Source organism: Microbulbifer discodermiae, from assembly GCF_040742695.1.
Taxonomy (GTDB): Bacteria; Pseudomonadota; Gammaproteobacteria; order Pseudomonadales; family Cellvibrionaceae; genus Microbulbifer.
Genome location: NZ_JBFLAB010000029.1, coordinates 1 through 56718, shown reverse-complemented (window position 1 = coordinate 56718; position 56718 = coordinate 1). Strand labels below are relative to the sequence as shown.

The following is a 56718-nucleotide window of genomic DNA, read 5'->3' as shown; positions in this document are numbered from 1 at the left end:
CCGGTGACGCCCTTGCAAGCAATTTTTAACCAACACCCTGGACATTGAAAAACGCAGTAACAGTAAGGGTAAGTAAACTCAGCTGTAATTAAAATTAAGGAGAGGGACATGTACGTTTATAAGAAAATGGAATCCGAACTTTGGACAGTTGGATTCTATACACCAGATGGTCAGTGGGAGCCGGAGTCGGATCACTCAAGCCAAGAAGATGCAGCCAATTGGGTTTTCCAGTTGAATGGCGGTTTTACTGAGAAACAAGACCAGCCCGAAACCAAACACTACTACTTGCAACTTGACGATAACCCATTGTTTGTTAGCGGGCCAGAGACAGCAATTATCATCACTGGCTATACCCCAACATATGACGATAACAGCTTGCGCCTCATTTTGAGCGGGAACCATTTCAAGGAATTATCCAAGCTAAGTGACAATGGCGGATTTGCAGCCTGCCTCGCATATTTTGAAGAACACCTTGACCAAGCCTCGCCCTACAGTGAACACCATATCCCTGCCAACAGAAAAATAATCACCAGGGTCAAAGACGATTTTGGTTCACGGTAGTGGTAATCCATTTTATGCAGCGCCCCGGCGCAATCAGTCAGCAGTAACCGTTAGGGCCGCCAGTACGGGGCCTGTTTTTTACAAATTGGAGCATTTTATGACCACTAACGTAAACCAGTTTATTTCAGAACTTGATGGTGGCGTCTTTGAAGAAAAGCTTGCTCACATTTTGAGCGATGTTGCCTCTGCGGTAACTGACTATGACCGCAAAGGTGAAGTTCAGATCACCCTCAAGATGGGGAAAATCAAGAACAGCCATCAGGTTCAAATCGAGCACACCCTGAAATACAAAAAGCCAACCAATCACGGCTCTATCTCCGAAGACAATGCCACCTCTACCCCCATGTATGTCGGTACCAAGGGCGCCCTGTCTTTATTCCCTGAAAAGCAGAATCAGATGTTCGACAAGAGAGGAAGTATAAACAGCGATGTGACCCCGATCCGAAATTCGTAACCAAAATGCCAATCTGGTTTTAATAACCTCTCACCACGACCACTAAAGGAAAACAGCAAATGACTATGGATCAAAGCGCAATCCAAGAGATCAAGGAATCGCAAACTGCCGCAGAACTGGCGGCTATCATCTGCAATTCTGAATTAGATATACCAATCATGGCCGCCCCAGATGGATTCAGAATTCACAACCTCGAAAAGTATCTGTCAGGTCGCGTCCGTTACCGTGGGTCCATGAAAACCACTTCACTAGAAGATTTTGTGTCCTATTGTCTGGGGTTTGGAAGCGATCAATCTGCTTGCTTCATCGATCCTGAAGACATGGCAGCACAAGCTGTTTTCAACCTGGGCAGCGTTTCGGAACCCGGCCATGGCGACTTCACCGCAAATCTTCGCTTATTCAAGACCGCAGAGCTTGAAGCCTTACTGAAACTGAACGGTTCACATTGCGATCAGAAGTACATGGCCGAGTTCATGGAAGACTATACGGACAGCATTACTTACTATTCCAGTAGCGGTGAGGTGATACCAAATAGTAAAGCCGTTGCTGCAATAAGGCGTCTTACCATCGAATCATCCAGAAAAGAAGAACACGAAACTCAGGATTTCAGCGCAAGCCGCAGTGCTCTGGAAAAAATCGAAGCTCGCAGCGATGAAGGCTTACCAGCGGGCTTTCGATTTGAATGTATCCCTTACAACGGCTTGAATTCCCGGAGCTTCGACCTGCGCTTGTCCATTCGCACTGGTCGTGATGCACCCCCCACACTGACTGCCCGGATTAAACGCCTGGAAGCGGCTCAAGAAGATATGGGTAGAGAGCTACAAGCGATGCTGATAGCTGCATTTAAACCAGCCAATATCACGCCTTATATCGGCAGTTTTTCGGCTTGAATCGCTTAGGGAAGTATGGCCGCCAGTACGGGGCCTGCTTTAAAGATATGTCGATCATGCGAGGATAGCGCCGTGCGCAAGCGCAGTAGATTAGCCGAGCCCCAAATGGGCTTTGAATTTCACGACGAGCTAATTGTTGACAACTTCGCCGGCGGTGGTGGGGCCAGCGGGGGGATCGAGCAGGGGTTCGGCCGCCCGGTGGATATTGCCATCAACCATGATCCAGAAGCCATCGCTATGCACCGGGCAAACCACCCACACACGCGGCACTACTGCGAGAGTGTGTGGGATGTGGACCCTCGCAAAGTTACGCAAGGGCGACCTGTTGGGCTCGCTTGGTTTAGTCCCGACTGCAAACACTTTTCCAAGGCCAAGGGTGGCCGACCCGTAGAGAAAAAGATCCGGGGCCTGGCCTGGGTAGCTATTCGCTGGGCGGCAACGGTCCGCCCGCGCGTCACCATGCTTGAAAATGTCGAGGAGTTTCAAACCTGGGGGCCATTGGACACCGCGGGCCGCCCCTGTAAAAAGCGCAGGGGCCAAACATTCCAGCAGTGGAAGCAGCAGCTTATTGACCTTGGCTACCAGGTGGAGCACCGCGAACTCCGGGCCTGTGATTACGGAGCCCCCACTTCTCGCAAGCGCCTGTTCCTGGTCGCCCGTTGCGATGGCCGCCCAATTGTCTGGCCCGAGCCTACTCATGGTGAGGGGTTGATACCCTACCGAACTGCGGCTGAGTGCATTGACTGGAGTATCCCCTGTCCAAGCATCTTTGAGCGTAAACGCCCATTGGCAGAAAACACCCTGCGCCGTATTGCTCGCGGAATCCAGCGATTTGTGATCGACAATCCCGCGCCCTTTATCGTGCGTCTCGGCCACACCGGCTGGGGCGGTGACGGTATGCAGTACCGGCTAAACGAGCCACTGACCACTATCACCAGTAAGCAGGAGCACTGCCTGGTAGCGCCCTATATCCAGCCTTACTACGGTGATAAAGGGGGCCGAGCTCGTGGTCGCACCATGGATCAGCCGCTGGCCACGCAGACCACGGAAAACCGCTTTGCACTGTGCGCCGCTTTTCTCGCCAAACATTACGGCGGCAACTACACCGGCCCAGGCTGCGACCTGCAGCAGCCGATAAGCACTGTCACCGCCACCGATCACCACGCGCTGGTGACTAGCCACCTCCTGAAACTGCGCAACAACTGCGACGGCCAGGACTTGCGCGAGCCAATGCACACAGTCACCACGGGTGGGCACTTCGGCGAGGTGCGCGCTTTCCTTGTGAAATATTTCGGCAAGTCAGTAGGTGCAAACCTGAATGAACCCATGCACACAGTTACCAGCAAAGACCGCTTTGGTCTGGTGACAGTTCACGGCGAGCCTTACCGCATCGTGGATATTGGGATGCGGATGCTGGCCCCGCGTGAACTCTACCGCGCCCAGGGCTTTCCCGAGGATTACATCATAGACGCCACTCACGAGGGCAAACCCCTATCAAAGACCGCGCAGACCCGCATGTGTGGGAACAGTGTCAGCCCAGCTGTGGCTCGCGCCCTGGTGCGGGCGAATTGTGGTGTAACCGTTCGCGAGCAAGAAAGGAGCGTAGCGTGAAACTCTTGCAATGCCCGTTTTGTGGGGACGATGCTGAACTAAATGATTATGACGGAGGCTATTGGATAGAGTGCACTGGTTGCCATGTATTCACAGAACCCACGCTAGCCGATGAAACGGATTTGTTGGTAGAGAAGTGGAATTCACGCGTAAAGGGATTAACTAGCGTCCAGACAGCCGCACTCAAATTATTAAAAAAGCATGGTTCTCTCGACTACAACGAAGTCCGGTACAGTTTTTATGTATCTGGGAGTGCCAAGCATGACCGTAACCGTATACAAATGGGAACCGCAAAGGCACTGGTAAGGAAAGGACTAGCCAAAGTATCCAGAGAAAGGCCCCTTAGAGGGAAGGCTGTTATCGACCAAATATCCAGCACTAATGCAGATTGAGTGGAAATGCACATGAGCGATAAAGTTAAAGAGCGCCCGATTCCATACAGCGCGGTGATGATCCGTGCTCTCCGGGCAGGCATGAAGACGAATACGCGGAGGATGATAAATCCGCAGCCGGAAATGCGCGAGGGCGGTCAATGCCGCGTGCGTATCAATGGAAATTGGAACTTAGGTCCGGCCGACTTTCTGTTGCGCGATGCGATGCCCAGGTTCGGCTGCCCCTACGGCCAACCAGGCGACCGACTCTGGACGCGCGAAGCCTGGCGCACAACTGCCGGTCTCGACCACCTGCCTCCCCGCGACATCCCAATGGACGCACCAATCTGGTACGAGGCCGACGGCCCGGCGCCAGCGCCGCAGTTCGGCCGGTACAGGCACGCTCGATTTATGTGCCGATGGATGAGTCGCGGCCTGGATGAGGTTACTGATATCCGAGTGGAGCGACTGCAAGACATCAGCGAGGAGGATGCCAAGGTGGAAGGTATAACTCCGTACAAGTGTGGTTGGAGCAATGGGGAGATGGGTCCGTTTTCACACCCTGTTCTCGCCTTCTTTACCCTATGGGATTCCATCAACGGCGACGGCAGTTCGGATGCCAACCCCTGGGTATGGGTTATTGAATTTAAGCGAGTGGAGACAAAGCAATGACAGATATAGTGAAAGGAACCTGTAGCCGTTGCGGTGGCCCTGTAACAGTGCCGGCTATCTGGCTAGGTATACATCCACCCACCCCGTCCTGCAGGAGGTGTGGAGCAGTTCCTGCAACGCCTTACGGTAAGGTTATTCCAATGGTAAATCCAACACCCAAACAACCCTTACCGTGGCCAGTTGGAAGATAGGCGCAAGTTTTATAGCGCCGTAATTTCTAAAACAGGATTTTCAGTTACTATGCGTCAAAAGGTGAGAATATGGAAACGCCTCGCCGCATCTTGCGGCTACCTGAAGTCGAGCGGCTAACCGGCTACAAGCGCAGCAGCATTTATCGGATGGCCAAGGAGGGACAATTCCCTCAGCAGTATCGGATAGGTCCGGGAGCTGTCGGCTGGGATAGCCGAGAAGTGGAGCATTGGATAGAGGAAAAACTTGACGGGGTTGCATAAGCGAATACAACTCTATGAACCAATGCTAACCATCCATTTCCAGTGATTTATTAAGATAGCGGAAAAGCACGGATTTAATTTCGCGGGCACCGATTAACTATTGCGGCTTCCCTTGTTGAAGTACATAAAGTTCTCTTGGGCTGAGTTGTAGCAATACAAGTCGCTATCCAGCTTGGTGAGAATGTGGAAAGCGAACCACAGTGCTATCATCAACCAAGTGGGGGACTAAATGGGGGATTACAGAATAAGGAAATAAAAAATTCTTATAAATCAATGAGTTATCTTAAGAAATGGCGGTGAGGGAGGGATTCGAACCCTCGATGCCTTTCGACATACACACTTTCCAGGCGTGCTCCTTCGACCACTCGGACACCTCACCCATATTGATTGCCACTGCCGGCTCGCACACCTGTCCAGCCTTGGCCGGATTCCGGGCCCTCTCGCGAGGAGCCAGTCGATGTCTAATGCAGCTGCTTGTCACTGGGTAAAATTACCTTGCCAATCAGCAACATAGCCCTGCCCAGCGAGGGCGCACTCTACACAAACAGAAGCCGCGGCGCAAGCCCGAACGGCGATAAAGACCAGCGCCAGAGGCGGCCGGGATCAGCGAGGGTCCCAGTGGCTGAAAAAGTCGCCCACCTCCAGAGCCGGCGCCCTGCGGGGAGGCTTCTGCGGGGTTCCACAGTAGATAAAGCCATCGATTCGCTCGTTCTCCGCCAGGTTCAGTCCCGCGGTGACCAGGGGACTGGAGGCCAGCGCCCCGGTACGCCAGTAGGCGCCGACGCCCTGGGCAAAGGCGGCGGTGAGCATGGCCTGCACCGCGCCGGCAGTGGACATATGCTGCTCCCGGTGGGGAACCTTGGGGTGTTCACACAGACGGGTAATCGCCACCAGGATCAATGGCGCCCGCAGCGGCATAGCCAGAATTCTCCCCTGCTGCTGCTCTGTCAGCGGTTCTTCACTCGCCTGAGTACTGGCCTGCAACAATATCTCACCGAGCCGCTCCCTGGCCGTGCCCTCTATCAGCATAAAACGCCAGGGGCGCAGATTAGCGTGGTCAGCAGCCCGCAGGGCGGCGCGAAAGATGTTGTGCCGCTGTTCCTCTGACGGGCCCGGCTCGGTCAGCAGGCCAATGGAGACACGGTCATGCAAAGCGGTCAGGGCATCCATCAATTTCTCCCAACTGTGATTCGTTGGCGGATTCTAACAGGTTGTGCAAAAAGCCCTCCCTGGCTTTTCTCAGCCCGTCTTTGCAGCGCAGTTCCGCAAGCCCTCCCCTTCAAATCAGGCAGCTACACGCTTCATTTGCGACCGGAACACCCCTGCTTGGGAAGCGGGCCCATGAAAACTCCTTTTTCAACAGCCCGCTAACAAACCGACCTCCGCCGATGACTCCCGGGCTCAAGTCATCCAAAGACAATACAGGCTTCACATAATTCGGTACGGGGCGTTACACTTACCCACTGCCGGGTGCAGCGACCAGAGACCCGGCGACGGATCGGATGACCTGTGAGGCCAGTACCGGCAAACAGCACACTATCTGCACAACCGGATAAATAACAATCAATGCAGGACGACCAGCCTGGGGAAGTTCGCGGGCGCAACGATCACTCTCGCTACCCCATCTATTTCCGCTCCCTGATCTGCTTTGCCGCAGCTGGGACCCTGATCAATACCATCAATTGGTCGATGCCCTGGGACGCGGACAAACTGCTCACCCTGGGCACAGCCGCGGTGTTGCTGATCTATATCTTCGTGGCCTACCGCCTCTCTGTGCGCCGCACCGAGGAGAGCCATGCGAAGATGCAGCGCTGGCTCTCATTCTGCGACGCCACACTTATCGGTATCGCCATTGCGCTGGCCAACTTCACGCTATTACCCACCCTGCTGTTCATCACCATGGTGCAGTTCAACGCCCTGACCATGGGCGGCGGGCGCAGCTGGTTTGAGCACAATACAGGGCTGTTGCTGGGTGTCGGGGCCGGCTATCTGATTCACCGGCCGGCGCTGGTGGTGAATGCGGACCTGACTATCAGTGCCGCCAGCCTGATCGGCGTGTTTACCTACTTCTGTGCTTACGCGTTTCGCAACTACAAACAGATGGCCGAACTTAAGAAGGTGAACCTGGCGTTAGCGGAAGAGCACCGGGTGGGCAAGCTGCGCACCTATAAGCTGTCCAAATACCTGCCGCAACGCCTGTGGCGGGCCGTGACCACGGGACAGGAGAATCAGCTTGTCACTGAACGCAAACTGTTAACGGTATTCTTTTCCGATATCAAGGATTTCAGCCAGCTGAGCGAAGAGCTGGAGGCGGAGACTCTAACCGACCTGCTCAACAACTATCTTTCGGAGATGGCCCGCATCGCGGGTCAGTATGGCGGCACCATCGATAAGTTTATCGGGGATGCGGTGATGGTGGTGTTCGGCGACGACCAGAGCAAAGGCGGCAAGTCCGATGCGTTGCGCTGTGTCGCCATGGCCCTGGCCATGCGCAAACGCGTCAGTGAAATGAAGCAGGAATGGTACAGTAAGGGCATCTCCCGTCCTCTACAGGTTCGAATTGGCATCAATACCGGCTACTGCACTGTGGGGATTTTCGGTACGGCCAACCACCAGTCTTATACGGTGATGGGCACTCACGTCAATCTGGCCGCGCGCCTGGAAGGTGCGGCTGACCCGGGTGAAATCCTGATCAGCCACGAGACCTGGGCACTGACCAAACACTCGGTGATGTGCCGGGACAAAGGCTTTATCAACGTAAAAGGCTTCAGCAATCCGGTAAAGGTGTATCAGGTCGCCGACTTGCGCAAAAACCTCGGTGGTCAGCAGAGCTATGTGGAGGATCACGCTCCCGGATTCTCCATGCATATGGACCTGGACAAGATCCGCAACTATGACAAGGACAAGGTGGTCCAGTCCCTGGAAAAAGCCCTCAAGACCCTCAAAAGCAAAGTCATTATCTGATCCGGTTTCCGCTGCTCACGGATGTGCCGGAAAAACAGCGCAGCCACCAATTCCCACCTCTTCGATTGAGCAAGGACTTCCTCAGCGGGGGCCGACCTATTGGCGTCCGTAACGCGGCGGCAGTTGCGCATCCGGCAGCGTACTGCGCAGGGGGTTGATGTCCAAACCACCGCGACGAGTGTAGCGTGCGCAGACGGTCAGATGGTCAAATTCCGCCAGTCCCTGCAGGTCACAGAAAATCCGCTCTACACAGTGTTCGTGAAAGTCCTGGTGTTCGCGGAACGAGACTATATAGGCGAGGAGGCTCTCGCGTTGCAACGCCGGCCCCCTGTAGCTGATACTGACAGTCGCCCAGTCGGGTTGCCCGGTAACCGGACAATTGCTGCGCAGCAGGTGGCTGTATAGAGTTTCTTCCACTTCCCCGCGCGACTGCTCAAGCTTCAACAGGGCCGCATCAGGTTGGTATCGACGGGTTTCGATATCCAGCGTATCCAGGCAACAACCCCGGGGCTGATGCACGGCCAGTGTGGCGTCCTCAACGCCGAACAGGGTCACACCCACGTCGGCACCGCAGGCGGCACTCAGATCCCTTACCAATATGTCCTGCACCACCCGGGCAGAGTCGAACTGGGTCTGGTTGAAGGAATTGAGGTACAGCTTGAAGGACTTGGACTCCACCATCGACGGGCTCTCGGCCGGAAAAGTGAAACGTCCCACGGCCACTTGGGGCAGCCCCTTGGGATTCAGCCAGGAAAGCTCGAAGCCCCACCACTCGTCCACACCAAAAAACGGCAGCTCATCATCGCGGACCTGTAAAAGTGCGCGGGAAACCTGCCTCGCCAATGGGCACAACAGCTGCGGATTGTAGCTGGCCTCATAGCTGGTTTCCCTGCCCAGCGGCAGCTTTTGCCAGTCATCTCTGTCCATAACGTTAACCGTCAGTTGCGCAACCGCCTGCCGTGGCGCATCAGGTGCAATCCCCAGGCGAATACGCCGGCGATACACGCCGACACACCGGCAAACGCCCAGGCCACATTGATGTCAGAAACGCCCAGTACACCGTAGCGAAAGGCATTCACCATATACAAAACCGGATTGAGTTTGGATAGCCCCTGCCAAAAAGGCGACAGCATGTCGATAGAGTAAAACACACCACCGAGATAGGTCAGGGGCGTCAGCACAAATGTCGGAATAATCGAAATATCATCAAAACTGTTGGCAAACATCGCATTGATAAACCCCGCCAGGGAAAACAATATCGCTGCCAGGAAGACAATCGCGATGGTCAGGCCCAGATGCTGCACCTGGAGGTTGGTAAAGGAAAGCGCTATCAGGGTGACGACACAACCCACTATCAGGCCCCGCGAAACACCGCCGAGCACATAGCCCGCCATGATCACCCAGTTGGGCGTGGGCGAGACCAGTAACTCCTCCACGTTGCGCTGAAATTTTGCGCTGTAAAACGAGGACGCGACATTGGAGTAGGAATTGGTGATCACCGCCATCATGATCAGCCCCGGTACCACGAATTCCATATAACTGAAGCCACCCATCTCGCCGATGCGCCTGCCGATCAGCGAGCCAAAGATGACAAAATACAAGGACATGGTAATCACCGGCGGCACCAGCGTCTGCGGCCAGATACGCATAAACCGGCGCACTTCGCGGCGCAGAATAGTGCAAAAGGAAGTCCAGATGGCCAGAGTCCGCATGGTCCTATTCCCCCGTCCTATCTTCCGCCAGCAACGAAACAAACAGTTCCTCCAGGCGGTTGGCCCGGTTGCGCATACTGACCACCGCCACACCCTGCTCTCCCAGGCGGGTAAACAGGTCGTTCAGGGACTGCCCTTTCGCCACTGTCACCTCGAGGCAGTGCTCATCCTTCAACCAGCCCTCGAAGCCCCCCAGGTCCGGGCAGGTGGGCATGGCATCGCGGATATCCAGAATAAAGGTCTCCCGGCTCAGGGTCTTCAACAGCGACTTGATGGAGGTATTCTCGACAATGTCCCCCCGGTCGATGATGGCGATATTGCGGCAGAGGCTCTCCGCCTCTTCCAGATAGTGGGTGGTGAGGATAATGGTGGTGCCCCCGGCGTTGATCTCCTGCAGGAAAGCCCACATGGAGCGGCGCAACTCGATATCCACACCGGCGGTGGGTTCGTCCAGGATCAACAGCTTGGGTTCATGGATCAGCGCCCGGGCAATCATCAGCCGGCGCTTCATGCCCCCGGACAACATACGTGCCTGGGTATCACGCTTTTCCCACAGGCCCAGCTGTTGCAGGTATTTTTTTGTGCGCTCCTGCGCCAGCTTACGGGACATACCGTAAAAGCCGCCCTGGGTACAGACGATGTCGAAGACTTTCTCAAACTGGCTGAAATTGAATTCCTGCGGCACCACGCCCAGCAGCTGCTTGGCGCGGGCAAAGTCCCGGTCGATATCGACGCCAAAAATGGCGACGCTGCCGGCAGTTTTGCGCACCAGGGAACAGATAATCCCAATGGTGGTGGATTTACCTGCACCATTGGGTCCCAGTAGGGCAAAGAAGTCTCCGGGTTTTACCTCGAAACTGATTCCATTCAGCGCCCTGAAGCCATTGTCGTATGTTTTCTCGAGATTGCTGATGGAAAGCGCCGCGGTCATTACCACCTCCTGGGAACGAGGGCGCCTATTCAACGCGCTTATGTCGATGATTGCAAGCGGACCAGCGCAAGCCTCCGCGCCCTTGAATACCGGCCACGCAGGCCGTCTCGAACACTGGCTGTATACCCCAACCGGCAGGTCCACCGCCAAGCAACAGTTGATCCCGGGTCAACCCGACACAGCAGCTTAGCCCAGGGCATATTGTTAGGGCCTGTTCACACTAACGGAGTTGGCCCTGTTGTGACAGAAAAGGTGCCAATCGAGGCAAGAGGAGAGAAGTTTGGTTGTTCCGAATGAGCGACGAGCAATGAAGAGTGGCGCCTTTTCCGACACAACCCGAAGGGCTGCCCCTGATTTCGCGCCCTGCGGTGTTAGAAATTGCTTATGTGGACCCACCACACTGCGCAATTCCTGCCTTGCAGGCCACAAACCAGTGGCAGCAGGGCTATCTCAGTTAGTGTGAACAGGCCCTCAGGTAGTGACTATTAACCCGGCAAAGCGCCAAAAAAAGGGAAGCTCTGCGCATGCTTGCGCGGGGACTGCGCCAGTTCAACGAGCAATAAAAAAGCCGCTGACTTGAGCGGCTTTTTTATCTGGAGCGGGAAACCGGGTTTGAACCGGCGACCTCAACCTTGGCAAGGTTGCGCTCTACCAACTGAGCTATTCCCGCAGTTTGAGCCGGCCCGGCAGCAGTGCTGCCGGGCCCTGTTTGGCATCCCCAAGGGGAGTCGAACCCCTGTTACCGCCGTGAAAGGGCGGTGTCCTAGGCCTCTAGACGATGGGGACAAAAACTTGCATCCCGACCTTCGCCGAGAGCTGCCACATAGTTCAGGTACAACTGCGAACAGTACCTTCCTGGACCCGGTGACATTGGGAACCGCTTTGTCATCAATTGGAGCGGGAAACCGGGTTCGAACCGGCGACCTCAACCTTGGCAAGGTTGCGCTCTACCAACTGAGCTATTCCCGCAGTGGCGTCCCCTAGGGGAGTCGAACCCCTGTTACCGCCGTGAAAGGGCGGTGTCCTAGGCCTCTAGACGAAGGGGACCCAGATTCACTTCATCGGCATTGCCTGGCGCCTTATGGCTTCACTCTGCGTCAGAAGTGGGGCGCATTCTATGTAGCACCCAGGGGGCTGTCAACACCTAGCCGAAAACTTTTTTGGTGCTTTTTCCTTTTATAGTCAGGCACTTACCAGTTTCCCAGAACTGCCACAAAACCCGTGGAAACGAGGGGGTCACAGGGATTATTGCCGCTCCGCAACCTGTTCCTCCAGTTCCCGCAGAAAAGTGCGGATACGCTGGGCATTGGCGCCCAGGTCGCTGACACCAACCCGGGAACTGGAGCGCACATCCACCCGGGAGCCCTCACCGGATGGCGTGACCCGCACCACTACGTCGTCCCTGAATCCCAACAGCAGGGTCCGGTCGACGGCTTCCAGGTGTCCCCGCTCCGGGTCCTCGGCCACAATCCGCCAACCCAGTTCAGCGGCCACCTCCGCCGCCAGTTCCGTGACCCTCGCCACCGGCAGGTCCACCTGCAAGGGCAGCATGTCCGCATAGATATCCGCTCCCCGCTGGGCTTCGGCCAATGCCTCGCCGCCGTAGGCCGCACTGTTGTCACCCTCCCTGCGCAGGGTCAACACTTCCTCATACTGCGGCGGATTGTGCAAATCCGTACTGATATCGTGAATGGGGGGGACATCGAAGTTGTCCTTCCCCACTGTCAGCAGCGGTAGCGCCACCGGCAGCAGGCCCAGCAATACGCCCCATATCGCCGCGCGGCGACTGTCGGCGTGACGCTTCACCAATCCCCAGACAAATACCAGCAGACTGATCAATGCCACCGCCAGAGCCGCCACACCGGCGTATTTGAACACTTGAAAAACCACCCGGAAGCCCAGCAGGTCCAGGCGCAACGCGAGACCTGCCAGGACGATGACGGTCAACAGCAACAACTGTACCCGCACCAGCCAGCGGCTCCAGTGAGCATCTTTCATTGGCCGCCCTCCTCTTCTTCCGCTTCCAGCCTGACCGAGAGCGAATTGACGCAGTAGCGCAGCCCCGTGTCCGTAGGCCCATCCGGAAACACATGGCCCAGGTGGCCGCCGCAGTTTGCGCAGACAATCTCCGTGCGCTGCATGCCGAGACTGTTGTCCGCGCGCTCCGCCACAACCCCGCTCTGGGCCTCGGCATCGAAGCTGGGCCAGCCACAGCCGGACTCAAACTTGGCATCTGAATGGAACAGCGTCTGGCCACAGCCCCGGCATCGGTAGACACCGTCGGCAAAGCAGTCCCAGTAATCACCGCTGAAGGGCCGCTCGGTGCCCGCCTCCCGCAAAACATGAAATTCTTCCGGCGTCAGCCTGTCGCGCCAGTAGTTATCGTCTTTCTCTTTTGACATACTCTGTCCTCTTTATCGCCTCTCTGTAGGAGCGGCTAACCGGCGCACCCACAGTATTCCGCCCCGAGGGTTACACTCATACCATGAAGGACATTCTTAAATCGGACAAGCTCCACGGCGTCTGCTACGAGATTCGCGGCCCCGTTATGGAGCAGGCGCAGCGGATGGAAGAGGAAGGCCACCGTATCCTCAAACTGAACATCGGCAATCCGTCACCCTTCGGTTTCGATGCCCCGGATGAAATCATCCAGGACGTGATCCACAATCTCGCCCATGCACAGGGCTATGTCGAGTCCAAGGGACTGTTCGCCGCGCGCAAGGCCATTATGCAGGAATGCCAGAACCTGGGCATCGCGGATGTGGATATAGATGACATCTACCTGGGTAACGGCGTATCCGAAATGATCTCCATGGCCACCCAGGCGCTGCTGAATGCCGGTGATGAGCTGCTGCTGCCGATGCCCAATTACCCCCTGTGGATGGCGGCCACCAACCTGACCGGAGCGACACCGGTACTCTACCGGTGCGACGAACAGGCCGAATGGCTGCCGGATATCGCCGATATCAAATCCAAGATCACCCCGCGCACGCGGGGCATAGTGGTCATCAACCCCAACAATCCCACCGGCGCAGTCTACCCGGAGGCGCTACTGAGGGAAATCGTGGCCTTGGCCCGCGCCCACAACCTGGTCATTTTCGCCGATGAGATCTACAGCAAAATACTCTACGACGATGCCCAGTTCACCCCCATCGCCCGCCTCGCTGAGGATGTGCTGTGCCTGAGCTTCAACGGCCTGTCCAAATCCTATCGGCTGGCCGGTTTCCGCTCCGGCTGGATGGTGGTGAGCGGAGCCAAGCAGCGAGCCAAGGGGTTTATCGAAGGAATGGAAATCCTCGCCTCCATGCGGCTGTGCGGCAATGTACCGGCCATGTTTGCGGTGCAAACCGCCCTGGGGGGCTACCAGAGCATCAACGATCTGGTACTGCCGGGCGGTCGCTTGCGGCAGCAGCGCAATCTGGCCTACCGGATGTTGAACGAGATTCCCGGCGTCAGTTGTGTCAAACCCCGGGGGGCGATATACCTGTTTCCCCGCCTGCATCTGAACCATCACCGGATCAAGAGTGACGAGCACCTGGTGCTGGAGTTCTTGCGCCAGGAAAAGATTCTGCTGGTTCAGGGCAGTGCCTTTCACTGGGACGCGCCCGATCACCTGCGTATCGTTTTCCTTCCCCGCGCCGAAGATCTTTCCGAAGCTATTTTGCGTTTGGGGCAGTTCCTAGAAAACTATTCCGCCTGAAGACCGGACAGTGATCGCCAATGCTGAGTGATTTGCACATCAACGATTTTTTTCGCGATGCCGGCGGAATCCTGCTGACATTGTTCAACCAGTTTCCCGTACCCGCAACGGTGTATGTGGAGGATATTGCCGGTCCCGACCAGGCCGACGAGTTCGGCCTCCACTCGCCCCGCCACCTGGCCTGTCTGGGCGCCATAACCTGGCTGCAGCAGAGCGGTTATATTCAGTTTGCACAACTGGTGCGCCAGGAAGCGGTGGAAGAGGCGGTATTGAGCCACCGGGGCTTTTTGCTGCTGGTGGCGCTGGATGACAGCGGTCTGAGCAACGCCGATCTGCTGGCCCGCGCCGTCCGCGACGGCTCCTCGCCACAATTGCAGGAGCTGATGCAGCAACTGATGCTGAGGTTCAGCAAGCTGTGAGGCCTTAGGGTTATTTTTTAACCGACCATTCAATAGAGAAAGGTTTGTCGAGTGGACTGCCGTTTATCGATGGCGAAAACTGACGTGTAGCATTTTCAAGGCCGCATCCTCATCCCGGTCGGGAAAATCCGGGTTCTGCGGCAGGCGGGTCACTACCCGATAGCGCTTGTCGGCCTGTTCGATCAAATCGCGAAACTGCGCCTCGCTGTGGCGCGGAGAGTTCAGCACCACCAGCAGCTCCGCCTCCGGCGCCAAGCTGTCGGGCAGCAGCCGCAGCAAATGATCGTAGTTCTCGTTCACATCGAAGCGCCCTTTCTGCCGTGTGGGTGGGTCCACCACCGCCAGCTGAAAAGGACCGCGCCGGTCGAAGCGATTGAACTGCCGCAAGGCATCCAGCTGCAGAAACTTGATACCCTTTAACGGCAGCTTGTTATAGAGGTGGTTTTCGCGGCCGCGGTTGAGCACTCCAGGGTTCACATCCACATTCACGATACCCAGTTCACCGGCCGCCCGCGCCACCACCGAAAAGGCACAGGTAAAGGCGAACAGGTTCAGCAGTTTCAGCTCTCCGTTGCCGGCCCGCACCTGCTCCTCCAGCCAGCGCCGGCCCGGTTCTATATCGAGAAAGAAACCCACATTTTGCCGCGCAAAAGTCAGCGGGAAACGCAATTCACCGCGGCGTGCCACGGGTGTCGCCAGTGGCCGCCCGCAGACCCACTCAACCGGCGCCCCCGGTCGATAACGGCGCTGCACAGCGACGCCGGTATAGCCGCGTCCCGCGGCCATTTCCCACAGCGCCTCACACAGTTCACTCTCGTTCGCGTAGGGTTCGAACAGAGTCACCAGCAGTACGGGGAAAAAACTGTCCACGCACACCTGTTCCAGCCCGGCAAAACAGCGCCCGCGGCCGTGGAACAGGCGCCGGCTGTCAGGTACCGATAGAGGTGCAGAGCTGCTTGTGGATTCAACCAGTTTACCCGCCACCTGCTCCAGCAGTTGCGTCCAATCCGTCACTATAAATCACCATTGCTGAGCGGATAGAGAATCGCATCGCGATAGCCGGTGATCACCCGGATAAAACCGCTCCATTGCTCATCCAGCTGCGGGTCACCACTGTCCACCAGCAGGGGGCGGCCCTGAAGTCCGGTAACTTTGGTTTTAGTGGCCACCACTGTGACATTGTCGCGTCCCAGGGTGCGCAGTACCTCCGGGGAAAACTGCTGGTTACCGCGACCAATCAGGTGCCCCTGGCCACCGATCGCCGTGACTATGAGGCGCGCCGGCCCCCGGTGGCTGGCCAGTGCCGCCTGGATCCTCTTCGCACTCACATCGCGGGCGATCAGCTGGCCATCACACAACAGGTCCACCCCCAGCAGGGTTCCCTCCAGGCCCAGTTCATTGAGAATTGCCAGAGTGGTGGAGCCCGGCCCCACCAGATACAGTGTGCCCGGCTCCAGCCCCTCCACCACCTCCGCGGCGATATCCGCCACCGCCAGCTCCTCCACCTCCCGCCCGGCGTTTTTCACCGCCTGCAGGAAATGGCCCTCCTCCGGCACCAGCAACTCGCCGTAATAGCGGGTACTCACCCGGCCCTCGCGGAAGGCGCCCTCATCGATATCCCGCACCTCCCGCTCGTGCAGATCGACGAGTCTGCCGGCCAGCAAGCGCCGCAATACCTCACCGGCCGCCGTTGGCGAAATGGCAAAACACGCTGAATGCATTTTTACTCCGGCGGGAATTCCCAGTACGGGGAAATGGTCGCCGAGGGCGTTAACCATATTGCGCGCAGTACCATCGCCGCCCACAAACACGATCAAATCCGCCCCGGCGGCACGGATCTCCCGCGCCGCTCGCTCCGTATCCGCGGCAGTGGAGGGTTGCGACGCAGCGCAACCCACGACGCGGACAGCCAGTCCACTGCCCCGCGCCACGCTCTCTCCCATATCGCCGCCGAAACACAGGATTTCCACGCGCTCCACATTTTCCCGAAGCGCAGCCAGCGTCACCGCCGCGCGCGCATTCGCCCGCGGCTCCACGCCCTCTGCCAGCGCCCGCGCCACAGTGTCGGCGCCATCGCTGCCTTTTAGCCCCGCAGGCCCGCCCACGCCGGCCCAGGGATTGACAACAAGTCCGAGTTTACTCAGCTTCATACAACCCCAGAGCTGCCAGTTGCGCCCGCTGGGCCTTATCCAGCCGGGCATCGTCAATGCAGTAGTGGTGGAACTCGTGCCGCTGCGGGTATTCCCGCCGCAGCAGGTCAAACGCCTGCGCCATCGGCAGCGCCCCCCTGGCCGCCTGACGCAGCCGGGTGTCGTCACTGCGCGGATCGTAAATCTGCAACAGCAGGTCAGCCAGTTGCCCGAAGCCGCCCTTTTCGGCACCGGGCCCGACTGCGATAGTATGGGCCTGCCCCTCTTCGCTGGTGGCCTGCCCCGAGTTTCCCTCGCCGAGCAGGGCCAGCCCCACTGCCGCGCGAATCATACGTGTACCGGCCAGTTTGCCATCGAGACTGTAGCCGGCGATGTGTGGCGTGCCTATATCCACCAGCTCCAGCAGCGCCGTGTTTATGGCGGGCTCACCCTCCCAGACATCCAGCACCGTAGTCACACGGCCACCACCGCGTAAAAAGCCCAGTAACGCACTGTTGTCCACCACCGCACCCCGCCCGGCACTGATCAGTACCGCGCCGTCCGGAAGACTGGCCAGTTGCCGCTCTCCCAGCAGATGCCGGCTGGGGTGCGGCCCCCCAGTTACCAGCGGCGCATGCAGGCACACCACATCCTGTCGCAGCACCCGCTCCAGCGGGGCCGAGTCCGGGTTGTCCGGCAACCAGGGATCATAGACTGCGCACTGGACACCCAGCCGATGCAGGCGGCGCTGCAGGAGTCCGCCCACATTGCCGCACCCAACGATTCCAAAGCGGCGCTCGCGCCAGTCGCACCCGAGAGCCGCCAGCGCGCAAAACACATATTCCACCACTGAGTTGGCGTTGGCGCCCGGCGCGGCGCTCCAGGCAATGCCGTTGCGTTCCAGCCAGTCGGTATCCAGGTGATCGGTGCCTATGGTGCAACTGCCCACAAACTTCACCGGTGTACCCTGCAATAATTGCTCGTCCACCCGTGTCACCGAACGCACCAGCAGTACGTCGGCCCGGGCCAGCTGTGCGCGGCACAGAGGGCGGCCAGGCAGCCGCTGAATGCTGCCCAGCCCACCAAAATAGTGCTCCAGGGCGGGAATATTTTCATCAGCGACAATGTTCAGCTGTGGTGCGGAGCGGGTCACGCCAATTCTCCGGTTGTCTCGGTCAGGGTCCGTTGGATTTTAGCCTTGAGGCCACCAATACCGAATTCCCCCGCCAGGGCCACCGCCAGATTCACGTCGGCGCCGCGCCACTTGATGCCGTGGGGTTCCAGGGACAGTGGCACTGACTCTTCCAACGACGCCAGCCGCTTGGCCAGTAGCACCTGATCGCTGTGATCGCACAATCTGCGGGCAATGCCCCTGGCACCGCGCAGGGGCAGCTCCGCTACCCGCTCCAGTGCCGACAGCAGAATTTCGACACTGGCGAATTCGCCCAACAGGGCGGCCGCCGTTTTGGCGCCTACCCCCGGCACCCCGGGAATATCGTCACTGCTGTCCCCCACCAGGGCGAGAAAATCCGCGATCTGGCCCGGAAGTACCCCAAACCTGGCCTGTATCGCCGCCCTATCCAGGTGTCGGTTAGCGGCAAAATCCCACAGGGAAGCCGCCCCCCGGTCCAGCAGTTGTCCCAGATCCTTGTCGCGGCTGATAACAATGGGGTGATAGCGCCGGTAGCGGCGCGTCAGCGTCGCGAGAATATCGTCTGCCTCGTAGAGCTCGCTGGCGAAACAGGCAATTCCCAGTGCCGCGGCCATCTCCCGGCAGGCCTGGAGCTGATAGGCCAGTGCCTCGTCCGGCAGAGCCCGGCTGCACTTGTAAAGTGGATAGAGCTGGTTGCGAAAGCAACTGCCAAGGGATTCATCGAAAGCGCAGGCTATACGCCGGGGTCGGCGCCCCAGCAGATCCAGCAGGAAATTGCTGAAGCCGTAGACAGCTTCGGTGGCGTAGCCATCGCGGCTGACCCAGTTGGACGGCAGGGCAAAATAATAGCGGAAGATATAGACGGACGCGTCTACCAGGTAACTGGGGCGATCCTCACTCACAGCAGCTCCGTCAACCGGTATTGGCCGCCCTGCAGCGGGTCAGGGCGGTGGAAAGCGCGGGCCAAAGCGTATGCGAACTGCTCCGCGCGCCCATTGACCCCCTGGCGGCAGTAGGACTGGACCTGATGCCAGATGGCTTGCCGGAAAGACCGACTCGGGCCAAGACCGGATGCCAGGTTATCGGCACTGGCGCGAAACCCTGCACCGCAGGCGCGGGCAAAGATCCACTCCAGTGCCTGGGGTTTCACCTCCACCTGCTCGAACAAAGCCTGTTGCTCCCCGGAGCGGCCATCCGGCTGGTACCAGTAGCCATAGTCCGGCAGCTGGCGGCGGCGGGCGCCCGCCACGCACCAGTGGGCGGCCTCGTGCCGGGCGCTGGCCGGGTAATCCCGCGTGAACTCGATCCTGTGATAGCTGCACCCCGCCCCCGCCGGGCGATAAAAAGGCTCGGCGGCGCCGCCGCACAAGCGCGTATTGAAACAGTCCGGCGCGGCAAAGCAGCGATCGAACACCGCCGCTATGCGATCCGCCGTGGTCAACTGGTTCCACCGGCGGCTGGTATTGAGCTGGACTGACACTGCGACCCCGCACTGACTGCAAGGCGCGGACTATATCAATGTGCCCGGCCACTGCAAAGCGACGAGGAGAAAACTGCAATCACTGGTTGTATTTCCATATATCAGCATATACCTTTAGACACAGGGATGCCGGTATAGGGCCATGCCCTAGCGCCGGTTCCCCGAGGAGGGGAATAAGTCGTCCAACCCCCCTCCTGCACCACAACCGGCCCTGCAAGGAGGTGCTCTATGACCGACCACAGCTACCGCAACGTGGTTGACCTCTTCACCGGCGAGCCGATCGAAACTTCTGCGAACAGGCGGGTTATTCGCCTGGCGCCGGAGCTTGATGGCTTGGAAATGCTCTACTCAAACAGCTCAAACGGTTCGGATCTCTACACTCTGAAAATTCTCTGCTGGGGACTCAAAGCCAACGGTGACGTCGTCGGCCTTGTGCCTTGGTTGAACTCCATCGTGGCCTGTCCGGAAATCCAGGACCCTTTGGACGGGCGTTTCGAGGGCTACTACGACCCGGGCATCGAGGAGATTTTTCACGAAGCCCCCATTCACAAAATCGTCGAATTGGAAACTGCGGCGGAATATTTCGAGTTCGAGAAAGGCAAGGCCGAAGAAGTGATGCAAGAGATTCCCGACACCATAGGTACCCACGCGGTGTTTATGGACGAGCAACGGGAAAATCTCACCCTGACCGAAGTGGTCAGCTGGCGGCTGTACGGCAGTGGCGAGATTCACGGCATGCTGATCAATCACGACACAGTGGAAACCACCCCCGTATTGCCGGGGGATCACTGTCTATACCCGGCTCAGGGGACCAACGACTTCCACTATTTCTTTCAACACCATATCGCCAACAAGATCAAATCCGAAGACCCTGAAGCACTGGCGGCGATTGCGGCGCTGGTCACCTCACCCTGAGTCCCGTAACACCGGCAATCCAATCGATGATCATTCCTCGATTGGATTGCCACTTTTGAAAAGCTGGGGGACCACGCGGAGTTGACCTTCGCAGCAGCGACTCAAGCGTCGGGCCCCGCCTTTTTAATCCAGTAGATGAACTCGTCATCCTCCTCCAGATGCTGCACCAGCTCGTAACCGAGGAACTGGCAAAATTTGGCAACGTCCCGCTGGGTTGAGGGGTCGGTGGCGCGCATCTGCAATACTTCCCCCGCGCCCAGCTTGCGCACGGCGGCGTGGAGCATCATCACAGGTTCCGGACACAGCAGACCCCGGGTGTCGAGGGTATGGTCAAACTTCATCAGTGTATTTTCGATGATTTGAATACCGCCGTCACCCGCCTTCACAGGATCGCTTGTCGCCTGTCGGACATATCGACAAACACAGCGGCCTAAACGGGGATGCTGGCGGCCAATTTGCCTACATGCCCAGTGTGGAGCCGCGCTAGAATCCACTCAAAGACTGTGCAGGACCAACCATGATCTACGTGTTGATTGAGCGGGAAATCACTTCGGAGATGGGCAGCACCTATGAGGACGCCGCGCACAAGCTGCTCACCAATGCCTATCGCACCGTGGGGTTCGTCGACGGTCAGACCTTTACCGACAAGGACAATCACCTGCGGCGCTTCACCCTGTCCCAATGGCAGTCGGATCTGCACTGGCAGCACTGGTACACCAGCGAGGAGCGACGCGCCCAGATGGCAGCGCTACAACCCATGCTGTGCAGGGAAGAGCGCATCACCATACTGGAGCTGGCTAAGTGACCGGCGTCACCGACAGCATAAACCCGGCCGCTGCCTCTACTGCCTTTTGCCAGTGCTCCCCCTGGGTGAATCCACTGGCGATCCGCGGCCGGAAATCGTGGTCTCCATCCTCCAGCCACCGAAAACCCAGGGCTGCACTCAGGTCGTAACCGGCCACCTCTCCCCTGCTACCCAGGGGATCGCGGCTGCCCTGCAGGACCAGGGTGGGACAATTCAGTGCCCGCAAGTGTGCGGTACGCAACTGGTCCGGCTTGCCGCGGGGGTGGAACGGATACCCAAAACACACCAGTCCCGCAATCCGCTCCTCAGCGTACAGTTCGTCGGCCAGCAGACTGGCAACCCTGCCCCCCAGTGACTTGCCGCCTATCAGGAGCGGTATCCCCTCTGCACTCGTATCCGCGCGTTCCACAAACCCGCGCAAACTGTCCAGCAACTGCGGCATCGGATTTGGCGGGCGCCTGGGGCCGCCGCTTCGCCGCGCGGCCATATAGGGAAACTCAAAGCGCCAGACCTCGACGCCATGGGCACTGAGACCGGCGCTGATCACCCGCATAAACTCACTGTCCATGGGTGCCCCGGCACCGTGGGCAAACAGGAAGCGCGCGCGCGCCACACCCCGCGGCCGGTCGTACAGCAATACCTCGCCCTGCACGGCAGAGTTAGAGCCTGTTGACACTGGTCAGTCTCCGCTGAGGCAGTACTGATCTAATCAAAGGTTTCATAGACCATCAAGCTCCCGCGCCAGCACCAGATTGACGGACTCCTCGCCCGGCTCGAACCAGATCACCACCTCACCGGATTCCAACTGGCAGCGTAGGCTCGTCACCTTTTGGTCGAGACCGATCTCGCGCTCCCCATACTCGGTGCCCTCCCGGGTTGCGTACTCCTCCAACAGGTTGCGCAGGGTATCGGGGGCCAGTTCAGTAAAAGGAATGATCATATTATGGAACCTGACAGATTGTTGAAAAAGCCTCCCCTGGCTTTCCTCAACCCGGGTTTGCGACCCATGTCCGTCCGCGTCAATCAAGCGGTTATACGCTTGATTGACGGCTTCAAGATCGCTGTTCAGAACAAACAGGCTGTTGTAAAACAATGACGGCCCAGGTTCTAACCTGGGCCGTCGGAAAGCCAAACCCCAAATGGGTCAATTTCAGTTTTCAGGCTTGCGGAAACGCAGCGTCATTCTGTCGCTCTCGCCGATCGCCAGATATTTGGCCTTGTCCTGGTCCTTCAGCCGCAGCGATGGCGGCAGCGTCCATACACCGCGCGGGTGGTCGGCGGTATCCTGGGGATTGGCGTTGACCTCACTGGTGGCCTCCAGCTCAAAACCGGCTTTCTGGGCCAGCTTGATGACATAGTCCTGGGTCACATAACCACTCTCGATCATACCCTCCTGGCTGGTGCCCGGCTTCGCCCTGTGCTCCACCACACCGAGGATACCGCCGGGCTTGAGCGCCTTGTAGAAAGATGCGAAGGCCTTGTCCACATCGCCCTCTTGACGCATCCAGTTGTGCACATTGCGAAATGTCACCACCGCATCCGCGCTGCCTTGTGGCGCTATCTCGACGCCGGCCCGGGGATTGAATTCCGTCAGAACCACCTCACTATAGCTATCCTCGTCCGCCGCCATTTTTTCCTTGAATGCCTTCAGGGAACGGCGGTAGTAATTGGACTCGCTTTGCGCAGGAAAATGCGCCGCATAGAGACGGCCGCCTTCCTTGAGGTAGGGGGCGAGAATTTCTGTATACCAGCCACCACCGGGAGTAATCTCCACCACCGTCATATCCGGTTTGATACCCAGAAACTTCAGCGTTTCCTCCGGGTGGCGGTAGCGGTCCCGGGCCGCATAGGCCTCTGTACGCTGCTTGCCGTCGATGACGGATTTGAGATCCTCAGCCTGTACTGCTCCGGCGTAGGCTATGGCGCTGACAACGCCGGCAAAGGCCGCCAGCCAATGTTTAGTCCTCATACACTCTCCTCTCTAGTTGTCGTTTTTAATCCAGCGGTCGAAAAACTCTGTTGCCTCCTGCCGGTGATACGTCCGGGCTGCGGGCGCTCACAGACAAGTTATTGGTCCAACTGTGCCCGGACGCTATCGAGCTTATCCTCTAAGGACTGCTCCCGGTCAGTTCTGGTTCCCAATTTCAGGCTGGTGGTAATGCGCGGCGCGCCCATTTCATGCACTCGCTCATGGCAGCGCTTGATCGCCGCCATCACCTGATCCCAGTCGCCTTCGATATTGGTACCATAGGCATGCATCCGGTGGCTTAGGCCCGCCTCGCGCAGGATACGCTGGCATTCGGCCACGTAGGTCCCCACCGAAACCCCCACGCCGATCGGAATGAGACACAGATCCGCATGCACCTTCATACCATTCTCCATCGCAAAGCGCTCGGTCAAACCGGCAGTGGATACCAAAAATGTAATTAATTACGCGTAGTTGTTGGCTGCTCTGCCGGCGCACAGACCCGCGGGATCATGAGAAACCGTTATCAATTGCGCCAGCAGTGACTACAATGCATCTCAGTGTAACCCCCATCTCCGCAGCAAAGGAATACTTCATGCAACAGCATCTCGTGATTTCCCTGATTAGCGATGACAAACCCGGCATAGTGGAAAAGCTTTCCGCTGCCGTGACTGACCATGGCGGCAACTGGGAAGACTGCCGCATGGCGCAATTTGCGGGGAAATTTGCCGGTATTCTCCGTGTGAGCGTCGCCAGCGAATCCTGTCAGGGCCTGAAGGATGCCCTCGGCGCACTGACAGACGAAGGCTACAAGCTGGTGATCGAGGATTCCCAAGCGGTACCCGCCAGCGCCATGCGCTCACTGCAGCTTCGGCTGGTGGGCAATGACCGCCCCGGTATCGTCAGAGAAGTCGCGCGCACCCTGGCCGCGCGCCGGATCAACGTCGAGCAGCTGGACACCGCCTGTGACAGCACGCCCTGGAGTGGCGAACCCCTGTTCACCGCCCAGTGCAGAATCCGCGTCGCAAAGGATACGGACCTGGACGGCCTGCGCGACGAACTGGATGAAATCGCCGATGAGTTGGGAGTGGACATCGACTGTGACCTGGCCGCAGATGAACATACTGACTGAGTAGCGCAACTGTGGAATAATAGGCGCCCTGGCTAACCGGGTTCCATCCCCCGGTGCCGCTCCAAATTATGGCTCAGCGCCCCGCTTTGTACACTTCCCAGGCAATGTTCAAGATTGTTCTCTACCAACCGGAAATAGCCCCCAATACCGGCAACATCATCCGCCTGTGCGCCAACACCGGGGCCGGGCTGCACCTGATCGAACCGCTGGGTTTTGCCATGGACGACAAGCGCCTGCGGCGCGCCGGCCTGGACTACAGTGAGTACAGCCGGGTGGTGCGGCACCGGGACTGGCAGGCGTTCCTGGACTCGGAGCAGCCCGCCAGAATAGTGGCCCTCTCCACCAAAGGCAGCCGCAGCCACACCGATTTTCGCTTCCGGGGGGATGACGCCATCGTCTTCGGGCCTGAAACCCGGGGCCTGCCGGCGGAGTTTATCGCCCGCACCGGGCCGGCGCATACCCTGCGCATTCCCATGCGGCCGCACAGCCGCAGCATCAACCTGGCCAACGCCGCCGCAGTGGTGGTTTACGAAGCCTGGCGGCAGCTCGGCTTCCACGGCGCCGGATAGCAGTGACCATGAACAGCGCCCGGATAGGACTCTTTTACGGCTCCAGCACCTGCTACACGGAAATGGCGGCGGAAAAGATTCGCCAGTGCATAGGCCCCGAGTGGATCCAGCTCCACAATGTCGCCACGGACCCCATCTCCCTCGTCCTGCAGTACGACTTCCTGATCCTCGGCATACCTACCTGGGACTATGGCGAACTACAGGAGGACTGGGAATCCATCTGGGAAGACCTGGCCGGGCTCGACCTACGCGGCAAAACCGTGGCCCTCTATGGCCTCGGGGACCAGGAAGGCTATCCGCAGTGGTTCCAGGACGCCCTGGGCTATCTGCACGCACAAGTGGTTGCGCTGGGAGCCAGAGCCGTGGGCTACTGGCCCGCGGAGGATTATCAATTTGAAGAGTCCAAGGGACTGACTGAGGACGGCGGCCACTTTGTGGGACTGGCCCTGGACGAGGAAAACGAATTTGAGCTGAGCGATGCGCGTATCTCCCGCTGGTGCGCGCAGGTCATGGCAGAGTTTGGTCTGCGGCAGTGAACAGCGACGACCGCCAGGCGCAAGTGGAGTGGCGCCAAGACAGCCAGCCGGTATCCCGCACCTTTGGCGATGTCTACTTCTCCAGTGCTTCCGGCCTGGCGGAGACCCGCTATGTCTTTTTACAGCAAAATGACCTGCCCGCGCGCTGGCGCTCGTTGGCCGGCGGGGCCACATTCACCATCGGCGAAACCGGGTTTGGCACCGGGCTGAACTTCCTCGCCGCTTGCGCCCTGTGGCATGAAACGGCGCCCGCCGATGCTCGCCTGCACTTCGTCTCGGTGGAAAAATATCCTCTGCACCCGCGGGATCTGGACCGCGCTTTGGACCTCTGGCCACAGCTGCAGGAGTACGCCGACCGCCTGCGCGAGCAGTATCCCCCCCTGCTGGCTCCCGGAGTACACCGTTTACACTTCGACAGCATCAGCCTGACCCTCGTCATCGGCGACGCCAGCGCGGCCTTCGTCGCCCTGCGCACCGAACACCCGGCCTACGACGCCTCTGTCGATGCCTGGTTTCTGGACGGTTTCGCGCCGGCCAAAAATCCCGCCATGTGGACCCCGGAGCTGTTCCGCCAAATCGCTGAACTCAGCAAACCCGGGGCCAGTTTTGCCACCTTCACCAGCGCCGGCTCGGTTAAACGCGGCCTGCAGGATACGGGTTTCGCGGTACAGAAAGTAGCGGGATTTGGCCGCAAACGGGACATGTTGCGCGGCCAGCTGAAAGCCGGGGAAAAGCCGCCGGGAGAGCCCTTCAGCAACACTCCATGGCACCAGCCGGACTACCCGCCCCTGGGCAGTGGAATAAAAGTAGCCGTGGTCGGCGCCGGGATTGCAGGTGCCGCCTGCGCCCGCGCCCTGGCAGAACGCGGCTGCAGGGTGGAAGTCTTCGAGTGCGGCCCCCAACCCGGGCACGGGGCCTCGGGCAATGAACAGGGTATTCTGTATGCCAAGCTGTCGCCGCAGCCAGGCCCCAACGGCGACTTCAATCTGCACGCGCTGATGTTCGCCCAGCGCTACTACCGCGACCGCTGCCCCACCGCCCTGCATAGCTGCGGGCTGCTGCAACTGGGCCGCAGCGACCGTGAACAAATATTGCAGCGGCAGGTTGCTGAGCGGCTCGCTGCCTATCGGGGGCAGACACTGGCGAGACCGGTGAGCACCCTCGAAGCCAGTGCACTGGCAGGTATTGAACTGGGCTGTCCGGGGCTGTTTTTCCCCAAGTGCGGCTGGTTGCAACCGCGTATCCTGTGTGGCCAGCTGCTGCAGCACGACAAGGTGCGGGTACACTGCAACACCAGCGTTCAGTCCCTGGCACAGAGCGGCGACACCTGGAACCTGGAAACCGACCAGGGGACCAGTGGTTGGGATGCGGTGATCGTCTGCAGTGCCACCGGTCTGCGCCAGCTGCACCAGACAGCCCCGCTGCCACTGCAGCCCATTCGCGGCCAGGTCAGTATTGCCGACGCAGCCGCAGCCGAGGTGCACATAGTCCTGTGCGCGGACGGCTACCTAACTCCCGCCTATCGTGGCCGGCAGAGTTTTGGCGCCACCTTCAAACTCAAAGACAGCTCCACCGACCTGCGCCAGACGGAACACGGGGAAAACCTCGCCGTGCTGAAAGGGCTGCACCCGGACCTGGCCACCGAACTCACCGGGCGGGAAGTTACCGGTCGCGCCGCGGTGCGCGCGGCGACCCCGGACTACCTGCCTATCGCCGGCCCGGTGCCGGACTGGGAAGCGCTGGCCGAAACCTATGCCCACCTGCGCCAAAACCGCAAAGCCCTGATCCCCACCCGCACCCACTATCAGCGCGGGCTATTCGTTCTCGCCGGCCTGGGTTCCCGCGGTTTTACCTACGCACCACTGGCGGCGGAACTGGTGGCAGCGTGGATCGATGGCGGTGCGCCGCCGGTGGACAGCGCACTGGTCAAGGCCCTCCACCCGGCGCGTTTCGCCGTGCGCGCGCTGGGCAGACACAGGTCCTGAGGTCTGGCGGTTTGTTGAAAAGCCCTCCACGACAAATCAAGCAGCTACACGCCTGATTCGCGACCCGGTTTCAATAAAAGATTACTGCCGGCGCCGCAAGCAATCACCGACTTCATTGCCGCCTCCACCGTGACCTGCGGCAATATTTCCACACAGTCGGCGCTGACGTGATAGACAAAACCGGAGGTTGGCACCGGCGCCGTGGGTACATAGACGGTGAAATCGCCATTCTCGTGGCGCGAAGTGACTATCGCCGTCACCGACAGGGGATTGTCGGCACCCAAAATCCTGACCCGCGCCACTGGCCCGGACAGCACACTGTCGCCAGAACCGCCGATAAACTGCACCACCAGCTCTCTGATAGTGCTGTATCCCGGCGCCAGCCGGCCCAGCCAGTGATCCATGTGCCTGTGCAGCCAGCGGCCTGTACCGGTCTTGACCAGCAAACCGATGGCGAAGCATCCCCCCAGGATCAGCACTATCACCAGCAGCCGGGCAAAGGTATCCTTGACCCGGCTGTGGGATTCCAGCCAGTGAACCGCGGGTGCAACCAGTTCACTGACCTGGCCAAACAGCCATTGGAACAGCAGAATGAAAATGGCAATGGGCAGCACCACCGCCAGCCCCCCCAGCAACGTCAGGGTAATAAATGTCTTTATTCGGGTCATCGCGCCTACTTTTCTCCGGGTTCAATAATCTGCGCTGTGCGCTGCTCGCCCTGCTGGGACTGCAGGTCGCGGCGGCCTGGGCCGACAGCGGTCTGACTGATACCCCTTTCGAGATCATCGCCGAGCGCAACCGCCCGGCCGATCATTTTACCCAGGGCCTGTTTTTCGATGGCGCACGCTGGTGGGAGAGCAGTGGCCTCTACGGCCGTTCCTGGATTGCCGAGTATACCGACCCCACCGCCAATCCCCTAAGACGCAAGTGGCTGGCTGAGGACCGTTTCGCAGAGGGTCTCACGGTACTGGGTAATAAGGTCTATCTGTTGACCTACCGGGCCGGTGAACTGTTGCTGTTCCGCCGTGAGGATTTGACCCCCCTGGGGGTTCGCCACTATGCGGGGGAAGGCTGGGGTCTGACCAGTGACGGCAGGGACCTGATCATGAGCAATGGCAGCGACGAGCTGACATTCCGGGATCCGCAGACCTTCGCTATCAAGCGCCGGCTGAAGGTCCGCGGCGGCGGCCGGCAGTGGAGTCAACTCAATGAACTGGAGTTTACCCGGGGGCTGATCTGGGCCAACATCTGGCAGGATACCCGCATTATTGCCATAGACCCTCAAACGGGGCTGGTCAGAGCCCAGTTGGATATCTCCGCACTGGCACCTCCGTCCAGGCATCCGGACGTAGTGGCCAATGGCATAGCCTGGGATGAACAACGCAAAGGGCTCTGGGTAACCGGGAAGTTCTGGCCAAAACTATACCTGATCAGACCAAAGCAGCTGGAGTTCGCACAGGGGGACAGCGACGTATCCCCGGCCCGTGATTAACGCGACAACTTCTTGAGTTGTCGGGTTAGGGCCTGTTGACACTAATAATATTCAGTTGCGATAGCGGTCGATTACGGTGAGCTGGCCTCCCCCACGCACCAATTCCAACGCCGCGCCCGAAATCTGCAAACGAAATCCCCGGCGGAGCTGTTGCAAAAGCACCCCGTCCTCACCGCGACCGTTATTCAGCAGCATCGCCTCATTGCCGTCCTCTCCCCGCCATTGCACACCTTCAACCGCATCCATACCCGGCAGACTGAGAGTGAGCACCTCCAGATTCGGTGGCAGAGGACGAAGCGCCACACGCGCAATACCCGTCGCTGTGGCCAATGAGAAGGACAACTGGTTTTCCGGCGCCTGCTGCCAGCCCAGGTGCGTACCCGCAATAGCTGACTGCACCAGTGTCTGTGGTGACGGCGAGGAGCATCCTGTCGACAGTCCCATCAACCCTAAAACCATGAATATGAGAAAACGCATAGCTTTATCCGTATCTATGTCTGTCATTGTCTCTCCCCTCGATTATAAACACAGCATCTGAGCCGGTGGGAAAAATCCGGGTTGAACTGCGCGACCTCCAGCAGATCAGAGCCCTCCCACTCCCAACACATACATCCAGCGGCAGTTTCGGTCATATGGAAACTATTTCTTGTGAGTAAGCACAGAGTGAATACAACTGGTAGTACCAATTACCAAGTGGATTGAGCCAAACTTTCCAGCAAGGCCTATCGATATCAGTACCTTGCCGATGGTCCCGCATCTCTCTCCCTGACCTCGTCTCACAGGAGAACATTAACCAAAAGTAATCATCAGAAACTTACTGCCACGGCTTCGTTACTGGTGGTTAATTCAAACGGCACCCCAACCTCCAGGGTTATAAAGGCTGAGGAATCCACATTAGCTTGTCGCTTGGCCTGCTCAAGCAGCTCAATAGGCTCCGAGCGGGATTCCGCGCTGATCTGAAAGGTTCCGTAATGCATACCGATCGATAGATCAGCCTGTAAATCGATATGTGCCTGCACCGCCTCAAAAGGATCCAGGTGGACCGGCTTGAACATGCTTCTGGGGGCATAAGCCCCTATGGGCAGAAACGCGATGTCCACTGGGCCAAAACGCTCATAGGTACGTTTGTAGTGGTCGGCATAACCGCTGTCACCGCCAAAATAGATTTTCTTGCCCCCAAGCTGCAAAAGAAAGCCGCCCCATAGCGTCGAGTTTCGATCCGTTAGTGACCGGCCGGAAAAATGCTGCACGTCCAGGAACCAGAGCTCGAAGTTCTCTGCAACCTGAGCACTTTCCCACCAGTCCATCTCAACCACATTTCCAGAAGCTGCCAGGCGACGCCCGACACCAAGCCCCAGGTATACCCTGGGGTTGTCTCTTTTCATCAACTGGTTAACCGAACCCAAATCCAAGTGGTCATAGTGATCATGGCTGATGATAATGACATCCACAGAGGGCAATTCGTCCATCTCTATACCCGGCTTGTGAACGCGCTTCGGCCCGGCAAAAGAAACGGGGCTGGTTCGCTGTGAAAAAACCGGATCGGTCAATATATTGAAACCCCCTGCCTGAATAAGAAAGGTCGCGTGATTGATAAAAGTGATACGAATATCACCGTCGCGAACCAGTGCTCGGGGAGCATTATCAGCCTTGGTATCAACCCATTTGGGCCAGGCAGCTCGGTCAATATCAGTAGTCAGAGCCGTCCATGCTATTTTCCAGAAAGAATGCATTTCGATGGGATTTGTATTTTTGAATGCACCACCCTGGAAATTCGGAGACCTATTTCTCTTATCCGCATAATTCGTGGCACACGAGACCAGTAAGATAGCAAGCGCCAATAGAATGACAGCCACTGGAATCACAATTATTTTCATATCAGCAGGACCTGCTTCGTAATACTTTTGTCGAGGAGGCAGTCCGCTCAGATTGAGCCAGAAAAGGAGCCGCAAGGGTCTCCAGCTGATTCCAAAGGTGTGCTGAGCCCTTGGCATCGAGGGCCGGGTCGTCCGCTCGAAACTCCACAAGGCCCAGGGTGTTATGCCAGTAAGCACCACGGGGCAGATCCTGAGTCGCACCTATCAGCGAAGCTTGAGCACCAGCCTCCTCGGAGATCAGTAGTAAACTTCTCAAGCGAGCCAGAAAGCCGGTTTTGGACCCACCGAGGCCACTCGCGACCACACCCGGATGAACAGCGATCGGATGAAGCTGCGGATAGCGGTTTTTCAATTCTGCAACCTGCCAGAGGTTCCCCAGTTTACTGCGGGCATAGGCTTTCTGTGTGGAATCAAAGAAAGCATCAGCAGAGCAATCCTCTGCCATGACATAAGCCTCACCGGTGGTCAATACGACCCTGGCGTTTTTTGTCAATAAATCCCGCTCGATCAGCAGCCGGTACAACAGGTGGTGGCCCAGAACATTGACGCCAAAAGTCTTTTCCACCCCGGTTACCGTGGACTCAGGGCTTTGCAACACCAGACCAGCATTGCATATCACCAGGTCAAAGGGCATATCGCCCAAGCTATCAACGGCGGTGATGATACTAGCGGGATCCGCCAGGTCCGTGCTCAGGGCTTCAGCCCCCGGTATCGTACCGCTACTCTGTGAAAGACCCCGGGCCAGGGTAATCACCTCGGCTCCACGCTCCAGCAGTCCCCGCGAAACATACTCGCCCACACCCGCGGCTCCCCCGGTAACAAGTGCCCTCTTGCCTTGGAGGCGCGGCATCCCGGGGCAGCGTCGATTTTTTCTCTTCTGGCCAAGGATACAGGCGAGAAGGCGGCCAGCACCGCTGGAAGCAGGGGCTCTGGCCGTGAGATCAATAGACATTAACTTACTCCGTTCACTCTGTAAGGCGGACTCAGCAACAGCCTACGCCGGCAGCTGCCGCGCCGATCACTCAATGCAGTGTATCCGATTGACATTGGAGTGACAATTAACAATACTTGTTACTTGTTTGCCGGTCAAGGAGGGGCTTCTGAAGGGATGAAGCAAGTGTCTGCCCGCAATGAATGAGGCAGTCCCAGTTTCGAAGCGGAGGCGCCGACATAGGAGCAGGCACTCCGGCAGCCCCTGGAAATACCGATCAAAGCCAGCCCAGGGCCGGCACCTGTTGATTTGTGTTCAGGAGCCCTGACCACTAAATTAAGCACCGCAGCAAAACAAATCGAAAAGAGAGCCCTAGTGACCAATAAACCACACAATATCCCGCGACCATATCTGAACTATGGCCTAAAACACTTATTCAGTCGGCTGGCAAGGGATATCCTGGCCATCGATCCATAGCGCCCGCTGATAGATATCTGATTAGAGGAAGCAGTTTTGCGGGAGCCCTCTATTCATTTACAGATCGTCAGACGCCCTACTGGAATTATCAACTGCCAACCCAAATCGATTGGGACTTATGTGAAAAGGCGATTCGGAAATAGTTTGAAATGGCTAAAAAAATACTTACACGGGAAAAAATATTAGATGCTGCTGAAGATGTGTTACGAAAGTTTGGGCCGCGAAAAATTACTGTCGTGGACATCGCCCGCTCACTAAACGTCAGTCATGGCGCTGTCTATAGACATTTCGATACAAAATCCGCACTTCACGAGGCCATCACCAGCCGCTGGCTGGAGAGAGCCATGGTACCGTTGTCAGAAATTTCAAATAAAACCTCCAGCCCAAAGAAACGACTGCACGATTGGTTTAAAGCGCTGATGGATATAAAGCGAGAAAAAGCCACTGAAGATCCTGAAATGTTTGCATCTTATGCTTTACTTGCGCAAACTATTCCCAAGCATATTATATTCGAACATCTAGAACTGATGATACAGCAAGTGGAAAAAATACTTTTAGATGGCGTAGAAGATGGCTCCTTCGAAATAAAAGATTGTGCTATCACAGCCAGATGTCTGTTTCATGCCACCTATCGCTACCACCATCCCATTCATTCCGATGAATGGGGCAATAAAAACATAAAAAAAGATTTTGAGGACCTTTTTTTCCTATTAGAGCGAGCCATTCTAAAATCAAATTAAATAGCCAAATAGTAATATATCAACAACGGTAGTTTTTATGTAGTTGTGACAGTACTTTAAAATCAAGGAGGATTTAATGGACACTAGAAACACAGCAAATAGTTACGGTTCGATTGCGAAGTGGTTACACTGGACAATCGCTATATTTTTTCTTGGTTCCTATGTGAGCGTCTATTACCGGCACTGGTTTACAGCGGAAGAAACCCCGGAAAACTGGATTGCACTTCAGCTCCACCTGTCAATTGGCATAACCTTAGCAGCTTTTATAGCCCTAAGAATTCTTTGGCGTATAACTAACAAAACTCCGGATTTAGAGCCGGGCACCAGGCTTGAACACCTGGCTGCCCACGTCGGCCATTATGCCTTATATGCGATCATGATTATTATGCCTATTACAGGATATATAGGCACCTCCGTAGATACAGAATATTTCTTCCTGTTCGATATACCAAAGTTTGAAACCACCAAGCTGTATGAGGTTCTAGTGACTCAAGGAATGGGAATTTCTTTCGAAGAATTTGAACAGCCAATTGATTTCATCCATACAAACCTATTTGGTGAATGGATTGTATGGCTTCTGATCTTGGCACATGTAGCAGCAGCACTATACCATCATTTTTTCAAAAAAGATAAAACCCTTATAAGAATGACGATCGGAAATAGTTAACTTACTTCGGGATAGGGCAGAAATAATTGATCGCGGTTTCAAGTAATAACTGCAATTTCGATACGCAGCGAGTAAATCTGCTCGCTGCCCCATCAATAGTTCGTTTGGCGATCGACAACCCCTCGTCTTTCTCGGACGATCGTTGAGTCTATTCATCACCGCTTGCACCTCTTCATCCGTGACTTCCTTGTGAGCCGCTGTTCTTCGAGTATCACTGAAGCGCTGTGCCTGAGCTGACCTATAACTTATCAAGCCACTATTTCGCTTCAATTTCCGACTGATCGTTGAACGTGAGCATTTCAACAAATCCGCAAGCTTCCTCTGATTATGCTCTGCGTTTAATAATACGTAAATCTGGTATCTTTCTTCTTTGTTCAGCTGGCGGCAACTCACCACCGCTTCACCTCGTAGTTGGAAGAAGTGCGAGCCTACCAGCTGCCGCCTCAACTTATCCAATTGAACTTATTATCCGAAATCACGGTATATGTATTTCACCCCTTATATACATTAAAAAAATCATGCATTCTATGTGCTACAGATTCATGTGATGCAATTGAAGAAGTATAAAGAGGTTTTCTTACCTGAACAGTACTAGAGGTTGTTATAACCCTATTATTTTCATAGAATCTGAGTACATTGTTATCCATCTCAAGGCCACATGCCATTAAAATAGCTGATATTTCTTTCAAAGGATCGACGATCAGGTTCTCATAGCTTACTTCTAAGACTCGATTTCCAATAAGGTTTAGCCAATGAGTCGTTAAGCGATTAATATTATTGAAATGTTCAGCGATATCATGTAAAGAGTTACTCCAGGCCATACCTTGATTGAAACAGGTGCGAAAGCAGGACCATGCGACATCAGCAGGATTTCTCTTTATCATAATAATCGGAGATTTTGGAAAAGCGGCCGCAATAATGCCCAAGTAATAGATATTATTTATCGACTTATCAACAATTCCACAATAAGAATTAAATCTTTCTTTAGTTACATGAGTATATATTTGAGTTATCGTTCTTAATTTTGTATTAGTTGAATTCAGTTGTTTAATCCTTTGAGAGCTTATGTCTGATGCTTTGCCGAGATGCAAAGTCGCGATACGTATGCCGCCAAACTCTCCTCCAGTATTGATTTCATTGTGGGTTACCAAAATTTGCTCAAGAAGAGTAGTCCCAGATCTAGGAAGTCCAATTATGAAGATAGGATTTTTTGGTACTGACACTTCTTGGAAGTCCGGAAGAAATGTATTATCAGCATAATTTAAAATTAGCTTATCTATGTATTCAGCCTCATTCTGCTTTTTAATAGGAACTAATTTATTAGACAACTTTGAGGCTACATTAAATTTATTAAATGCGGAATCAAATTGATTTCGGTCTAATAATGCTTTTCCAAGGGCGTAAAAATATGAAGCCTGATGTTCATTATTTAATTTTTTAATTTTGTTTTCTGAATTAATAATTTTTTCAAAAAATAATTCGTTATTTGAAAAATCTATTTGTGCTGATAAAGTTAACCAAGTCGGTCCATTTAACGAATCACAAGCGTCGAGTGCTTTGACTAAATACTTTTCAGCAATTTTATACTGCCCCAATTGTTGTAAGATAGCTCCAGTAAAATGCAAAATTTTTGTGGTTTGATTTTCTATGCATTTTTTGGTTTGAATATATTTTAATGCACTAGTATAGTCGCCACACTCAGCAAGTAAAGAAAGTGCCTCAATTATTTTGTCTTTAAACGTTTCTTCAGAACTTATATAACTTGATGCTAAATATTTTCCTATAGAAAATTCACCTAACATTATAGCAATGCGGGCAACTGATAGCTTTGATTTACCCGTCAACCTACAATCATTTATTAGCCCATAAAGTAACGTTAATGCATATTTTCGATCACCATGAGCTACCGTATTTAATATTTTTTTTACAAGACAATTAACATCCATAATTTTATATAAATAATATTAATACTTTTCAGATTTTTACTAAATAAATATCATGCCGACCACAGAAAAATTTATTCCAATTGTAACTGTTCTTCATATTCTTGTATGTAATAATTAAGGTGGCTCTTTAATCCTTTAAGTTCCGTATTAAAATTCCGCCAATAAGAAATACCATCTTTATATAAGCCCTTTCTCACTTGTTCAGAACTCGCAGTTCGAATTGGCCGCTTATTGTTTTGTGGATAAAGACATTCAGAATCGAAATCCAAACCGATCTGAAATAATAAGTTTCTTATAGAATGATTTGGCCTGTGGACAAGATTTTCATAGTATACAGTTTGGATTTGTTCTTGGAATATATTACGCCAATGGCTCATCAACGAACAGTACCCGATATAATAACATGCTATATCATTAAGATCATAGCTATAGGAATGGCCCTGAATAAATCGCTGCTTGAAGATACTCAAGCAAGTATCCATTGGATGTCTTCTCATGTCAATTATCTTGGCTGATGGAAACAAGATTTTTATTAGGCCTACATGTGCAAAATTACTTGACATTTTATCAATAAAATATAATGCGCCATTAGTATATACTTTAGAATCCTTGACGTAACGAACAAGCATATCATCAAACAAATCTGGCTCTATATAACGTAGGGATTCCGGATATTCACCAATACTTGATAGTTTTTCATTAATTTCTTTTACATATTGTCCAATAAAAGGCAACTCCATCGTAGCATCTATCTTAGAGTGATTAGAAAGCATCTGTTCGATAAGTGTTGACCCTGACCTGGGCATTCCAACAATGAAAATTGGATTAACTTGAAAAATTTTGTTTCTTTTATTTCTAAAAATAAATTCTTTGTCAAATATACATTTTAAACTATCAATTTCTTTATTATATGTATCCACGTCAAATGTAGAATAAATTTTTTGCAAGTTGTTAGCATGTTTGTATAAGGTGAAAGCTTTTTGGTATTGTTTGCGATCTTCAACTGCTTTTGCAAAAGCGAAGGATAATGGGGCTGCTTGATGAAGAGATTTATTGGCTGCAAAAAATTCCTTTTCCATTAAATTAAATTCATATTCAGAAAAAATATAATCTTTTAAATTACTCAAGGCCCAGTAAGCTTCACCATTAGCACCTGCATATTTAAGCGCATATTTATAAAACTGTTCACACAAATAGCGATTTCCTATAATTCGATATACGTTGCCAATAGATACGTTAACTTGAGGCTGATTAGAATTTATTTTTAATGATTGTTGGTAGGCAGATATGGCTTGCTCATGTTGCATTAACAGTTCTCTTGCAGCTCCAAGCATATTCCAGGCTATAACTGACTGTGGATTTACCTTAAGCAAAGTTCGCAACGTTTCACTAGCCGCTTCGGCCCGCGAAGTCGTTAAAAAAAGCTGAGACAATCCCAAAAGTAGAGTCGGCCAATAGGTCGTTCTCGTCAATATCTCGTTGAAGTACTTTTCTGCTTGTATATTCTTTCCTGCTTGCATGGCTAATACTGCCATACCAGATAGTGCTTCAATATGTTTTGGATCTTGCTCTAAAATATGTGTCAGAATACGTTTAGCCTTTGTGGAATCTGAAGATTGAAGACACTTTTTAACTTGTTCTATTTGAATACTGAATGGATCGTGTAATTCTGCCTTTCTATAAACTTTACAGGCCTGTTCGAATCTTTCATGTTCAACCAAGATATCTCCCAAAAGAAACCAACCAGGTGTAAGTGTTTCAACCCTTGCCAGTACTTCTGTAAGTTGTTGAATAGCCTGGTCATAGTTTCTATTTAATCTAAGAGCCTTAGCATAGTCGAGTATGCATATTGGGTCTTGGTCTGTTGCCTTTACAAGTTCAGATAAATGTTTTAATAATTCCTCAATTTTATTAGACTGCATATAGGCAAATCCCAATGCCCGCCCTATTCCCTTATTACCTGGAGACTTTCTGTAGAGCTCCAGTAAAATATTTTCAGCTTGATTTGAATCATCAGATTCAAGAAATTTTATAGCTTTATTAAATTCAGAAATAAGATTGTACATTTTTTATCACTAGCATAATCTGCCAAAATAGAAATAATATCCTTATAAATAGCGCAAAAGGCATTTATAGTTTTGATTTTAATTCTATAACAAAAAAGCTGTGGCCGACTTCACAGCCACAGCTTTGATAAATTAAATTAAGCTACTTTACATGCGTCTAAATATACTAGAAATTATAAGTAGCACTAAGCCTCACATGCCGAGGTGTTTGGTATCTCGTGGGTTTTCCATAATCAAGGTCAGGCTCGGGTAAGTCTGTTCCACCAAAAGGCAAATCTGTAGAAAATCCAACATCACCAAACTCACGACGATCGATAACAGCATCGGAGTTAAAAATATTAAAAACATCCATACGCAAAGTTAGATCACCATTACCGAGTATATCACCAAGTTCTGGAGACCACATCAGGCTAAGGTCAACTGTGCTATTCCAGTCGGTTTCAATTTGAGAACCTCGCGGAGTCAGTTCGCCTCCACAGTACCAAGAAGCCGCCCCATAAGCCCAGGCGAAGTAATCACTCGGATGTTCACCTACACATCCCATTTTTCGTGGAGCTTCAACGTTCAGATTTGTGCCTATACTCAGTTGGTCATTAATGGCATAGGCACCCCGTACCTTCAACCGGTGCCGGCGATCATTTGGTAATGGACCAAAGGCACCATCGGTTAAGCCTGGTTGATCAAAGTCTTGTGTAAGACCCGCATCGTCTTGGCCGTTTTCAGATTTAACCGCGCCCTCGTAATTTCCTTCACTTTTAGACCAGGTATAATTAGCTGACAAATACCATTGACCGTCCCAGATCCGTTCAAGAGTCAGATCAATTGCATCATAAGTTCTCTCTCCTTCCGGATATCCGAGTTGCTCGGCAGATAAATCAGCCCAATCAATTATTCCGTCGTTACCAAAATCTTCGACTAATGCAACACGCACATCTTTCCCAGGGTTTATTAGTACATACTGGTGAAACCCAGAGTAGGTTTCTAAAGCGGGATCGTCTCCATAGCCATTTTCATTGGCCCACTCGATGACAGCAGCATCAATAGCTACATCCTCAATCAGACCTTCAAGATTACGATGAATATATCGCATGCCAAAAGTCCACTCATCAAAGAAGGTGTGCTCAAAACCTAGAATATATTCGGACTGATAAAATGGGTCAAGATCCGCGTCGTGTGTAGCATCGCCGAAAGGCATTGTGCCATCGGCGAAATAGAGCCTTGGCTCCACTGCACCAAATACAGGAAATCCGTTTGCATCGTAATCCGGCTCACCATCGCCATCAGCGTCAACTGCTTCAAAATACTCCTGGAAATAGGTTTCCCGACCTGCTAATCTCATATTAGTGTTGGAAGCTATAGGTAAATAATAATGACCATAACTACCGAAGACTCTGGTATTTCCATCCCGGAATGGATCCCAGGAAAATCCTAGCCTTGGAGCTAACTGATTCTTTATTTCTACATACGTGTCACCTTCGATATTTCTGTTATCGAAAGTCTCATTTCTAATCCCCAAGTTGAGAATCAGATTATCAAGCACTTGCCAACTATCCTGTAAATAGAAAGCTGTTTGAATAGTATTGAACGCCCCCTCATTATAATATTGGCGAGTACGCCAACGCATGCCGGAGGTATAAGCATCATTATATTCTAGTCGCGCTCGTAGATTACCAGAGTAATGGGCCTCGGTACTGGAACTCAAGTCCTCTTTATCCATTCCTACGCGAATATGGTGTTCACCCATAGCATCAAAATAAAAATCTGCGTCAAAGCGATAATTTTTACGCTCATCTTCACCACGCTCCAATAGACCTACAGACCAGGACCCAATATCGAAAGTACTCCCATTGATACCAGGCGTGCTACTGCGTCTATCACGAAGTAATGGAGGCTCTGAATCCGAAAAGTTTTCACGACTATATTGGTTTTCTCCATACAGCGCCGAAATAGTTACCCAATCCGCTAGCGCAGCAGTATACTTGAAAATTTGATTTTCACCGCCATTCACATACTTGCTGTCTACTAGGCGCTCACCTTGTAGCTCCGTGAGCGGTGCGCTACCAAGCAAACTGGCACTTCCTATACGGTCGTTGCCTGCATCAGTAAAACGCCAAGTCTTTACGTTACGTGTCTGATCATCTGAAAATAATGTATATTCGAAACGATGCCCCTCAAGGGGAACATAGTCTAACTTAACTGCATAGAATGGATCAGTCTGAGTCTCCTCTTCACAACTACCGGTAAAACAGTCGAAGGAGCGAATATCACGAGGATTATACAGTCCGAAGAAAAACAATTTATCCTCAATGATAGCCCCAGAAGCCCAGATATTGTAATCTGCTTTACTGCGTTCATCATGTTGGTTCGCTGAGGTATAGGTCGCCGGGGATGTTTCATAAAAACTTTCTGGTTCATAAAACATATTTGCCCCAAAATGAAAATCATTTGAACCAGATTTAGTTACCGCATTTAACACTCCCCCAGTTGAGCGGCCAAACTCTGCCTGGTAACCACCCGTTTTAACTTCAATTTGATCAAAAAGTTCAAAAGGAATGGTCGATCCCCCAACGAAATTTCGGAAATTCGTGATATTCATACCATTTACATAGTATACATTCTCACCAACAGAGGAACCTGCAAAGGAGGCGACATTTCCGGATCCACCGTATACACCTGTAGAGAATGCGGAGTCACCAGAACTTGTTCCTGGCGCCAATAATGCTACTGAGGTTGCATCACGGGCAATCGGCGTGCGTGCAAAAATCTCACCGACATCCACCGTTATTCCAGTAGTAGTTGAATTAAAGTCCCAAGATCCCTGTTTAACACCTGTTACGTAAACTTCCTCAATAGTGTTATCAAGGGATTCCATAGTAAATGTATAAGCGGCAGCCTTACCAATTTGAATGGCAACATTTTCAGCAGTTAGTGCATTGTATCCATCTTGAGAAATAGAGATTTTATATTGGCCTACTGGCAGCTGCGGAATACGGAGACTGCCTTCGCTATCCGTAATAGTCGTACGGCGAACACCCTTATCAGATGTTATCAACACTTCCGCATTTGCGACTGGGCTGCCAGACTGATCTTGGACCGATCCCCGCAATGTTCCAGTCGTATAGTCCTCTGAGACAGCCGTGGTTGATACCAGGCCACTAATGGCCATTGCAAGCAGGCCTTTACTAAATTTAGAGCAAATCATATAGGAAGTCCCCTTTATTATTGGATTGTCTAGTTTAGTAGTTATAGGCTACCCTTGTTAGTCATTTTTCCAACGATAGGATCTAACAAAGAATAGGCTGTTCATAGTACAACAGTTTTTTAAGCTTTATTACAAAACAGCAATTTTTGGCAGGTTATGCATAAATTATGTCGCCAAATTCTTTATTAACTGCTGAACGGGTATCCTCTAATAACTAATTAATCGAGATCAGTATAACTAAGCTGCATGAGCATAGAATCAACAAATTCTTCGAATTATTCCACCTTTATCGTCCACTTTTACCTCTATTGAAGCCTTATCAACCAATCAAATCTGGGAATTACTGCGCAGTGGCTATGCGGCAGGCGAAATATGGGTTTCATGCCACACAGGTTTTGCCCCAGTAGCGCCATTTCAGTATGACAGAGTTCACCAATGCACAGGATGCAAAGGGGTGATGCGCGTTCTTCGTCTATGCTTTGTATCACATCGTGGTGAACAAGCTTTCGCTTCATCCAGAAAGTTATGCTACGCATTGGCACGCATTTGACCTTGACGTTCGCACTTACCTACATAAACTAAATCACTCCAGGCATAAATATCGCCACCGATCGTGCAGCGTTCCCCAAGTACAACTCACTCGTAAACATCAGCAGATGTGGTCGTGATATGGTGAATCAGCTTCGTCTTTTTTATGCTCCCAGCAATCTGAGTCCTTGTACCGAATAACACTAAACGCCACTCGTGGTGTAACGCAGATCCAGATCACATTTCCTCCTCCTGTTCTTGGTAGCGCTTGGTGCATTACTGGTGATGGCGTCAATAATAATTTCCCGGTTGACTTTCAGACTATTATCCTAGCAGGCTGTTGAAATTCGAAGAATTTCGACGCCTGGTACAGGAATATGGATGTTCCGGCAAAATCGACGATGCCAAAGTCTCTGATTTTGAGAGAAAAGTGAAAATTACATTTTTCTCTTTTCGTGTTTTGAAACAGGCAGGATACCTTTTTCAACAACCTGCTAATGACTACCAGCACCCGTAGATTAGCGTAAAAGGCTCTATTGCATCGACCAAAGCATCCGATCGAATAGCAGTTTTCATATCGTTCAGCAGATTTTCTTCGCCAATCCTCCGGTAGAATCCCCCAAACCTGTCTGTCAGGGCTTATTGTTTTATGCTTACAAATAGCTTCTTCGATTTGCGTGGTGCCCATAATATTAATGTGATTTCTAATAAACCAAAGATAAATTAAGCATTAATCAGCAGTTCCACTTAACGCGGATATGGGAACATGATTATCTGTTTTCTTGGACTGAACTTCATCTTCCATAGCACTCCTGATCCGTATCAAAGCGCGTTGAATCAATTCTTTTACGGACTCTTTGGAGATATTCATACGTTCGGCGATGTCCTGATAGGTCATCTCCTCGAAGCGGTGAAATTCAAAAGCTGTACGTGCGCGTGGTGGCAAACCTACAATCGCCTTCACTGCACGGTGATATTCCTGCATGCCAATCACAGCACGTTCCGGTGAAATAGAGTCCGGTGTTTCCATTTCACATTCCAGTGAATCGTGAAAACTTCCACGACGTGCCTTATTATAGCGACTGCGACTGACCAATAGGTTCCTGGCAATGGTAAAGATATAACTCTGTGGATTGTTGATCTTTGTCTCACGCTGCCTTATGTGTAGATGCAAGTGAAAGAAAACCTCCTGCACCAAGTCATCCACATCAGCGATATTCACCCGCGGGGCAAAGTAGCGGCGCAGACCAGAACCGTATTCGTCCACCCAGTTAGTAATAACCCTTTCACAATTTTCTCTCATAGATCAGGCAGGCCCTCGATTTGAGTAAAAATCGCACATCCGGGGACAACTAGCGGTAGTACCGAAGGATTCCGCTCAGGATCTTCGGCGCACGCTTTCAACACGCGGTAGATATCCTCAGACAAAAGCGACCCCCTTCTATGAACAATGGCGAATTCAGGTTAATAGGGTGCGTTAAAGAGGGCTTTTTGCGCTTCTTTACGACCCGGTTACGATAAAAATTCCGGTCCTTCAGACGGTATTGCTGGAGTCATTGTTGGTATTTGCGAATAAATCCTTATTAGTGGCGGGGTCTTTCATATATTCACTGCCGACTGCTAATCCTTGCCTGTTGGGCCCAAGTGTTAGTGCTGATGCTCTATTCGATCTTCAGAGCCTGCTTCCGAAACAAGGTAAAGCTGAAATAGAGCAAGTTACAATATCAATCACGGCTGCCCACGAATGGCACAATAATCAGCCCTGCAACCGCCTCTCCTTATAAATTTTTTATTACTTAAAGTTTACTGCGCCAGAATAGCGCTAACGGATTTTTTAATAAATGAAAATTCTATTTTTTGCGATAATTTCCGCGCCAATCTTTCCCAAATTGCAAAAATTATTCGACTAGGGCCGCTCTTATTTCCTTCTATCTCCTACTTATTTATGAGGACTTTAGGCTACCTCACTTACCAGCTTTTAATGACTGAAAAGTCATTGGTTCATTGTCCAGTTGACCGTTCAGTCCCCGTCATTTCTGATGAATAAGCCTATTTGGCGGCTGCCAGGTGCGTAACAGCCTTTTGCTATGCACCCAAATAAGGCTTTTCCCCCTCCTCTCACTACATGATTCGCCAGCAACTACTGTCTGCCAAAAGTACAATGATTATTGTCAGAACCGGCAACAGCCCTACTCTGAATCGTCCATATTTTTTTGCATGTGCCTCCCACATCAATCGACTGAGCAAACTCCCGTATTGGATATTACTCTGCCAATAATAAAAATTTTTCTATGCTGACTTGCCCCGAAATTGAACAAACATAAAACCCCCATGTCTTTTCATATCGACCCACAGCGTAGTCACGAATGAAAACTTCCCATTTGGCTGGGGCCAACGTCTCCATCAATAGCTGCGAACGCTCTGCCACTCCACTATCAGCTGGCAATAAACATTTGGAATTTTTTTTGTTAATGGCGCCTGTTTGCTGCTTAAAAGTAATTAGCCCGTCAGCTTTTTAAATTTTCAGATCGTTCGTTGACATTAAAAATTTAAAATGGTACGAGAGATCCGACTTGGCAGTCGATGGCTATGGAACGGCCCTGTTTTATCCTCCGCTTACAGAGGCCAGTTCCGAGTGCTCACTTCCGGTGAGTGACGCAACCGACCTCGACCCGCAAAGCACGACAACTCCAAATGCCTTGCTCAGTCACAGCAGCAGCGGCTCCTATTCAGTTCGGGAAGAAATTCGGCGTTCTCTTGCGCAGTTGATAGTGAAGTCGCAGGTCATGTCAGGCCTTTGTGCCATTGGTCCCCTAGTCCGCTTCATGGAGGGAGAAGTTAAAAATTGCTTTAAACAACACTAATACAAAAGATATGGAGGGAATTAAAATGCTAAAAGCAAGTATAAAAATGGCAAGATACATAGCACTGGTAACAATCGGCGCTTTCAGCAGTATCGCCTTTGCACAGGCGGGGCTCGAGCAAAGTGTGCAGGCTGAACTCGAAGCAGCGGTGTCCGAAACCTTGAAAGTAAACCTGAACCTCGATCAGTACAGTGTCCAGCGCATCGGAACCGAAGTCAGTTCAGATGCTCGCTCGGGGGCGGCGGATTTGCGTGTGGACCTGATATTGGACGGCAGGCCAGTACAGATGTTGCTGTCTCCCCACTCGGTGCGCAGCCCCGACCTGGAGGTATACACGGTCGACGGTAACGGCGTAAAACGCCAAGTGGCAGCGCCGCCCATACGCACTTATCAAGGCAGTTTGAGGGGAGTCAAGGATGCCAGTGTTGCAGCATCCCTGAGTGAAACGGGCCAGCTCAAGGCCTGGATCCAGATGTCCGGTGAAATCTGGGCCGTACAGCCACTATCCGACGCCGCAGCCAATGTAGGCTCTAATCTCCATGTGGTGTATCGCAGCAGTGATATTCTGCCAGGGGATTGGGCCTGCGGTGCCGATGAGGAGCCATTTACGCATTTCCTGCACGGGGGCCCCGGCAGTGTGAAGCAGAGCCGCCTGGTTACCCGTTTCGCGGACGTCGCGTTCGATGCCGATACCGAGTTTTACAACCTGAACGGTAGTTCTGTAGCCGCCACCGTCTCAGATATCGAAAGCGTCATGAATGCGGTGGAGTCGATCTACCTGAATGAGACTGACATTGGGTACAATATCGGTCAAATCATAGTGCGCACCGGAGCCGACCCCTACTCCTCCACAAGCCCAACTGGACTGCTCTCCCAATTCCGCAATGAGTGGCTTACCACCCAAGCGGGGGTGCCCCGGGATACAGCCCATTTAATGACCGGAAAAAATATTGACGGCAATGTGATCGGTATCGCATACCTCAGCGCTGTTTGCAATTTCAATATCGGTTACGGTCTGTCCCAGTCCAGATTCACTAGTAACTTCGCCGCCCGTGTGGCACTCACGGCTCACGAACTCGGCCATAACTGGAGCGCAAACCACTGCAATGGCCAGAGTGACTGTGCCATCATGTGTTCTGGTATCGGCGGCTGCACCGGGATACTCAACCGATTCGGTGTAGGGTCCGAAAACGCTATTATTTCCTGGGCCAACAGTGTCAGCTGCTTGAATATCTGAGCCCGGCTAAATCTGATATGCAGGTTAATATCTAACAAAGCCGGATTAAAGTACCTGCGTTTGTATCGGGAATGTTGTTATAGGGGGCGCAATGCCCCCTTTTCATACGACCCTCCGCAGCCATCTTGCACTGCACTTGATACTCCGTAGCAACGGTTATGGATAGACCGAGGGAGTTTTACGCGACCATTTTTGGGTATACCCCTGGTATTTCCATGTATAGAGTTTTTAGTATATTCACCCGGTAACTCAGCAAGTTGATGGGTTAAGGAGCCCAAAACTCCACACCCTCAGGCAATTTATCAGATTATCCTGGAAGAAGAGAATCACAGATTACCGGGAAGAGGAAACATGCCCTATAACACACCCTTCCAAAACTGGCCCACCGGTGCCTGGCCATCTTATTCCACCGACGGATCACAGATCGTCTTTACCGACAGTGGGCAATTGTGGATCGTCGCCACACCAACCAAGTCGAACCCCCACCCCACCGCTACAGCCCTTACCTCCCTCAGCGGCGTCAACGCATCACGCCCCGACTGGTCCTGGAACCCCAACTGGATAGCCTTTACCGGCACGGCGGGTGGTGAATCCTACCTGTACATCGTCAGCCCATCGGACCCGGCAAATCAGGTCTACCGGCTGAATGTTGTGGACATAGTGTCTGGCGACCCCTATACACAGATCCTCTATCCCTCCTGGTACGAAAACCAGGGCATCTTCACCCTGGCTGCGGTCAACTACACCAAGACCGCCAGCGGACCTGCGCCGGTTATCCTGGTGATCGATCTCAGCAGCTATTCTCCAGGTTCCACAGACCCGGTTTACGCCGGAGCCGTTACCGACGTCTCCCAGGTCTATGCCGGGCGCCCGACAGTCTCGCCCGATGGCAGCCAGATCGCCTTCGCCGGCAACCAGGGCAGCTTCAACCAGCAGCACAACCAGATCTGGATCGTTGAGCCAGACGGTCCCTCCGGCCCCATCCAGCTCGACCCCGATCAGGGGCGGTCGCCCAACTGGTCGCCGGATGGCGCCTCCATAGTGTTTGAATCCAACCGCGGTGGTTCCGGCTACCAGGTATTTCTGATTCCCGCCTCGGGCGGCGTGGCTACGTCCCTCACCGATCCGGCCTACGACGCAAACCACCCTGAGTGGTCCCGCGACGGGACCAGCATCGTATTCAATTCCTTAGGAGGTGGTATCTACAGCTTCGAAGCGCCCTAGCCCAATGTTTCAGTTAAAATATGAATATTCTATTAACTAGCGGTTTGATTTGTCTTAGTTTTTCAGCTGGATTTATCCGCTTTTTTCAGTAGCAGAGCATGATCCGGCGCTTGCTCGATTATGTCTGGACAGAGCAACTGGAGGATCGGGCCTTTTAGCAGGCACAGTGCCTGCAGCGTCAGCCGTGCTTGCCAGGATTCCAACCCGTTTCGGCGAGGTAGCGCTGCCCAGACTTCGCAGCGGGCGCCTCCAGCTCCGTACCCATCGAGTCGTTCCAGCGGTTCAGATAACCAAACAGTGCAACCACAGCCAGAATTTCGACGACTTCGCCATCGCCCCAATATTTCCTGAGTTGTTCGTCAATCTCCTCGTTGACACCGTTCGGTACCGAGGAGGCCGCTATGGCGAAGTCCAGTGCGGTGCGTTCGGCGTCGGTAAACAGCGGGCTTCGGGGGTATTCCCAGATGTGCTCGAGTTTCTCGTCCGGCTCGCCGTAACGCTGGGCAGCCCGGATGGTGTGGGCCTGGCAGTATTGGCAGCCAGCGGCATGGCTGGCGACATAGCCGATCAGTCGTTTCAGGCCACTGGTGACGCGCCCGTGGTTCTCCATCACCGCCTTGTTGAGATTGATAAAGGCTTTGGCGATCTCCGGGCGCCGTTGCATCGTGAGGACGCTGTTGGGACAGAAGCCGAGGGTCTCATTGAAGAAGGCGGCGAGCTTGGCGACTTCTTCATTGTCGTCGGGGGAGAGAGGGGGGATCAGCGGCATATGGCCTCCATTTTTGTTCAGAAAAGGCTGGCGATAAAGATCGCGGCAATAGCGACCGGCACAAAGTAGCGGGCGAGCAGCCTCCAGGTTGGATACAGCATGCCGTCGGTGCTGCCGAACTCTTCGCGGCGCAACTGCTCACCGACCTTCCAAGCGACGAAGATCGATACCAGCAGCGCACCGAGTGGCGAGGCGAGATTGGCGACCAGGTGCTCCAGTCCCTGGAAAATCGACATGTCCCGCCAGGGCGGTATCCACGCGAGCGGCCGCACATGGGACCAGATATTGAACGAAAACACCGTCGACAATCCCACAAACCAGGCCACGGCCCCGGCACTGAGCGCAGCGCGCTTACGCGAGAGGCCGCGATGCTGTTCAAGCCAGGAGACGGCCGGCTCGAACATGGAAAAAGCCGACGTCAGAGCCGCGAGCAGCAACAGCACGAAAAACAGGGTGCCGAAGAGCGCGCCGCCCGGGATCTGTCCGAAAGCGACGGGCAGCGTTACGAAGATCATTCCGGGACCGCCAGAAGGTTCGAGACCGAATGCGAACACGATTGGAAATATCACCAGCCCGGTCAGGAGTGCGACCAGGGTATCGGCGCCGGCGATAACGCTCGCGGTGCGCGGAATCGAAGCTTCGCGCCGCAGGTAAGAGCCATAGACGACCATGCCTGCACCGCCGACGCTGAGGCTGATCAGGGCCTGGCCAACAGCAAGCAGCAGCACGCCGGCGTCGAGTTCGGAGAAATCCGGCTGGAACAGAAAACGCGCCGCTGCCGCGCCGTCGCCGACCGACATCGAATGCACCACCAGCACCACCAGCAGCAGGGCGAGCCCCGGCATCATCCACTTAACCGCAACCTCGATACCGCGGCGGATGCCGAACGCAACCACCACTAACGTGCAGCTCATAAAGGCACCGTGCCACAGGGCCTGGCGCAGCGGGTCGGCTTTCAGCGCATCGAACAGCGCCGCCGAGGTGCCTGCTTCCAGGCCCGCAAAGCGGCCGCTCAATGCCTTGAACAGATAATCGAAAATCCAGCCTGCGACCACGCTGAAAAATGTCAGTAACAGGAATGTGGTCAGGACCAGCAGCCAGCCGAGTTGCCGCCAACGCCGGCTGAGCCCTTCGGTGGCGGCAATGCGCTCGAAGCAGTGATCGGGACTCGCCTGCCCGCGGCGACCGACCATAATGGTTGCGATTAGCGCCGGCAGCCCTATGCCCAGCACGAATAGCAGGTAGACGGCGATAAAGGCACCGCCGCCGTTCTCCCCCGCAACATAGGGGAATCGCCAGATATTACCGAGGCCAACGGCGCTGCCGAGCGCGGCCAGCACGAAGACCATGTCCGAAGACCACTGCTCGTGCCCACTGCGGGCGACCTCTTCCGTCCTTGCAGGTTTCTGGGCGACCTGTTCCATTCCTGCATGCCTTTGTTGGTTTGGGAATAGGGAATATAAACACCCTTTTTTACCAAATTCAACGAACGGGACCCAGCGCTCGGAAATATCGTTTTCCAGCTTCTCCGTCACAACAGGGCCAACTCCGTTAGTGTCAACAGGCCCTAACAATCAGACCGTTACGGTTTTCCATCACAGTATGACCCACGTAGGACAGCTTGGCCTTTTTAACCAAGGCCCTTCCTGGCCATCCGCGCATCACCTTCGTCTTCGACTCGCGGGTGACGTTACTGAGTTTTTCACTGTGGAAATTCGTTTCGCTGTTACCACCACCGCCCGCAGGGGGCTCGTTAGCGTCATCTTTATAGCGATAGCTATTGTGCGAAGCCCAGGCTTGAATCAGGGTGTCGTCTACTACCATTCTTAACAGGATCTTCTTGGAGGCACGGTTGCTGATATTGCTATTGATGCAGCCATTTTAAGATCAGATCCCTTAATCGCAGTCAGTTTGTCAGCGGTCCCGGAGCTTTGAAGATTACGCGAAGTAAAGACGCTTGAAATGGAATAAATTTACACTCTTCCGCCAAGACAGTTTATTCAGTATTTCTTAACCGAGATAGCGACAAGGGCACTGGTAGCTAAATCCAGAATTTCACAGCATCAATCCTTAGTTTCCTGATTTCACCCGACCCTGGTACCCGGAGTCACGATAGAACTAACTTGGACATATGTACTATTTGCTGGCTAGACTAACCCTCTTGGCCCCCACACTTTTTCACCAGCCTTCACAAAAAAACAGGCGCATGTTTCCACAAATTGTCCAGGAAAGCTTCACACAAAAAATATTCGATCAATATTTGGCGCCAAAGCAGACCATAGAGTCTGCCTAACCAGTCACCGAAATTATCAAAAAAACGCGAAAAATCAATAACTTCAATCCCCCCGAGAAGGCTTCTTTTACGTCTTTGTTAACGGTGCCCGGAGGAACACCCGCTTCCGGCCGCCAAGCGGGGCACGGCTTGCGGTCGCGAGCCTATCAGTGGTGTTCACAGTCGGCCCTGGCAGGGGGAGCATTTCTCCCGCCAACCCGGCACCCTGCCCGGGAACTCAACAACTTCTGACTGACAGAAAAATAATTAGAGAGAGACATAATTATGGTGTTGGATTTTTGTAAACCGCAAAAATTAATCGCGCAGGCGATTCGACAAGCCAATCAAATGAACCACAGGCCCCTCTGGCGCCGTGCCGCTATGGCTTGCCTGGCCATGGCCGCCGCGCCGGCCCTGGCCCAGAGCGATGCCGACGCGCCCAGCGGCCAGGCCATCGAGGAGATCACCGTCACCGCGCAGAAAATCGAGGAAAGTATCCAGGACGTGCCCATCGCCGTTTCCGCCCTCACCGGCGACGGCATGGAGGATTTAAAAATCGAGCGCGGCGACGAGCTGGTGCGCGCCGTGCCCAATGTCAACTTTTCCAAGGCTAACTTTAGCACCTATAACTTCTCCATTCGCGGTGTGGGAACCAAGGCCATCTCCGCCAGTACCGACCCTGCAGTGGCAGTAAGCTTTAACAACTCCCCCATGATCCGCAACCGTCTTTACGAGCAGGAATTTTTCGACGTTCAGCGGGTGGAGGTTTTGCGCGGGCCTCAGGGCACCCTCTATGGCCGCAACGCCACCGCCGGGGTAGTCAATATGCTACCGAAAATGCCTTCAGATCAGTTTGAATCAGATATCAAGCTGGAGGTGGGCAGCTACAATACGCGACGTACCAGTGGTATGTTCAATCTACCTATGGGGGACAGTCTGGCACTTCGTATTTCGGGTGCCATGACCCAGCGAGATGGATACGACTATAACACCTTCACAGAAAATAATGTCAACGACAGGGATCTCTACTCCACCCGTACAATTTTGGAATGGCAGCCTTCTGAAGCCTTTAGCGCCAATCTGATCTGGCAGCACTTTGAGGAGGACGATAGTCGCTCCCGCACCGGCAAGCAACTCTGCACACGCGATCCTGGTCTCGATATGGTCGGAGAAATAGAGGTACCAGAAAATTTGCAAGCAAGCTTTAGCCAGGGCTGCCTGCCCGGATCCTTATACGAAAACGATGCATTTGGTGCTCCCAATGGAAACAGCCTCGCCTTTATTCGTGTATTCGACCGACCTTTTGCGGGACTCGGGCGCAATGAAGAAGGCCTGTTGGTTCCATTTATAAAAACTGGGGTTGACCCTTATGGTAACGTCGAGCAATCTCGAGATTTGCGCGAGATCAATACTAGCTACGATCCGGTTTTTCGCGCTGAAAACGATGTGGCGCAATTAAATTTAGAGCTGGCATTAGGAGATTCCCTGCGTCTTTTTACCCAATCCACCTATGCCAAGGACGACTACTATAGCTCTCAGGACTATAATCGCTACGTTTCTGATCCCATCTTTAACGACTCCGAAGGTCTAATTGGTTTATTCGGCCGTCCACGTATTGAATCCGGCCCGACTCCAGGAGGTATCTATACCGATCCGCAGTTAGGTCCTTCCGACCGTATGATCGCAGTGGATATCAGCCAATCCGATAACCGCCAGATGAGCCATGAGTTACGCCTGCAATCTTCCTTCGATGGCCCTTTTAATTTTTCATTGGGTGCCAATACGCTGGATTTTGAATCCCAGGATGACTACTACGTCTTTAACAATACCTTCACCTATATCGCTGAGATGATTTATAACGTCCATTTTGAAAAAGACGAAGTGTTGGGGTTTGACGACTTTTGGAAGCCTCTTACCGGAGGCCCCTGCGATGAAACCGTTACCAAAGAATGCTTCTATGTGGACTATAACTCCCTGGAGGAGGTCGATGACGAAGGTCATAACTACTTTTTAAGCCGCAACCTGGTCAAGACCCGCTCCCGTGCCCTGTTTGGTGAAACTTATTGGCAGATGACAGACGACGTCAAGCTTACTGCCGGTCTACGTTATACCGAAGATAAGAAAACCGCTACGCCCGTCCCCAGCCAATTATTACTGGGTACGGAAATTAATACCATTACGGGAGAACAACCCGGTGGCGCTTCGGGAGGCAAAGTTCGGCGCGGCTATCCTCGGGGCGAAGACATCGAGCAGGAATGGCAGGAATATACGGGCCGGCTGGTGCTGGATTGGCGCGCTGATACCCCCTTTACCGACGAGACACTATTTTATGTCTCCTACGCCCACGGCTACAAGGGGGGCGGCAGTAATCCACCGCGGGTGGATATCGACCCGAGAGTAGTGCAATATCAGCCATTAGCCAATACTTTTAAACCAGAGTTTGTTAATGCCTTTGAATTGGGGGCTAAGAATATTCTGATGGATGGCAGTCTGACTCTCAATGCCACTGCCTTCTACTATGACTATGAGGATTACCAGGTCTCACAGATTGTCGATCGGATTTCCTTTAACGAGAATTTCGATACCGAAACCTGGGGACTTGAGTTGGAAAGCGCCTGGCAGTTAACCCCAAATACTCGCCTGGATTTTAATCTTGGCTATTTAAAAACTCGGATCGCTGATGGTGAAGAATCTATTGATGTAATGGACCGCACCCAAGGCAATGAAGACTGGATATTGGTACGCCCCAATATTCAGGTACCTTCCAACTGTATTGCGCCACGCCAGTTAATTGAAGATCTTCTTAATGCTGGAGTTTCAAGTGCCGATCTCAGCCAGATTTGCGCTGGATCATTACGCGGGGGTGCATATTCAGAAGACGTAGAGGGCGTATTTAGGCGTCTGGATTTAATTTATAATCTAGGTTATTCATATAATCCACTAAACGACGCGCCCAACGGTGGTAGAGGTTTTACTGCTGACTTAAGTGGTAACGAGCTGCCCAATGCACCACGTTTTACTACTAATCTTGGACTCGAACATAAGATTCCGGTGCGTGATTGGGAATTAAAGCTGCGTGCGGACTATTACCGCCAGTCCGAAAGCTATGCCCGGGTTTACAATACCGAGTATGATCGACTAGAGGACTGGAGTAATCTTAATATATCAGCGAGCTTTATCCAGCCGGTATGGAATCTGGAAATGCAGCTATACGTCAAGAACGTATTTGATGATACACCCATTACTGATTTCTTTACCAATAGTGATGATACGGGCCTAAGTACTAATGTATTTACCTTGGACCCGCGCATTGTGGGATTTAGCCTGTACAAAGGCTTCTAAACATCATCAATTTTTTATGACTGGCTGTGGCACTTCTGCTACAGCCATTTTTATCTTTCTCTTTTGTCGCAGAGATTTTGCATAGCACTTTATTCTAATAATAATACTCATTATTATTTCCTAGATTCAACTAGTAAGTGCAACTCAAGCGGTCGGAATGAAGAGCAAGCTTCGATAGCATCTCCGCTTTTCATTCCCCCAAGAGTGAGAAGCACAAATGAGACACTACACACAGCTTACCCAGAAGTAACGATACCAAATTTACGCCCTTATGAAAGCCGAACTTAGCCAGACATAGATCGTCGTTATCGTTGGCGTTGGCGTTGGCGTTGGCGTTGGCGTTAACAAGTCCACGATCAGTCGGGGGTCACGGCGCAACCTCGGCTTGAAAGGTTATCGGCCCAAACGGGCCAAGCAGTTAGCGATTAGATGCCGCAAGGCCAAGGGGCAGCCCCGCACCGATAATTGGCACCGGGTTGAGCGGCTGCTACGTGAGGGCTGGAGCCCCGAGCAAATTAGCTTTTGGTGGCTCAGGAGGAACAAGTTTATATCAGCCACGAATGGATCTACCTGTACGTATTTGAAGAAAAACGTCAGGGCGGTACGTCTCATCGCCATCTGCGTTGTTAGAACGCCCGCCGGAAACGTTACGGCTGCTATGATCGGCGGCCATATTCCTCACACCGGATCTCGGTCCCTATCAAGAGCGCCCGAAGATTGTAGAGCACTGTACCCGTCTTGGTGGCTGGGAACTCGATACCATTATTGGTAAGCATCACAAGCAAGCCATCGTTTCACTGACAGAGTGCAAATCGCGGTTGGCACTCATCGCCAAATTACCCGCCACAGACCAAAGGTGCCAAGGGCGCGGTGATAACGCTGCTCTGACCTTGGGCGGGTCATGTCCATACCATCACCTCTGACAACAGCAGGGAATTTTCCTGTCACCAAGTCATTGCCAAGGTACTCGATACCAATTTCTACTTTGCGCATCCCTATAGTTCCTGGGATCGCGAATTAGGCGAAAATAAGAACGGCCTTATCCCGCAATATTTCCCCAACGGTTGCAACTTTACCACTATCACTAGTCAGTTATATACAGCGCGTTGTGAATAAATTCAGCAATTGACCGAGGAAATGTCTTGGCATAAAAAGACCAAATCAGGTATTTTCGGCATCAAGCCACCTGTTCCACTAGCGAGTTGAATCCAAGCACAGTAAAAAGCGCCGCAGAGATAACTCTGCGGCGCAGATTTTTGATTCCCCTATAACCTTCCTAGTTATAACACGGTGAATCGCTTTTAACCTGCTTACGGAGTATAGGAGGCAGGTGGAGTGGTTTTTACATCTCCATTGATTATACAAGGGCTGCCGCCTGCTGGATTTGAAGGAATATTAGCGTTAACGAAGCTAATTACACCTGTGGTCTGGTTAAGAGTACCCACCAGATCACCTAGGCAATTACCGGTAATACCCTGCACGTCAACACCTTCAATTGTGACAACATCACTGGCGCCACCTTCCATATTATATGGAAAATTAAAAAAACCAATCATTTGGCATGTTCCACTGGCATCACTTAATCCAAGGCTCGTAATAGAGGCATTGGAACCAGCCAGGGTGGCAGAACCTGTCATATTACATAGCAATGTAATACCCTTAGTTACAGTTAAAGGTGCGACATCTTCTAAAGCAACGTCTGTGGACCAGGTTTCTGCGTTGGAAGCACCTGTGAAGCCAGTGACGATAGCCAGAGATACTGCAGTAAATAATTTTTTCATAAGAAGATTTCTCCAAGTTATATAAGTGCCTGGCAGTAGTACGGAAATAAAGGTCAAGCTTCTTGGCCTCGACTTGAAGCCAAGTTTGTTAAGCCAAACCTAATCACGTGAACACCATGTGACGAGCTCATGCGGACTTGCATCACACAGAATCTGACGTTCAATAAAAAGACGTCACACCAGCGCAACAAATCCTCTATGGACTCAACCGTACCGCCATGGGAAACGTCACGATGTAATTAAGGTGCCAATCAACCATAACCTATAAAAAACCAACACCAATAAAAACCGCAACCTTTCAATTAGTAAAGACGTAGTTATTTGCTAAAAGGGGGGATAGCCACGACAATTTGGCGTATATTTCTACCTTTACTAAACAATCGGACAATATAAATTTTCTGAGCGTACAACTTAGTTTGATGTGTCAGCAGTGCCCAACTCTTTTTCTTTATTTTCAATCTAAGTCTTATAAAATTTTTCATCTTAACCTGACAAAATCTATGGATTTGATAAACCCCTCAAAACAGGTGGAGTTATAAAAAAATAGCGTACTATTTATACTCCAATCGCATTTAAAAAATCCATGACTATGCAGTCAAAATGCGCACCAACTCTAAAACCTGCACCTAGCAATCTAAATTAATTCAACAAATTTATTAAAAACTTTTGTTCAGAATTATTTTTGACATCGTTTTTATTTTCTCTTCAGGCAATATACAAACTGATTTATTATAGAAAATCTGTAAATCAGCAACCACCCGCAAAGCGGGTGGTATGATGAAAGCCCCCAGAGGGGGCTATGTTACAGGCCTATCAACCTCATCTGCTCTTGACGACGTTCCTCACTTTCTTGATTCGTGATGTACTCTCGAACCATCTGCTCATCTAAGCCAACTGTGCTAACGCAGTAGCCCCTGGCCCAGAAATGCCTACCGGTGAAATTTCTCTTCACCTGCATGTACTCTCGAAATATTCGAATCGCCGACTTACCTTTAAGGAGCCCTACCGTATGAGCCACGCTGAACTTCGGAGAAATCATCAACAACATATGAATGTGCTCCCTCATCGCATAACCCTCGACTAGTGGTCCATGCGGAAAATAAGGTTACTTAATTTGAGTTCACGTATACTTGCCCCATGGATACTCCTGACGTTTTTACAATTACCGCTCATGATGCAGCGACCCTGGAAAGCTGGGTTCGTAGCACCTCGCTTCAGCAGGGTCAAATTACTCGAGCGAAGATTATTCTGGCTCTGTCGGAAGGCATGCCAGTGATGGACGTGGCTGCGGCCCAGCGCGTGTCTCGCAAGACAGTTCACAAGTGGAAGAAGCGCTTTATCGAATCGGGCCCGGAGGGTTTGCTTGACCAGGCAAGGCCAGGGCGACCGTCGGTAATTGACGCCGAGATTGTGAACCGTGTTCTCACATTGACGACGAGCCGCATTCCTCATGAGTCCACTCACTGGAGTGTCTCGTTGATGGCGAAGTACGCCGGTGTTACCACATGGCAGGTTAGGCAAATCTGGAACGCTGCAGATCTGAAACCACACCGACTCAGAACCTTCAAGATCAGCAATGACCCGCAGTTTGCCGAGAAAGTGGTGGATATCGTTGGTTTGTATATGGACCCGCCGGACAATGCCTTGGTGCTGTGTGTCGATGAGAAAACCCAGATCCAGGCACTCGATCGCACTCAACCAGGGCTTCCACTTGCCCCGGGGCGCATTGGAAGTCGCACCCACGATTACAAGCGCAATGGAACGGCGGCGCTCTTTGCAGCCTTCAATATTCTGACTGGTGAAGTGATTGGTCGCGTCGAGAAAAGATCGCGTTCCAAGGAATTTCTTGCCTTTCTGAAACAGGTCGAGCGGCAGACACCGAAAGACAAGGAGTTG

Annotated in this window: 52 protein-coding genes, 5 tRNA genes and 3 pseudogenes; 23 read left to right on the top strand and 37 right to left on the bottom strand. The window is 53.1% G+C overall.

Annotation, left to right across the window (positions count from 1 at the left end):
• Positions 1–108: 108 nt before the first annotated feature.
• The 7 genes from AB1S50_RS11785 to AB1S50_RS11755 all read left to right on the top strand — a co-directional run bounded on the left by AB1S50_RS11785 (position 109) and on the right by AB1S50_RS11755 (position 5011).
• Positions 109–561 carry a hypothetical protein gene (locus AB1S50_RS11785; protein WP_367150916.1) on the top strand — a complete coding sequence of 151 codons (453 nt, stop codon included), beginning with the start codon at positions 109–111 and terminating at the stop codon, positions 559–561.
• A gap of 97 nt (positions 562–658) precedes the next feature.
• Positions 659–1015: a hypothetical protein gene (locus tag AB1S50_RS11780; protein WP_367150915.1), complete on the top strand. Its 357-nt coding sequence runs from the start codon at positions 659–661 to the stop codon at positions 1013–1015.
• A gap of 59 nt (positions 1016–1074) precedes the next feature.
• Complete coding sequence (locus AB1S50_RS11775; protein ID WP_367150914.1) at positions 1075–1905, top strand: DUF2303 family protein; 831 nt, start codon at positions 1075–1077, stop codon at positions 1903–1905.
• A 72-nt stretch (positions 1906–1977) separates the two neighbouring features.
• Positions 1978–3516 (top strand): DNA cytosine methyltransferase, encoded by a 1539-nt coding sequence (locus AB1S50_RS11770; protein ID WP_367150913.1) that lies wholly within the window; start codon positions 1978–1980, stop codon positions 3514–3516.
• Complete coding sequence (locus AB1S50_RS11765; protein WP_367150912.1) at positions 3423–3908, top strand: Lar family restriction alleviation protein; 486 nt, start codon at positions 3423–3425, stop codon at positions 3906–3908. The genes AB1S50_RS11770 and AB1S50_RS11765 overlap by 94 nt, the downstream gene beginning before the upstream one ends.
• Positions 3909–3920: 12 nt before the next feature.
• Positions 3921–4559 (top strand): hypothetical protein, encoded by a 639-nt coding sequence (locus AB1S50_RS11760; protein ID WP_367150911.1) that lies wholly within the window; start codon positions 3921–3923, stop codon positions 4557–4559.
• Positions 4560–4819: 260 nt separating this feature from the next.
• Positions 4820–5011 carry a helix-turn-helix transcriptional regulator gene (locus AB1S50_RS11755; RefSeq protein WP_367150910.1) on the top strand — a complete coding sequence of 64 codons (192 nt, stop codon included), beginning with the start codon at positions 4820–4822 and terminating at the stop codon, positions 5009–5011.
• Between the two features lie 291 nt (positions 5012–5302).
• On the opposite strand, the gene AB1S50_RS11750 is transcribed toward AB1S50_RS11755, so the two are convergent.
• Positions 5303–5390, bottom strand: a tRNA-Ser gene (locus tag AB1S50_RS11750).
• Between the two features lie 224 nt (positions 5391–5614).
• Positions 5615–6181 carry a nitroreductase family protein gene (locus tag AB1S50_RS11745; RefSeq protein ID WP_367150909.1) on the bottom strand — a complete coding sequence of 189 codons (567 nt, stop codon included), beginning with the start codon at positions 6179–6181 and terminating at the stop codon, positions 5615–5617.
• Between the two features lie 396 nt (positions 6182–6577).
• Between AB1S50_RS11745 and AB1S50_RS11740 the strand changes: the two genes are divergently transcribed.
• Entirely contained in the window at positions 6578–7975 is a 1398-nt protein-coding gene (locus AB1S50_RS11740) for an adenylate/guanylate cyclase domain-containing protein (RefSeq protein ID WP_367150908.1), read from the top strand.
• Between the two features lie 96 nt (positions 7976–8071).
• Here the strand turns inward: AB1S50_RS11740 and queF are convergent, their stop codons facing one another.
• From queF to msrB, 9 genes are all read right to left on the bottom strand, one after another.
• Positions 8072–8902: an NADPH-dependent 7-cyano-7-deazaguanine reductase QueF gene (queF, locus tag AB1S50_RS11735; protein ID WP_367150907.1), complete on the bottom strand. Its 831-nt coding sequence runs from the start codon at positions 8900–8902 to the stop codon at positions 8072–8074.
• Between the two features lie 11 nt (positions 8903–8913).
• Positions 8914–9687 carry an ABC transporter permease gene (locus tag AB1S50_RS11730; RefSeq protein ID WP_367150906.1) on the bottom strand — a complete coding sequence of 258 codons (774 nt, stop codon included), beginning with the start codon at positions 9685–9687 and terminating at the stop codon, positions 8914–8916.
• 4 nt (positions 9688–9691) lie between these two features.
• Positions 9692–10618, bottom strand: a complete 927-nt coding sequence (locus AB1S50_RS11725) for an ABC transporter ATP-binding protein (RefSeq protein ID WP_367150905.1) — start codon at positions 10616–10618, stop codon at positions 9692–9694.
• A 594-nt stretch (positions 10619–11212) separates the two neighbouring features.
• Positions 11213–11288, bottom strand: a tRNA-Gly gene (locus tag AB1S50_RS11720).
• A gap of 40 nt (positions 11289–11328) precedes the next feature.
• A tRNA-Glu gene (locus AB1S50_RS11715) sits at positions 11329–11404 on the bottom strand.
• 107 nt (positions 11405–11511) lie between these two features.
• Positions 11512–11587: transfer RNA gene (locus tag AB1S50_RS11710), tRNA-Gly, on the bottom strand.
• 2 nt (positions 11588–11589) lie between these two features.
• A tRNA-Glu gene (locus tag AB1S50_RS11705) sits at positions 11590–11665 on the bottom strand.
• A 198-nt stretch (positions 11666–11863) separates the two neighbouring features.
• The gene (locus tag AB1S50_RS11700) at positions 11864–12616 is read right to left on the bottom strand and encodes a DUF1499 domain-containing protein (RefSeq protein ID WP_367150904.1); all 753 of its coding nucleotides are present in this window, start codon (positions 12614–12616) and stop codon (positions 11864–11866) included.
• A complete protein-coding gene (gene msrB / locus AB1S50_RS11695) occupies positions 12613–13020 on the bottom strand; it encodes a peptide-methionine (R)-S-oxide reductase MsrB (protein WP_367150903.1) in 408 nt (135 codons plus the stop codon). The genes AB1S50_RS11700 and msrB overlap by 4 nt, the downstream gene beginning before the upstream one ends.
• An 83-nt stretch (positions 13021–13103) precedes the next feature.
• On the opposite strand from msrB, the gene AB1S50_RS11690 reads away from it, so the two are divergent.
• The gene (locus tag AB1S50_RS11690; RefSeq protein ID WP_367150902.1) at positions 13104–14318 is read left to right on the top strand and encodes a pyridoxal phosphate-dependent aminotransferase; all 1215 of its coding nucleotides are present in this window, start codon (positions 13104–13106) and stop codon (positions 14316–14318) included.
• Positions 14319–14338: 20 nt separating this feature from the next.
• Positions 14339–14737: a hypothetical protein gene (locus AB1S50_RS11685; RefSeq protein WP_367150901.1), complete on the top strand. Its 399-nt coding sequence runs from the start codon at positions 14339–14341 to the stop codon at positions 14735–14737.
• A 63-nt stretch (positions 14738–14800) separates the two neighbouring features.
• On the opposite strand, the gene AB1S50_RS11680 is transcribed toward AB1S50_RS11685, so the two are convergent.
• Genes AB1S50_RS11680 through AB1S50_RS11660 form a run of 5 tightly spaced genes read right to left on the bottom strand, consistent with a single transcriptional unit; the run spans position 14801 to position 19499 of the window.
• Positions 14801–15751, bottom strand: a complete 951-nt coding sequence (locus AB1S50_RS11680; RefSeq protein WP_367150900.1) for a class I SAM-dependent methyltransferase — start codon at positions 15749–15751, stop codon at positions 14801–14803.
• A complete protein-coding gene (locus AB1S50_RS11675) occupies positions 15751–16887 on the bottom strand; it encodes an ATP-NAD kinase family protein (protein ID WP_367150899.1) in 1137 nt (378 codons plus the stop codon). The genes AB1S50_RS11680 and AB1S50_RS11675 overlap by 1 nt, the downstream gene beginning before the upstream one ends.
• Positions 16874–18019 (bottom strand): 4-phosphoerythronate dehydrogenase, encoded by a 1146-nt coding sequence (locus AB1S50_RS11670; protein ID WP_367150898.1) that lies wholly within the window; start codon positions 18017–18019, stop codon positions 16874–16876. Before AB1S50_RS11670 ends, AB1S50_RS11675 begins: the two co-directional genes overlap by 14 nt.
• Entirely contained in the window at positions 18016–18921 is a 906-nt protein-coding gene (locus AB1S50_RS11665; protein WP_367150897.1) for a 5'-3' exonuclease, read from the bottom strand. Before AB1S50_RS11665 ends, AB1S50_RS11670 begins: the two co-directional genes overlap by 4 nt.
• Positions 18918–19499 (bottom strand): elongation factor P hydroxylase, encoded by a 582-nt coding sequence (locus AB1S50_RS11660; RefSeq protein ID WP_367150896.1) that lies wholly within the window; start codon positions 19497–19499, stop codon positions 18918–18920. Before AB1S50_RS11660 ends, AB1S50_RS11665 begins: the two co-directional genes overlap by 4 nt.
• Before the next feature lie 228 nt (positions 19500–19727).
• Between AB1S50_RS11660 and AB1S50_RS11655 the strand changes: the two genes are divergently transcribed.
• Positions 19728–20414 (top strand): hypothetical protein, encoded by a 687-nt coding sequence (locus tag AB1S50_RS11655; protein ID WP_367150895.1) that lies wholly within the window; start codon positions 19728–19730, stop codon positions 20412–20414.
• Positions 20415–20515: 101 nt separating this feature from the next.
• Here AB1S50_RS11655 and tusA read toward each other — a convergent pair whose 3' ends face one another.
• A complete protein-coding gene (gene tusA, locus AB1S50_RS11650; RefSeq protein WP_367150920.1) occupies positions 20516–20755 on the bottom strand; it encodes a sulfurtransferase TusA in 240 nt (79 codons plus the stop codon).
• A 176-nt stretch (positions 20756–20931) separates the two neighbouring features.
• Between tusA and AB1S50_RS11645 the strand changes: the two genes are divergently transcribed.
• Positions 20932–21219, top strand: a complete 288-nt coding sequence (locus AB1S50_RS11645; RefSeq protein WP_367150894.1) for an antibiotic biosynthesis monooxygenase family protein — start codon at positions 20932–20934, stop codon at positions 21217–21219.
• Here the strand turns inward: AB1S50_RS11645 and AB1S50_RS11640 are convergent.
• From AB1S50_RS11640 to AB1S50_RS11625, 4 genes are all read right to left on the bottom strand, one after another.
• Positions 21212–21895: an alpha/beta family hydrolase gene (locus AB1S50_RS11640; protein WP_367150893.1), complete on the bottom strand. Its 684-nt coding sequence runs from the start codon at positions 21893–21895 to the stop codon at positions 21212–21214. The two genes, AB1S50_RS11645 and AB1S50_RS11640, sit on opposite strands and share 8 nt — an antisense overlap.
• 42 nt (positions 21896–21937) lie before the next feature.
• The gene (locus AB1S50_RS11635) at positions 21938–22159 is read right to left on the bottom strand and encodes a YheU family protein (protein ID WP_367150892.1); all 222 of its coding nucleotides are present in this window, start codon (positions 22157–22159) and stop codon (positions 21938–21940) included.
• Between the two features lie 210 nt (positions 22160–22369).
• Entirely contained in the window at positions 22370–23188 is an 819-nt protein-coding gene (locus tag AB1S50_RS11630) for a class I SAM-dependent methyltransferase (protein ID WP_367150891.1), read from the bottom strand.
• Positions 23189–23286: 98 nt separating this feature from the next.
• Positions 23287–23601, bottom strand: a complete 315-nt coding sequence (locus AB1S50_RS11625; protein WP_367150890.1) for an MTH1187 family thiamine-binding protein — start codon at positions 23599–23601, stop codon at positions 23287–23289.
• A gap of 179 nt (positions 23602–23780) precedes the next feature.
• On the opposite strand from AB1S50_RS11625, the gene AB1S50_RS11620 reads away from it, so the two are divergent.
• From AB1S50_RS11620 to mnmC, 4 genes are all read left to right on the top strand, one after another.
• Complete coding sequence (locus AB1S50_RS11620) at positions 23781–24317, top strand: glycine cleavage system protein R (RefSeq protein ID WP_367150888.1); 537 nt, start codon at positions 23781–23783, stop codon at positions 24315–24317.
• A gap of 104 nt (positions 24318–24421) precedes the next feature.
• Positions 24422–24886: a tRNA (uridine(34)/cytosine(34)/5-carboxymethylaminomethyluridine(34)-2'-O)-methyltransferase TrmL gene (trmL, locus tag AB1S50_RS11615; protein ID WP_367150919.1), complete on the top strand. Its 465-nt coding sequence runs from the start codon at positions 24422–24424 to the stop codon at positions 24884–24886.
• An 8-nt stretch (positions 24887–24894) separates the two neighbouring features.
• Positions 24895–25422 carry a flavodoxin FldB gene (gene fldB / locus AB1S50_RS11610; protein WP_367150887.1) on the top strand — a complete coding sequence of 176 codons (528 nt, stop codon included), beginning with the start codon at positions 24895–24897 and terminating at the stop codon, positions 25420–25422.
• Positions 25419–27407, top strand: coding sequence for a bifunctional tRNA (5-methylaminomethyl-2-thiouridine)(34)-methyltransferase MnmD/FAD-dependent 5-carboxymethylaminomethyl-2-thiouridine(34) oxidoreductase MnmC (mnmC, locus tag AB1S50_RS11605; protein ID WP_367150886.1), 1989 nt, complete (start codon positions 25419–25421; stop codon positions 27405–27407). The genes fldB and mnmC overlap by 4 nt, the downstream gene beginning before the upstream one ends.
• Positions 27408–27451: 44 nt before the next feature.
• On the opposite strand, the gene AB1S50_RS11600 is transcribed toward mnmC, so the two are convergent.
• Positions 27452–28075 carry a DUF502 domain-containing protein gene (locus tag AB1S50_RS11600; protein ID WP_367150885.1) on the bottom strand — a complete coding sequence of 208 codons (624 nt, stop codon included), beginning with the start codon at positions 28073–28075 and terminating at the stop codon, positions 27452–27454.
• On the opposite strand from AB1S50_RS11600, the gene AB1S50_RS11595 reads away from it, so the two are divergent.
• On the top strand, positions 28057–28899 hold the full coding sequence (locus AB1S50_RS11595; protein ID WP_367150884.1) for a glutaminyl-peptide cyclotransferase: 843 nt from the start codon (positions 28057–28059) through the stop codon (positions 28897–28899). The two genes, AB1S50_RS11600 and AB1S50_RS11595, sit on opposite strands and share 19 nt — an antisense overlap.
• A 51-nt stretch (positions 28900–28950) precedes the next feature.
• Here the strand turns inward: AB1S50_RS11595 and AB1S50_RS11590 are convergent, their stop codons facing one another.
• The 3 genes from AB1S50_RS11590 to AB1S50_RS11580 all read right to left on the bottom strand — a co-directional run bounded on the left by AB1S50_RS11590 (position 28951) and on the right by AB1S50_RS11580 (position 31626).
• Complete coding sequence (locus AB1S50_RS11590) at positions 28951–29403, bottom strand: hypothetical protein (RefSeq protein ID WP_367150883.1); 453 nt, start codon at positions 29401–29403, stop codon at positions 28951–28953.
• A 302-nt stretch (positions 29404–29705) separates the two neighbouring features.
• Positions 29706–30776, bottom strand: a complete 1071-nt coding sequence (locus AB1S50_RS11585; protein WP_367150882.1) for an MBL fold metallo-hydrolase — start codon at positions 30774–30776, stop codon at positions 29706–29708.
• Position 30777: 1 nt separating this feature from the next.
• Positions 30778–31626, bottom strand: a complete 849-nt coding sequence (locus AB1S50_RS11580) for an SDR family NAD(P)-dependent oxidoreductase (protein WP_367150918.1) — start codon at positions 31624–31626, stop codon at positions 30778–30780.
• Between the two features lie 707 nt (positions 31627–32333).
• Between AB1S50_RS11580 and AB1S50_RS11575 the strand changes: the two genes are divergently transcribed.
• Complete coding sequence (locus tag AB1S50_RS11575) at positions 32334–32924, top strand: TetR family transcriptional regulator (protein WP_367150881.1); 591 nt, start codon at positions 32334–32336, stop codon at positions 32922–32924.
• Between the two features lie 76 nt (positions 32925–33000).
• Positions 33001–33591, top strand: coding sequence for a cytochrome b (locus tag AB1S50_RS11570; protein ID WP_367150879.1), 591 nt, complete (start codon positions 33001–33003; stop codon positions 33589–33591).
• Positions 33592–33654: 63 nt separating this feature from the next.
• Here AB1S50_RS11570 and AB1S50_RS19525 read toward each other — a convergent pair.
• The 6 genes and pseudogenes from AB1S50_RS19525 to AB1S50_RS11545 form a co-directional block, all read right to left on the bottom strand.
• A pseudogene (locus AB1S50_RS19525) lies at positions 33655–33777 on the bottom strand (IS30 family transposase); the annotation flags it as partial.
• 84 nt (positions 33778–33861) lie between these two features.
• Positions 33862–33984, bottom strand: a pseudogene (locus tag AB1S50_RS19520) (helix-turn-helix domain-containing protein); the annotation flags it as partial.
• A 98-nt stretch (positions 33985–34082) separates the two neighbouring features.
• A complete protein-coding gene (locus tag AB1S50_RS11560) occupies positions 34083–35537 on the bottom strand; it encodes a tetratricopeptide repeat-containing sulfotransferase family protein (protein ID WP_367150878.1) in 1455 nt (484 codons plus the stop codon).
• 71 nt (positions 35538–35608) lie between these two features.
• Positions 35609–37603 (bottom strand): tetratricopeptide repeat-containing sulfotransferase family protein, encoded by a 1995-nt coding sequence (locus tag AB1S50_RS11555; RefSeq protein WP_367150876.1) that lies wholly within the window; start codon positions 37601–37603, stop codon positions 35609–35611.
• A gap of 166 nt (positions 37604–37769) precedes the next feature.
• Positions 37770–40805 carry a TonB-dependent receptor gene (locus AB1S50_RS11550; RefSeq protein WP_367150874.1) on the bottom strand — a complete coding sequence of 1012 codons (3036 nt, stop codon included), beginning with the start codon at positions 40803–40805 and terminating at the stop codon, positions 37770–37772.
• A gap of 1258 nt (positions 40806–42063) precedes the next feature.
• Positions 42064–42636, bottom strand: coding sequence for an RNA polymerase sigma factor (locus AB1S50_RS11545; protein WP_367150872.1), 573 nt, complete (start codon positions 42634–42636; stop codon positions 42064–42066).
• 1607 nt (positions 42637–44243) lie between these two features.
• On the opposite strand from AB1S50_RS11545, the gene AB1S50_RS11540 reads away from it, so the two are divergent.
• Together AB1S50_RS11540 and AB1S50_RS11535 are read left to right on the top strand one after the other, a co-directional pair.
• A complete protein-coding gene (locus AB1S50_RS11540) occupies positions 44244–45434 on the top strand; it encodes a M12 family metallo-peptidase (RefSeq protein WP_367150870.1) in 1191 nt (396 codons plus the stop codon).
• A 351-nt stretch (positions 45435–45785) separates the two neighbouring features.
• Complete coding sequence (locus AB1S50_RS11535) at positions 45786–46658, top strand: TolB family protein (RefSeq protein ID WP_367150868.1); 873 nt, start codon at positions 45786–45788, stop codon at positions 46656–46658.
• 178 nt (positions 46659–46836) lie between these two features.
• Here the strand turns inward: AB1S50_RS11535 and AB1S50_RS11530 are convergent, their stop codons facing one another.
• The 3 genes from AB1S50_RS11530 to AB1S50_RS11520 are packed head-to-tail and all read right to left on the bottom strand — an operon-like array spanning position 46837 to position 49251.
• A complete protein-coding gene (locus AB1S50_RS11530) occupies positions 46837–47427 on the bottom strand; it encodes a carboxymuconolactone decarboxylase family protein (protein WP_367150867.1) in 591 nt (196 codons plus the stop codon).
• A gap of 17 nt (positions 47428–47444) precedes the next feature.
• Positions 47445–48962, bottom strand: a complete 1518-nt coding sequence (locus AB1S50_RS11525; protein ID WP_367150865.1) for a sodium-dependent transporter — start codon at positions 48960–48962, stop codon at positions 47445–47447.
• A 22-nt stretch (positions 48963–48984) separates the two neighbouring features.
• A complete protein-coding gene (locus AB1S50_RS11520) occupies positions 48985–49251 on the bottom strand; it encodes a hypothetical protein (protein ID WP_367150863.1) in 267 nt (88 codons plus the stop codon).
• Positions 49252–49984: 733 nt separating this feature from the next.
• Here AB1S50_RS11520 and AB1S50_RS11515 point away from each other — a divergent pair.
• The gene (locus AB1S50_RS11515; protein ID WP_367150861.1) at positions 49985–53041 is read left to right on the top strand and encodes a TonB-dependent receptor; all 3057 of its coding nucleotides are present in this window, start codon (positions 49985–49987) and stop codon (positions 53039–53041) included.
• Between the two features lie 825 nt (positions 53042–53866).
• Here the strand turns inward: AB1S50_RS11515 and AB1S50_RS11510 are convergent.
• The 3 genes and pseudogenes from AB1S50_RS11510 to tnpA all read right to left on the bottom strand — a co-directional run.
• Positions 53867–54034, bottom strand: a complete 168-nt coding sequence (locus tag AB1S50_RS11510; protein ID WP_367150859.1) for a hypothetical protein — start codon at positions 54032–54034, stop codon at positions 53867–53869.
• Between the two features lie 317 nt (positions 54035–54351).
• Positions 54352–54822, bottom strand: coding sequence for a hypothetical protein (locus AB1S50_RS11505; protein WP_367150857.1), 471 nt, complete (start codon positions 54820–54822; stop codon positions 54352–54354).
• Between the two features lie 802 nt (positions 54823–55624).
• Positions 55625–55894: pseudogene (gene tnpA / locus AB1S50_RS11500) on the bottom strand (IS200/IS605 family transposase); the annotation flags it as partial.
• Positions 55895–55959: 65 nt separating this feature from the next.
• On the opposite strand from tnpA, the gene AB1S50_RS11495 reads away from it, so the two are divergent.
• Positions 55960–56718 (top strand): IS630 family transposase (locus AB1S50_RS11495; protein WP_367150855.1); only part of this gene is annotated, 759 nt, incomplete at its 3' end.

Bases quoted from the DNA above. Each gene is read 5' to 3' on its own strand.
- tusA (WP_367150920.1), bottom strand. From the start codon at position 20,755: ATGAAGTTTGACCATACCCTCGACACCCGGGGTCTGCTGTGTCCGGAA.
- AB1S50_RS11560 (WP_367150878.1), bottom strand. From the start codon at position 35,537: ATGGATGTTAATTGTCTTGTAAAAAAAATATTAAATACGGTAGCTCAT.
- AB1S50_RS11630 (WP_367150891.1), bottom strand. From the start codon at position 23,188: ATGAGGACTAAACATTGGCTGGCGGCCTTTGCCGGCGTTGTCAGCGCC.
- AB1S50_RS11590 (WP_367150883.1), bottom strand. From the start codon at position 29,403: ATGACAGACATAGATACGGATAAAGCTATGCGTTTTCTCATATTCATG.
- AB1S50_RS11780 (WP_367150915.1), top strand. From the start codon at position 659: ATGACCACTAACGTAAACCAGTTTATTTCAGAACTTGATGGTGGCGTC.
- trmL (WP_367150919.1), top strand. From the start codon at position 24,422: ATGTTCAAGATTGTTCTCTACCAACCGGAAATAGCCCCCAATACCGGC.
- AB1S50_RS11600 (WP_367150885.1), bottom strand. From the start codon at position 28,075: ATGACCCGAATAAAGACATTTATTACCCTGACGTTGCTGGGGGGGCTG.
- AB1S50_RS11505 (WP_367150857.1), bottom strand. From the start codon at position 54,822: ATGAAAAAATTATTTACTGCAGTATCTCTGGCTATCGTCACTGGCTTC.
- AB1S50_RS11730 (WP_367150906.1), bottom strand. From the start codon at position 9,687: ATGCGGACTCTGGCCATCTGGACTTCCTTTTGCACTATTCTGCGCCGC.
- AB1S50_RS11745 (WP_367150909.1), bottom strand. From the start codon at position 6,181: ATGGATGCCCTGACCGCTTTGCATGACCGTGTCTCCATTGGCCTGCTG.
- AB1S50_RS11760 (WP_367150911.1), top strand. From the start codon at position 3,921: ATGAGCGATAAAGTTAAAGAGCGCCCGATTCCATACAGCGCGGTGATG.
- AB1S50_RS11685 (WP_367150901.1), top strand. From the start codon at position 14,339: ATGCTGAGTGATTTGCACATCAACGATTTTTTTCGCGATGCCGGCGGA.
- AB1S50_RS11580 (WP_367150918.1), bottom strand. From the start codon at position 31,626: ATGCCGCGCCTCCAAGGCAAGAGGGCACTTGTTACCGGGGGAGCCGCG.
- AB1S50_RS11620 (WP_367150888.1), top strand. From the start codon at position 23,781: ATGCAACAGCATCTCGTGATTTCCCTGATTAGCGATGACAAACCCGGC.
- fldB (WP_367150887.1), top strand. From the start codon at position 24,895: ATGAACAGCGCCCGGATAGGACTCTTTTACGGCTCCAGCACCTGCTAC.
- AB1S50_RS11515 (WP_367150861.1), top strand. From the start codon at position 49,985: ATGGTGTTGGATTTTTGTAAACCGCAAAAATTAATCGCGCAGGCGATT.
- AB1S50_RS11775 (WP_367150914.1), top strand. From the start codon at position 1,075: ATGACTATGGATCAAAGCGCAATCCAAGAGATCAAGGAATCGCAAACT.
- AB1S50_RS11655 (WP_367150895.1), top strand. From the start codon at position 19,728: ATGACCGACCACAGCTACCGCAACGTGGTTGACCTCTTCACCGGCGAG.
- AB1S50_RS11530 (WP_367150867.1), bottom strand. From the start codon at position 47,427: ATGCCGCTGATCCCCCCTCTCTCCCCCGACGACAATGAAGAAGTCGCC.
- AB1S50_RS11690 (WP_367150902.1), top strand. From the start codon at position 13,104: ATGAAGGACATTCTTAAATCGGACAAGCTCCACGGCGTCTGCTACGAG.
- AB1S50_RS11570 (WP_367150879.1), top strand. From the start codon at position 33,001: ATGGACACTAGAAACACAGCAAATAGTTACGGTTCGATTGCGAAGTGG.
- AB1S50_RS11785 (WP_367150916.1), top strand. From the start codon at position 109: ATGTACGTTTATAAGAAAATGGAATCCGAACTTTGGACAGTTGGATTC.
- msrB (WP_367150903.1), bottom strand. From the start codon at position 13,020: ATGTCAAAAGAGAAAGACGATAACTACTGGCGCGACAGGCTGACGCCG.
- AB1S50_RS11540 (WP_367150870.1), top strand. From the start codon at position 44,244: ATGGCAAGATACATAGCACTGGTAACAATCGGCGCTTTCAGCAGTATC.
- AB1S50_RS11585 (WP_367150882.1), bottom strand. From the start codon at position 30,776: ATGAAAATAATTGTGATTCCAGTGGCTGTCATTCTATTGGCGCTTGCT.
- queF (WP_367150907.1), bottom strand. From the start codon at position 8,902: ATGGACAGAGATGACTGGCAAAAGCTGCCGCTGGGCAGGGAAACCAGC.
- AB1S50_RS11510 (WP_367150859.1), bottom strand. From the start codon at position 54,034: ATGCGCAAAGTAGAAATTGGTATCGAGTACCTTGGCAATGACTTGGTG.
- AB1S50_RS11520 (WP_367150863.1), bottom strand. From the start codon at position 49,251: ATGGTAGTAGACGACACCCTGATTCAAGCCTGGGCTTCGCACAATAGC.
- AB1S50_RS11555 (WP_367150876.1), bottom strand. From the start codon at position 37,603: ATGTACAATCTTATTTCTGAATTTAATAAAGCTATAAAATTTCTTGAA.
- AB1S50_RS11550 (WP_367150874.1), bottom strand. From the start codon at position 40,805: ATGATTTGCTCTAAATTTAGTAAAGGCCTGCTTGCAATGGCCATTAGT.
- AB1S50_RS11740 (WP_367150908.1), top strand. From the start codon at position 6,578: ATGCAGGACGACCAGCCTGGGGAAGTTCGCGGGCGCAACGATCACTCT.
- AB1S50_RS11535 (WP_367150868.1), top strand. From the start codon at position 45,786: ATGCCCTATAACACACCCTTCCAAAACTGGCCCACCGGTGCCTGGCCA.
- AB1S50_RS11755 (WP_367150910.1), top strand. From the start codon at position 4,820: ATGGAAACGCCTCGCCGCATCTTGCGGCTACCTGAAGTCGAGCGGCTA.
- AB1S50_RS11625 (WP_367150890.1), bottom strand. From the start codon at position 23,601: ATGGAGAATGGTATGAAGGTGCATGCGGATCTGTGTCTCATTCCGATC.
- AB1S50_RS11700 (WP_367150904.1), bottom strand. From the start codon at position 12,616: ATGAAAGATGCTCACTGGAGCCGCTGGCTGGTGCGGGTACAGTTGTTG.
- AB1S50_RS11635 (WP_367150892.1), bottom strand. From the start codon at position 22,159: ATGATCATTCCTTTTACTGAACTGGCCCCCGATACCCTGCGCAACCTG.
- AB1S50_RS11545 (WP_367150872.1), bottom strand. From the start codon at position 42,636: ATGAGAGAAAATTGTGAAAGGGTTATTACTAACTGGGTGGACGAATAC.
- AB1S50_RS11645 (WP_367150894.1), top strand. From the start codon at position 20,932: ATGATCTACGTGTTGATTGAGCGGGAAATCACTTCGGAGATGGGCAGC.
- AB1S50_RS11595 (WP_367150884.1), top strand. From the start codon at position 28,057: ATGTCTTTATTCGGGTCATCGCGCCTACTTTTCTCCGGGTTCAATAAT.
- AB1S50_RS11675 (WP_367150899.1), bottom strand. From the start codon at position 16,887: ATGAAGCTGAGTAAACTCGGACTTGTTGTCAATCCCTGGGCCGGCGTG.
- AB1S50_RS11575 (WP_367150881.1), top strand. From the start codon at position 32,334: ATGGCTAAAAAAATACTTACACGGGAAAAAATATTAGATGCTGCTGAA.
- AB1S50_RS11725 (WP_367150905.1), bottom strand. From the start codon at position 10,618: ATGACCGCGGCGCTTTCCATCAGCAATCTCGAGAAAACATACGACAAT.